Annotated in this window: 54 protein-coding genes, 5 pseudogenes and 1 other annotated feature (2 of these 60 only partly in view); of the genes and pseudogenes, 20 read left to right on the forward strand and 39 right to left on the reverse strand. The window is 34.7% G+C overall.

Going from position 1 to position 57,671, the window contains the following annotated elements; genetic code table 11:
- Window positions 1-2,815 carry the 5' portion of a DUF4020 domain-containing protein gene (locus tag MKX31_RS12620; RefSeq protein ID WP_340980934.1) on the reverse strand. The gene continues 665 nt to the left of window position 1, outside the view, so 2,815 of the gene's 3,480 nt are visible here — the first part of the coding sequence; it begins with the start codon at window positions 2,813-2,815; the stop codon falls past the left edge of the window.
- 180 nt (window positions 2,816-2,995) lie between these two features.
- Here MKX31_RS12620 and MKX31_RS12625 point away from each other — a divergent pair, with 180 nt between their 5' ends.
- Window positions 2,996-3,439: a YndM family protein gene (locus MKX31_RS12625; protein ID WP_098101510.1), complete on the forward strand. Its 444-nt coding sequence runs from the start codon at window positions 2,996-2,998 to the stop codon at window positions 3,437-3,439.
- A gap of 123 nt (window positions 3,440-3,562) precedes the next feature.
- Here MKX31_RS12625 and MKX31_RS12630 read toward each other — a convergent pair whose 3' ends face one another.
- The 3 genes and pseudogenes from MKX31_RS12630 to MKX31_RS12640 all read right to left on the reverse strand — a co-directional run bounded on the left by MKX31_RS12630 (window position 3,563) and on the right by MKX31_RS12640 (window position 4,961).
- Window positions 3,563-4,093, reverse strand: a complete 531-nt coding sequence (locus MKX31_RS12630; RefSeq protein ID WP_064475973.1) for a cysteine hydrolase family protein — start codon at window positions 4,091-4,093, stop codon at window positions 3,563-3,565.
- Between the two features lie 15 nt (window positions 4,094-4,108).
- A pseudogene (locus tag MKX31_RS12635) lies at window positions 4,109-4,642 on the reverse strand (GNAT family N-acetyltransferase); the annotation flags it as partial.
- 13 nt (window positions 4,643-4,655) lie between these two features.
- Window positions 4,656-4,961, reverse strand: coding sequence for a YfzA family protein (locus tag MKX31_RS12640; protein ID WP_098101506.1), 306 nt, complete (start codon window positions 4,959-4,961; stop codon window positions 4,656-4,658).
- Window positions 4,962-5,061: 100 nt separating this feature from the next.
- On the opposite strand from MKX31_RS12640, the gene MKX31_RS12645 reads away from it, so the two are divergent.
- On the forward strand, window positions 5,062-5,586 hold the full coding sequence (locus MKX31_RS12645) for a kinase (RefSeq protein ID WP_064475613.1): 525 nt from the start codon (window positions 5,062-5,064) through the stop codon (window positions 5,584-5,586).
- A 108-nt stretch (window positions 5,587-5,694) separates the two neighbouring features.
- On the opposite strand, the gene entB is transcribed toward MKX31_RS12645, so the two are convergent.
- Together entB and MKX31_RS12655 are read right to left on the reverse strand one after the other, a co-directional pair.
- A complete protein-coding gene (gene entB, locus MKX31_RS12650) occupies window positions 5,695-7,161 on the reverse strand; it encodes a cell wall-binding protein EntB (RefSeq protein ID WP_340980935.1) in 1,467 nt (488 codons plus the stop codon).
- A 200-nt stretch (window positions 7,162-7,361) separates the two neighbouring features.
- The gene (locus MKX31_RS12655) at window positions 7,362-7,853 is read right to left on the reverse strand and encodes a nitroreductase (RefSeq protein WP_340980936.1); all 492 of its coding nucleotides are present in this window, start codon (window positions 7,851-7,853) and stop codon (window positions 7,362-7,364) included.
- A 180-nt stretch (window positions 7,854-8,033) separates the two neighbouring features.
- Between MKX31_RS12655 and MKX31_RS12660 the strand changes: the two genes are divergently transcribed.
- Entirely contained in the window at window positions 8,034-8,519 is a 486-nt protein-coding gene (locus MKX31_RS12660) for a GNAT family N-acetyltransferase (protein WP_340980937.1), read from the forward strand.
- Between the two features lie 280 nt (window positions 8,520-8,799).
- Window positions 8,800-9,084, forward strand: a pseudogene (locus tag MKX31_RS12665) (hypothetical protein); the annotation flags it as partial.
- 8 nt (window positions 9,085-9,092) lie between these two features.
- Here MKX31_RS12665 and MKX31_RS12670 read toward each other — a convergent pair.
- Complete coding sequence (locus tag MKX31_RS12670) at window positions 9,093-10,094, reverse strand: DUF2332 domain-containing protein (protein ID WP_240368884.1); 1,002 nt, start codon at window positions 10,092-10,094, stop codon at window positions 9,093-9,095.
- A 425-nt stretch (window positions 10,095-10,519) separates the two neighbouring features.
- Between MKX31_RS12670 and MKX31_RS12675 the strand changes: the two genes are divergently transcribed.
- On the forward strand, window positions 10,520-12,022 hold the full coding sequence (locus tag MKX31_RS12675; protein WP_340980938.1) for a malate:quinone oxidoreductase: 1,503 nt from the start codon (window positions 10,520-10,522) through the stop codon (window positions 12,020-12,022).
- 46 nt (window positions 12,023-12,068) lie between these two features.
- Here the strand turns inward: MKX31_RS12675 and lsrB are convergent, their stop codons facing one another.
- From lsrB to MKX31_RS12695, 4 genes are read right to left on the reverse strand one after another with little or no spacing between them, the layout of a single operon-like run.
- A complete protein-coding gene (lsrB, locus tag MKX31_RS12680) occupies window positions 12,069-13,112 on the reverse strand; it encodes an autoinducer 2 ABC transporter substrate-binding protein LsrB (protein WP_064475617.1) in 1,044 nt (347 codons plus the stop codon).
- Entirely contained in the window at window positions 13,109-14,098 is a 990-nt protein-coding gene (locus MKX31_RS12685) for an ABC transporter permease (protein WP_064475618.1), read from the reverse strand. Before MKX31_RS12685 ends, lsrB begins: the two co-directional genes overlap by 4 nt.
- Window positions 14,095-15,048 (reverse strand): ABC transporter permease subunit, encoded by a 954-nt coding sequence (locus MKX31_RS12690; protein ID WP_064475619.1) that lies wholly within the window; start codon window positions 15,046-15,048, stop codon window positions 14,095-14,097. The genes MKX31_RS12685 and MKX31_RS12690 overlap by 4 nt, the downstream gene beginning before the upstream one ends.
- Window positions 15,045-16,526 (reverse strand): sugar ABC transporter ATP-binding protein, encoded by a 1,482-nt coding sequence (locus MKX31_RS12695; protein WP_098111880.1) that lies wholly within the window; start codon window positions 16,524-16,526, stop codon window positions 15,045-15,047. Before MKX31_RS12695 ends, MKX31_RS12690 begins: the two co-directional genes overlap by 4 nt.
- Before the next feature lie 197 nt (window positions 16,527-16,723).
- Between MKX31_RS12695 and MKX31_RS12700 the strand changes: the two genes are divergently transcribed.
- From MKX31_RS12700 to lsrF, 4 genes are read left to right on the forward strand one after another with little or no spacing between them, the layout of a single operon-like run.
- Window positions 16,724-17,656, forward strand: coding sequence for a sugar-binding transcriptional regulator (locus MKX31_RS12700; protein WP_340980939.1), 933 nt, complete (start codon window positions 16,724-16,726; stop codon window positions 17,654-17,656).
- Complete coding sequence (gene lsrK, locus MKX31_RS12705) at window positions 17,656-19,218, forward strand: autoinducer-2 kinase (RefSeq protein ID WP_064475622.1); 1,563 nt, start codon at window positions 17,656-17,658, stop codon at window positions 19,216-19,218. Before MKX31_RS12700 ends, lsrK begins: the two co-directional genes overlap by 1 nt.
- 30 nt (window positions 19,219-19,248) lie before the next feature.
- A complete protein-coding gene (locus MKX31_RS12710; RefSeq protein ID WP_064475623.1) occupies window positions 19,249-19,611 on the forward strand; it encodes a cupin domain-containing protein in 363 nt (120 codons plus the stop codon).
- A gap of 6 nt (window positions 19,612-19,617) precedes the next feature.
- On the forward strand, window positions 19,618-20,400 hold the full coding sequence (gene lsrF, locus MKX31_RS12715) for a 3-hydroxy-5-phosphonooxypentane-2,4-dione thiolase (RefSeq protein WP_000219778.1): 783 nt from the start codon (window positions 19,618-19,620) through the stop codon (window positions 20,398-20,400).
- 138 nt (window positions 20,401-20,538) lie between these two features.
- Here the strand turns inward: lsrF and MKX31_RS12720 are convergent, their stop codons facing one another.
- The 7 genes from MKX31_RS12720 to MKX31_RS12750 all read right to left on the reverse strand — a co-directional run bounded on the left by MKX31_RS12720 (window position 20,539) and on the right by MKX31_RS12750 (window position 26,212).
- On the reverse strand, window positions 20,539-21,042 hold the full coding sequence (locus MKX31_RS12720) for a GNAT family N-acetyltransferase (RefSeq protein ID WP_340980940.1): 504 nt from the start codon (window positions 21,040-21,042) through the stop codon (window positions 20,539-20,541).
- A gap of 357 nt (window positions 21,043-21,399) precedes the next feature.
- Complete coding sequence (locus MKX31_RS12725) at window positions 21,400-21,795, reverse strand: VOC family protein (protein WP_340980941.1); 396 nt, start codon at window positions 21,793-21,795, stop codon at window positions 21,400-21,402.
- A gap of 202 nt (window positions 21,796-21,997) precedes the next feature.
- Window positions 21,998-22,702, reverse strand: coding sequence for a nucleotidyltransferase domain-containing protein (locus tag MKX31_RS12730; RefSeq protein ID WP_340980942.1), 705 nt, complete (start codon window positions 22,700-22,702; stop codon window positions 21,998-22,000).
- Window positions 22,703-22,780: 78 nt separating this feature from the next.
- The gene (locus tag MKX31_RS12735; protein WP_340980943.1) at window positions 22,781-23,368 is read right to left on the reverse strand and encodes a hypothetical protein; all 588 of its coding nucleotides are present in this window, start codon (window positions 23,366-23,368) and stop codon (window positions 22,781-22,783) included.
- Window positions 23,369-23,473: 105 nt separating this feature from the next.
- The gene (hmoA, locus tag MKX31_RS12740) at window positions 23,474-23,800 is read right to left on the reverse strand and encodes a heme-degrading monooxygenase HmoA (protein WP_064475628.1); all 327 of its coding nucleotides are present in this window, start codon (window positions 23,798-23,800) and stop codon (window positions 23,474-23,476) included.
- A 96-nt stretch (window positions 23,801-23,896) separates the two neighbouring features.
- Window positions 23,897-25,117: an MFS transporter gene (locus MKX31_RS12745; protein ID WP_098102488.1), complete on the reverse strand. Its 1,221-nt coding sequence runs from the start codon at window positions 25,115-25,117 to the stop codon at window positions 23,897-23,899.
- Between the two features lie 51 nt (window positions 25,118-25,168).
- Window positions 25,169-26,212, reverse strand: coding sequence for an ArsR/SmtB family transcription factor (locus tag MKX31_RS12750; RefSeq protein WP_258126213.1), 1,044 nt, complete (start codon window positions 26,210-26,212; stop codon window positions 25,169-25,171).
- 164 nt (window positions 26,213-26,376) lie between these two features.
- Between MKX31_RS12750 and MKX31_RS12755 the strand changes: the two genes are divergently transcribed.
- The gene (locus MKX31_RS12755) at window positions 26,377-27,570 is read left to right on the forward strand and encodes a NupC/NupG family nucleoside CNT transporter (RefSeq protein ID WP_340980944.1); all 1,194 of its coding nucleotides are present in this window, start codon (window positions 26,377-26,379) and stop codon (window positions 27,568-27,570) included.
- Between the two features lie 49 nt (window positions 27,571-27,619).
- Here MKX31_RS12755 and MKX31_RS12760 read toward each other — a convergent pair whose 3' ends face one another.
- Window positions 27,620-28,867, reverse strand: coding sequence for a glutamate-5-semialdehyde dehydrogenase (locus tag MKX31_RS12760; RefSeq protein ID WP_262767407.1), 1,248 nt, complete (start codon window positions 28,865-28,867; stop codon window positions 27,620-27,622).
- A 31-nt stretch (window positions 28,868-28,898) separates the two neighbouring features.
- Entirely contained in the window at window positions 28,899-30,002 is a 1,104-nt protein-coding gene (gene proB, locus MKX31_RS12765; protein WP_064475633.1) for a glutamate 5-kinase, read from the reverse strand.
- A 144-nt stretch (window positions 30,003-30,146) separates the two neighbouring features.
- Window positions 30,147-30,357 (reverse strand) — a binding site (T-box leader).
- 339 nt (window positions 30,358-30,696) lie between these two features.
- On the opposite strand from proB, the gene proC reads away from it, so the two are divergent.
- A complete protein-coding gene (gene proC, locus MKX31_RS12770; RefSeq protein WP_064475634.1) occupies window positions 30,697-31,515 on the forward strand; it encodes a pyrroline-5-carboxylate reductase in 819 nt (272 codons plus the stop codon).
- A 201-nt stretch (window positions 31,516-31,716) separates the two neighbouring features.
- Here proC and MKX31_RS12775 read toward each other — a convergent pair whose 3' ends face one another.
- From MKX31_RS12775 to MKX31_RS12785, 3 genes and pseudogenes are all read right to left on the reverse strand, one after another.
- Window positions 31,717-33,357 (reverse strand): M20 family metallopeptidase, encoded by a 1,641-nt coding sequence (locus MKX31_RS12775; RefSeq protein WP_340980945.1) that lies wholly within the window; start codon window positions 33,355-33,357, stop codon window positions 31,717-31,719.
- Window positions 33,358-33,433: 76 nt separating this feature from the next.
- The gene (locus tag MKX31_RS12780; protein ID WP_340980946.1) at window positions 33,434-34,183 is read right to left on the reverse strand and encodes an IclR family transcriptional regulator; all 750 of its coding nucleotides are present in this window, start codon (window positions 34,181-34,183) and stop codon (window positions 33,434-33,436) included.
- 301 nt (window positions 34,184-34,484) lie between these two features.
- Window positions 34,485-34,607, reverse strand: a pseudogene (locus MKX31_RS12785) (fatty acid desaturase); the annotation flags it as partial.
- Window positions 34,608-34,609: 2 nt separating this feature from the next.
- On the opposite strand from MKX31_RS12785, the pseudogene MKX31_RS12790 reads away from it, so the two are divergent.
- Together MKX31_RS12790 and MKX31_RS12795 are read left to right on the forward strand one after the other, a co-directional pair.
- Window positions 34,610-35,071 (forward strand): annotated as a pseudogene (locus MKX31_RS12790) (amino acid permease); the annotation flags it as partial.
- Window positions 35,072-35,383: 312 nt separating this feature from the next.
- A pseudogene (locus MKX31_RS12795) lies at window positions 35,384-35,735 on the forward strand (VOC family protein).
- A gap of 454 nt (window positions 35,736-36,189) precedes the next feature.
- On the opposite strand, the gene MKX31_RS12800 reads toward MKX31_RS12795, so the two are convergent.
- The 3 genes from MKX31_RS12800 to MKX31_RS12810 form a co-directional block, all read right to left on the reverse strand.
- Window positions 36,190-37,221 (reverse strand): fatty acid desaturase, encoded by a 1,032-nt coding sequence (locus tag MKX31_RS12800; protein ID WP_064475638.1) that lies wholly within the window; start codon window positions 37,219-37,221, stop codon window positions 36,190-36,192.
- A gap of 374 nt (window positions 37,222-37,595) precedes the next feature.
- Window positions 37,596-39,986 carry an immune inhibitor A domain-containing protein gene (locus tag MKX31_RS12805; protein ID WP_340980947.1) on the reverse strand — a complete coding sequence of 797 codons (2,391 nt, stop codon included), beginning with the start codon at window positions 39,984-39,986 and terminating at the stop codon, window positions 37,596-37,598.
- A 255-nt stretch (window positions 39,987-40,241) separates the two neighbouring features.
- Complete coding sequence (locus MKX31_RS12810; RefSeq protein WP_340980948.1) at window positions 40,242-41,900, reverse strand: alkaline phosphatase; 1,659 nt, start codon at window positions 41,898-41,900, stop codon at window positions 40,242-40,244.
- A 323-nt stretch (window positions 41,901-42,223) separates the two neighbouring features.
- On the opposite strand from MKX31_RS12810, the gene MKX31_RS12815 reads away from it, so the two are divergent.
- Both MKX31_RS12815 and MKX31_RS12820 read left to right on the forward strand, forming a co-directional pair.
- Entirely contained in the window at window positions 42,224-42,706 is a 483-nt protein-coding gene (locus tag MKX31_RS12815) for a DUF2975 domain-containing protein (protein WP_064475641.1), read from the forward strand.
- A 10-nt stretch (window positions 42,707-42,716) separates the two neighbouring features.
- Window positions 42,717-42,932 (forward strand): helix-turn-helix domain-containing protein, encoded by a 216-nt coding sequence (locus tag MKX31_RS12820; protein ID WP_064475642.1) that lies wholly within the window; start codon window positions 42,717-42,719, stop codon window positions 42,930-42,932.
- Window positions 42,933-42,972: 40 nt separating this feature from the next.
- Here MKX31_RS12820 and MKX31_RS12825 read toward each other — a convergent pair whose 3' ends face one another.
- From MKX31_RS12825 to MKX31_RS12865, 9 genes are all read right to left on the reverse strand, one after another.
- Window positions 42,973-43,284 (reverse strand): hypothetical protein, encoded by a 312-nt coding sequence (locus MKX31_RS12825; protein WP_340980949.1) that lies wholly within the window; start codon window positions 43,282-43,284, stop codon window positions 42,973-42,975.
- Between the two features lie 115 nt (window positions 43,285-43,399).
- Window positions 43,400-43,786 carry a DUF3887 domain-containing protein gene (locus MKX31_RS12830; protein ID WP_048547653.1) on the reverse strand — a complete coding sequence of 129 codons (387 nt, stop codon included), beginning with the start codon at window positions 43,784-43,786 and terminating at the stop codon, window positions 43,400-43,402.
- Window positions 43,787-43,788: 2 nt separating this feature from the next.
- Entirely contained in the window at window positions 43,789-44,466 is a 678-nt protein-coding gene (locus MKX31_RS12835; RefSeq protein WP_340980950.1) for a YhfC family glutamic-type intramembrane protease, read from the reverse strand.
- An 89-nt stretch (window positions 44,467-44,555) separates the two neighbouring features.
- Window positions 44,556-45,872 (reverse strand): GHKL domain-containing protein, encoded by a 1,317-nt coding sequence (locus MKX31_RS12840; protein ID WP_340980951.1) that lies wholly within the window; start codon window positions 45,870-45,872, stop codon window positions 44,556-44,558.
- On the reverse strand, window positions 45,872-46,606 hold the full coding sequence (locus MKX31_RS12845; protein ID WP_340980952.1) for a response regulator transcription factor: 735 nt from the start codon (window positions 46,604-46,606) through the stop codon (window positions 45,872-45,874). Before MKX31_RS12845 ends, MKX31_RS12840 begins: the two co-directional genes overlap by 1 nt.
- A 178-nt stretch (window positions 46,607-46,784) precedes the next feature.
- A complete protein-coding gene (locus MKX31_RS12850; RefSeq protein WP_064475646.1) occupies window positions 46,785-47,363 on the reverse strand; it encodes an HAD-IA family hydrolase in 579 nt (192 codons plus the stop codon).
- Between the two features lie 23 nt (window positions 47,364-47,386).
- Complete coding sequence (locus MKX31_RS12855; protein ID WP_064475647.1) at window positions 47,387-47,968, reverse strand: kinase; 582 nt, start codon at window positions 47,966-47,968, stop codon at window positions 47,387-47,389.
- Entirely contained in the window at window positions 47,968-48,510 is a 543-nt protein-coding gene (locus tag MKX31_RS12860) for a GNAT family N-acetyltransferase (protein WP_098111920.1), read from the reverse strand. The genes MKX31_RS12855 and MKX31_RS12860 overlap by 1 nt, the downstream gene beginning before the upstream one ends.
- A 14-nt stretch (window positions 48,511-48,524) precedes the next feature.
- Window positions 48,525-48,908: a VOC family protein gene (locus tag MKX31_RS12865; protein ID WP_001049855.1), complete on the reverse strand. Its 384-nt coding sequence runs from the start codon at window positions 48,906-48,908 to the stop codon at window positions 48,525-48,527.
- A 283-nt stretch (window positions 48,909-49,191) separates the two neighbouring features.
- On the opposite strand from MKX31_RS12865, the gene MKX31_RS12870 reads away from it, so the two are divergent.
- On the forward strand, window positions 49,192-49,440 hold the full coding sequence (locus MKX31_RS12870; protein WP_000433607.1) for a hypothetical protein: 249 nt from the start codon (window positions 49,192-49,194) through the stop codon (window positions 49,438-49,440).
- 324 nt (window positions 49,441-49,764) lie between these two features.
- Here MKX31_RS12870 and MKX31_RS12875 read toward each other — a convergent pair whose 3' ends face one another.
- Both MKX31_RS12875 and MKX31_RS12880 read right to left on the reverse strand, forming a co-directional pair.
- Window positions 49,765-50,301, reverse strand: coding sequence for a DUF2812 domain-containing protein (locus tag MKX31_RS12875; protein WP_000448680.1), 537 nt, complete (start codon window positions 50,299-50,301; stop codon window positions 49,765-49,767).
- Window positions 50,302-50,308: 7 nt separating this feature from the next.
- A complete protein-coding gene (locus MKX31_RS12880) occupies window positions 50,309-50,626 on the reverse strand; it encodes a PadR family transcriptional regulator (protein WP_000991836.1) in 318 nt (105 codons plus the stop codon).
- 203 nt (window positions 50,627-50,829) lie between these two features.
- Here MKX31_RS12880 and MKX31_RS12885 point away from each other — a divergent pair, with 203 nt between their 5' ends.
- Genes MKX31_RS12885 through MKX31_RS12895 form a run of 3 tightly spaced genes read left to right on the forward strand, consistent with a single transcriptional unit; the run spans window position 50,830 to window position 54,003 of the window.
- Complete coding sequence (locus MKX31_RS12885) at window positions 50,830-51,759, forward strand: AAA family ATPase (protein WP_340980953.1); 930 nt, start codon at window positions 50,830-50,832, stop codon at window positions 51,757-51,759.
- Window positions 51,756-52,919, forward strand: a complete 1,164-nt coding sequence (locus MKX31_RS12890; protein ID WP_340980954.1) for a DUF58 domain-containing protein — start codon at window positions 51,756-51,758, stop codon at window positions 52,917-52,919. The genes MKX31_RS12885 and MKX31_RS12890 overlap by 4 nt, the downstream gene beginning before the upstream one ends.
- On the forward strand, window positions 52,894-54,003 hold the full coding sequence (locus MKX31_RS12895) for a DUF4018 domain-containing protein (RefSeq protein WP_064475651.1): 1,110 nt from the start codon (window positions 52,894-52,896) through the stop codon (window positions 54,001-54,003). Before MKX31_RS12890 ends, MKX31_RS12895 begins: the two co-directional genes overlap by 26 nt.
- A 57-nt stretch (window positions 54,004-54,060) precedes the next feature.
- Here the strand turns inward: MKX31_RS12895 and MKX31_RS12900 are convergent, their stop codons facing one another.
- Window positions 54,061-55,518: an MFS transporter gene (locus MKX31_RS12900; protein WP_064475652.1), complete on the reverse strand. Its 1,458-nt coding sequence runs from the start codon at window positions 55,516-55,518 to the stop codon at window positions 54,061-54,063.
- Window positions 55,519-55,819: 301 nt separating this feature from the next.
- Window positions 55,820-57,034, reverse strand: a complete 1,215-nt coding sequence (locus MKX31_RS12905) for an aspartate aminotransferase family protein (protein WP_064475653.1) — start codon at window positions 57,032-57,034, stop codon at window positions 55,820-55,822.
- Between the two features lie 271 nt (window positions 57,035-57,305).
- Here MKX31_RS12905 and MKX31_RS12910 point away from each other — a divergent pair, with 271 nt between their 5' ends.
- Window positions 57,306-57,671: the 5' end (the start) of a catalase gene (locus tag MKX31_RS12910; RefSeq protein ID WP_064475654.1), read on the forward strand. 1,014 nt of this gene lie beyond the right edge of the window; 366 of the gene's 1,380 nt are visible here — the first part of the coding sequence; the start codon lies at window positions 57,306-57,308; the stop codon falls past the right edge of the window.

Here is a 57,671-nt window from a genome sequence, read left to right on the forward strand (position 1 = left end):
ATAAAGGTAAATTGATTTGCGTGTAACATAAGCCTGCCCATGCATATTTCGTAATCTCATTTTCTTTCTTTAAATCTAAGCACGGTAACAAATATTTTCGGCACCATTGCTTCTCAATATGATAAAGAAATGTAATATCTGCTACTAAACGAGCTAACATAAAATTTGTCCGTTCTTTACTAACTCTTACTTGTTCTTCAAATAAAAATAAATATTCATATACATTACGATCGTATAAATGATCATATGATAACAATTTTAATAATACAGCTGTCATTTTCCCAACAGGATGCTGGATGGATTCATTGTAAAAGTCTTGTTTTCCAAGCTTAAAATCTGTATCACTTTTCATTACTTGAGGGAATACCGAAAAAGCAAAACGTTTCACACTGCGTATACTAGTTTCCTCTAACTCTTCTAATCGATTACTAATTTCATATAGAAAGCTACTAATTAACCAATGAAAAGCAGTATTTCTAACAAATTTCTGTAATAGCGGAATTACTTTTTGGATTTGTTCATTTGTCAATCCTCGGTTATTTCGCCACTCTCTAATACAAACAAACCATACTTCATTACTTATTTCGTGCATACCAACTAATTGATAGGCAAATGAAATACTCCATTCTGTATTCAACTTACATGCTTTCGATAACATCTCTAAAAAATGGCGTTGTTCAAAAACACCATCTTGAGAAAATTGACGAACTTGCTTCATAATTTCATCGTCTTTCAACTGCAATAATCCATCAGCAGTTACATTACAAGTAATACTTTGATCTACCGTCTCTTTCTTTTGTACACTATATCGATCAGAATGAAAGTGAGGATGTTTTTGCTGCATTAACTCATAACCTTTTGCTGTAGATGGACTATTCGAATCACAAGTGAATAATAAATCTAAAACTAAACAAGCATCAAATGCTCTCTCCTCTGCAAGGTCCTTCAATACAATTTGAATAACCTCTTCCTTTGTTTTTTCTAAAGAGAGTGCGAAATAATTTTTTATAAGTTGAAAAACTTCGTGTTTATACGTGACATCTAAAAGAAGTCCTTCCTGTAACAACCATTTCATTTTGGCATCGGCACTAACGAATATATTTTTATTCATCGCATCAATTGCAATTCGGTTCTGAAGCATGCTGTTTGCTTCTATCATTTCTGTAATATAATAATTTGCTTTTTTTTCATTATTTTCACACAAATAGGCTAAACACTCTTTTACAATTTGAATTAAAAATGCAAGATCATTTTGCTGAAACTCTTTTTCAACATTTTCCTTATCCTTTTTTTTCAGTGCCGTTTGTCGTAGTGATAACATTCGCATCTTCTCTATTCCCATCGTCATAATTGGTACGGCGTAATAGGAAATATGAGGTTTCATCTTCTCATTCCAAATTTGCTCCACATAAGAAAATGTAGACACTGGTAAACGACTCGATTCCTCAAGTTCTATTGATTCTTGTGTATCATTTCCCCATTTTCTCTCCCGCTTTAACTTAAGCTTTCCATCCAAAATAAACGTTAGTAATAATAAAGCAATCTCTTTATGCTCAGGAAAAGAACATTTTTGGAGTAAGTAAGAAATTTTTTCAATTGATTTACTATCTTTTTCAGCTGTTTCTAGTAAAAGAAGTGTCCATCTTGCAAACAACAACGGGTCCATTTTAATTTTCGTTTCGTTTAAGTAGCTACAAATTGTTCTCCATAATAACGGAGATAGTTTAGAATGATTTTTAAAAATTAATTGAAATAATTCTTTTTGATGACTAAAAAGAAATTGTTCCACCAACCATTCTGCAAGTAATTCATCTACCTCATTATCGTTTGATGTAACTAAAAATAAATTTTGTAATTTCCCTTCTGCTTCAAGCCATTCCACCCATTCATAATCATGAGTAAATTCAACAAAGTAGCGGACTGTTTCAATTTTTTTTATGGATTGTTTTATGTATGATAATTGTTCCTGCTCTACTGACGGTGGAACTGTTACTATGTCACGAATCCGCATTCGTTTTGTAATATAATTATCTCCCATTAATTCCGCCCATCGCTTCACTGCTTTAACAAGAGATTGATGATTATTACCTTTATTCGGGTATACAATCGGCCGTATTCCTAAGTGCTCCCAATGGTACGTATTTTCCCCTTGCGCAACAAATGCATAACGCCTTGTACTTGGTGGTAAACCAGTTGCTAAATATTTCATTACTGGATCATTATGGCTATATCCAACGAATAAAACGGTATAATTCGAGAATAAATCAACTAAAAATCTTCTTGCCCATCCTTCCGTCAAGTAAGCCCTTCCAAAATCACCATCTGTTAATATTAATGCTTCTTTCTCTTGTTCTATATTGCCATGTATGTAGGCGAGTCCTTTAAACGCTCTACCTGTAGGTAACGCAGGTGCGTAATATACGTTTAATTCTCTATTCATTTCTTTCATCGCAGTTGTAAAATGCCGATCAAAATTTGTCGTTACAATGCGGACTTCCGTATCTAAAGGAAACAATCTCGGAATCGCATAATGAAGAGGATTCGGCTTTGATTTTTCAATATGAACTAAATCTCTTGCAACTTGATGTATATCTTTTGTTTTCGCAATTTTACCAAGATAATAATCATGAGGTTCTGTTATTTCACGCGTTTCTACATATAACGTTTTCGCAATCTCATCAACTAGATCATCAAAATTCGGTAAGTTTGATTTCCCTTTCATAGAAACTCCCGCTCCAACAAATAGTACTAACTTTCCTTGTTCAAGATGATCAATTAACTCCTCTGGAATTTCTACTTCTGAAGTAATCCACATCATGGATTCCCCCTTACCTAAAAATGTCATATACTCTCATTTTACTATAACATTTTTTCTTTGTTTTTTTAATATTTAGACAAAAATCGAACATGAAAAAGTTTTATGTAAATATATTTGTTACAATGTATGAACTCCTAAATTTATTGTAAAACTATGTATAAATCGGAGGTGTAAATATTGAATGGTTTTACTGTAGTTCTTATTAAGTTTATATCGTGCATTATCGCATTTAGTATCGGACTCGCTTTATTTTTCCCTGCAACGTTCGTCCAAATTATTTCATTTAGTCTCTTTGTTACAATCGTATCCTATATGTTCGTCGATAAAATCATATTAAACCGAATAGGCAATACCGGTGCCATTATGTCGGATTTCTTACTAACGTATTTAAGCGTATGGATTTTCGGTAATATTTTATTAGACAATTACATGCAAATTGCATGGGGTAGTTTCCTTTCCGCTACTGTCTTTACATTATCTGAAGTAATCGTTCATCGCTTTTCTAACTCACACACAAGGCACCAAAATGATAACATTCATATTAATCGCCGCTTTGCATATGGTACGGAATTTGCTGAAGAGCAGAATATATTGGATAAAGATAAGAATAAGAAGAAATGACATTTTGATGCAGGAGCGCCCTTTTTAATTATGTGGTGCTCCTTTTTTATGTATTCATTATGGTACGTGAAATTATAAGAACGATGTTTTCAAGATATCGTTCTTATAATAAAAAACTGCCTCTTATTTAGAGGCAGTCACTTTCAAATCTTTTAACGCAACAACATTAGCAAACGCTCCAAACACTACATTATGATGCTTTACAATGTCTTCCGCACGTAACACGTCTGTATGAAACGTACTATGTGCATCACTCACTAACGTTACTTTATACCCTTCACTAAACGCTCTTCGCGTTGTCGTATCCACACAGTACTCTGTTTGCATTCCTGAAATAATAACGTGTTCAATGCCTTTTTCTTGTAATACTTCATTTAAGTTCGTCTTATAGAATGAATCTGGCGTCGTCTTTTCAATGATACTGTCCCCTTCTTGCGGGGCAATTACCTCATGCACTTTCCAACCAGCTGTACCTTTTTCTAACGGATGATCTTTTGGCCCGTTATGCTGTACAAAAATAACTGGAATATCATTTGAACGACATTCCCCAATAAGCTCTTGCAATATTTCTAAAAACTTTTCCCCATTATGTACTGGCATTCCTGCTGTATACATACCTGCTTGCACATCAATTACTATTAAAGCTTTTTTCATTTCGCGCAGCTCCCTTTGTTTGTATTCTATCATCCAACAATCTTCTAATTTCCCCTCATGCAGCTCATGTTCCTTTAATATCTTCACTTTTTTAAAGCCGCATTTTTCATAACATTTTATCGCACGTCCATTATTTACTTTCGGATCCATCGCGATTGCTTCTGCTCCCGTGTTCTCCATAATATAAGTAATTGCTGCCTGAACGAGTTTCGTTCCAATTCCTTTTCCCCAATAATTCGGTTCTCCGATAAATTGATCCATTCCCCATACATTTTGTGATTCTTCATAGCCATATAATGTTTTCCACTCAGAATCAACTGGATACATTTGAATATAACCGATTGGCATATCATCAAACTCTATTAAGCATCTTTTTTCATGACTATTTGGATTATGTATAAAATGATCCAGTACCATTTCTACAGATTGCGGATTATCTCGCCCTTCGTAATACTGTAGAACTTTTGGGTCTGTTAACCATTTTGAAATGATTGGTGCATCCTCTTCTATTACGTATCTAATCGATATATTATCTTTTTGAAATAGCATATAGTACCTCTTTTTAATTATTTATATTTTTTCTTTTTTTAAAATCTTTCATTGCACCTATTAGTACGTATGGTAACAATGTAATCATAAAAAGAGCAGTAAACAAATTAAAATGAGGGATTTCATATGGAGTGAACCATTCCGTAAAAAATTTGGAATGTAAAATTCTACTTAAAAATTCCCCACTTGGTTTAAAATTTGGTGCCCATCCAGTAACCTCACAAATAATAAACAACAATTGAACAATAATAAATGCCCCTAGATAGCGAAACCATGTCCGTTTCAAAATCGGCTGCGCCTTATTTAATTTATGTTCCATCTAGCTCCCACCTTTTTACTTCCATCCTATTAATTATACACTTTTCACGGTTTATTTGTTAAAATTTTCTATATAATCATTCGTGCTGGGGGAATACATTATGTCTAATCCTATCCTTAAATCAACATTAATCATTCTTAGAGGAAACTCCGCAAGTGGTAAAACAACAATCGCAAAGCAACTACAAGAACATTTCGGAAAAGGTACACTTTTCGTATCACAAGATGTTGTACGTAGAGATATGCTTAGGGTACATGATACGATGGGTAATTTATCACATGATTTACTATTTGAAATTACAAAATACGGAAAAGGAAAATGTGAATTTGTTATTTTAGAAGGCATTTTAAACAGTCGTAGATACGGTGAAATGTTGAAAGAATTAATACATTTTTTTGAAGGAAACGTCTATACATATTACTTTGATTTATCGTTAAAAGAAACGATTCGACGACATACTACAAGGGACAAACGGCATGAATTTGGTGAGGATTCCCTACAAAAATGGTATAATCCGCACGATACAATTGAAGTTACTAGAGAAACTATTTTTACAGATAACTTCACGCAAAAAGATATATTTGATGCAATTCTTACTGATGTTGCAATCAAAAAACAAGACTAACATAATCTGTTAGTCTTATTTTCTTTATGCACTTTGTATTTTACTTTCACAAAAATAAAAGCCAGTCTCAATAAAGAGAACTGACTTCTATCTAGATAACTATATCGATTAAAGAATTTTAACTTTAACAGTTTGTCTTCCCCAATTCATAGCTTTACTTTTTGAACCCATTAAAACATCAATACGATTTCCTTTAATAGCACTTCCAGTATCACCAGCAATTGCTTCGCCATAACCTTCTACCCATACTTTAGATCCTAATGGGATTACTTTCGGATCTACTGCGATAATTCTCATATTCGGATTAGCCGTTAAATCATGCCCCATCGCAGTTAAAACGCGTCCACCATATGTACCATTTTCACTTGGATCCGCAGTATATGCAGTCGCTACTACCGTTAATTCACGCTTAGCAGCCTGCGTGTTATTTTTAGACTCTTCTCTTGCTTTCGCTTCTTCCTTAGCCTTGGCTATTTCTCTTGCTTTTGCCTCTTCCTTAGCCCTTGCTATCTCTTGGGCTTTTGCTTCTTCCTTAGCCTTCGCTATTTCTTGGGCTTTCTCTTCTTCTTTAGCCTTCGCTATTTCTTGGGCTTTCTCTTCTTCTTTAGCCTTCGCTATTTCTTGGGCTTTCTCTTCTTCCTTAGCCTTCGCTATTTCTTGGGCTTTCTCTTCTTCCTTAGCCTTCGCTATTTCTTGGGCTTTCTCTTCTTCCTTAGCCTTCGCTATTTCTTGGGCTTTCTCTTCTTCCTTAGCCTTCGCTATTTCTTGGGCTTTCTCTTCTTCCTTAGCCTTCGCTATTTCTTGGGCTTTCTCTTCTTCTTTAGGCTTTACTACTTCTTGTACTTTCACTTCTTCTTTAGGCTTTACTACTTCTTGTACTTTCGCTTCTTCCTTAGGCTTTACTACTTCTTGTACTTTTACTTCTTCCTTAGGCTTTACTACTTCTTGTATTTTCGCTTCTTCCTTAGGCTTTACTACTTCTTGTACTTTCACTTCTTCCTTAGGCTTTACTACTTCTTGTACTTTCACTTCTTCCTTAGGCTTTACTATCTTTTGTGTTTTAACTTCTTCTTTAGCTTTAACCGTTTTTTGTACTTTCGCTACTTTCTTCGTTTTCTCTTCAGCTTTTTTTTCAACTGGGGCTGTACTTGATAGGAAAGAAACATTTGCATAGGCTGTTTTTCCTTTATACTCAAATTGCAGCCATCCGTCTTTTACTTGATGCGTTGATTCAATAACATCATCTTTTTTCAGTCTGCCAAGAATTTCTGATTCTGTATTCGCATCAGAACGAACATTTAACAAATTCGCTGTTACATGATACACATCTTTTGTAAACTCCGAACTAACAAACACTTCTTTACCGTTTAAATCAATTTTGGACCATCCATCTTCGGTATTTATTACTTTTAACTCTTGTCCCTCCTTTACTTTTTCGACAACTTTTGATTCCGTAGTCGGTTTTTCACGTACATTGAGTACATCTGCTGTTACGATCGTTTCTGCGATAGCAGTTGTGGTAAAAGCCCCCAATCCAAAAACAGTTGCTGTTGCTGCGCCAATTACTTTTTTCATATTAGCCTCCATTACGTTTTTTGTATTCTATGAAAAATTTCCATAAAATCAGGAAATTTCACAGTGTATCAAAACATTTGCAATAGTATATTATTACCGCTTAATATACTGTTTTTAAAACTTCCTACTTCAATATTATCAAATTCTCAATTCTAATTCTATACATTATCAATCTCCTCATCTTTTATAAACTTTTCATACTAAATAGTTGTCGCAATTCCCGCCAAAAATAAACTTACAATTGCTAATAATTTTGTTCCGACTATAGCCCCTCTTAAATGAAACTTATAATCTTTATAACCCTTCATCCCTTCTGTACTAGGAATAACAACAAATCTCGGGGTAATCCAGCAAAAGATTAGCCAATCAATTATAAACAAATCTACTAAATTGAAAATCATTAAAATACCAAAAGTATGTAAATAGGCATCAACATATAATAATTTTTCATGTTTATGTAGTATATATGTAGAAACGACAGGCGTACCGAAAAGAATAGCATTATATGCAATATTAAAGTAGATTGTTTGCTTCTTTTCATAAATCGATTTTGGAAAAACTACCTTTTGAATATCTTTCGGATATTCAGTTAAAGAAAGACGGGGATTATAATATAAAGATCCTAAAATCATTACGGATAGTACAATAGACATAATGACACCAACGTACATCATTTGCTCAAATGGATTCATATGCTTCATTCACCCTTTTCTGCATTCACTCCATAGTGCACGCACTTAATTACACATTGTATGTACGTTACTAACCAAAAATTAATAATTACCTTTAATAATCTTTTATAATTGAAATTATGATTTACGTATCATTAAACTTTTCTGAAGAACATTAAAAATTAGTTTGGAGGAGTTATTATGAAGAAACTATATTTTAATAAATTTGAACCAACAGATTTCAATTTATATTTCCAGCTCGTTTCAAATGAAGAAGTAATGGCGCAAATTACCGAACGCGCTATTCCGTTAGATGAAGCAAAAAATGACTTTACAAAGCTGTTAAAGTGCAATGAAAACCATCAACTATTCGGCTCTTATAAAGTATATGATTCTATTACAAATGAATATATTGGTCTTGGACATGTTACGGTAAACGAGGATAATGTTAAAGAAGCTGAAATTGGATATATGATTTTGCCAGAGCACTGGGGAAAAAGATATGGTAGTCCAATCGCAAAAGAATTAATGCATAATGCGGAACAGACAGATGTAATCGTTCTAAAAGCAATTATCGATCCAAATAACATCCCCTCTCGAAAAATTTTACTAAATGTCGGTTTTACATCTGAGAAAGTTTGTGAGATTGATGGATTGCCTGGGGAGATTTTTAGTACATATATTTAACAAAATAAGAAATGCTACTCTTAAACTAAAAGTAGCATCTCTTTACATATTACGTCCTATTCAATCATCGAAAGTAAAACTTTCTCAAGCTCTTTTTTAGAGAACATACTACCATTTATACAGCCATTCTCTTAATTGTACTTCATCCAAAATTACATTCTCCTCTCATAACCTTTCACACTATATTCGCCCGTTTTCTGCAAAAAGTTCATTTTACATAAAAATTTATTTATTACAATAAGAATATAATATATATTAAAAAAAGAGGTGAATTTCAAAAATGAATAAAGAGGATAAATGTCACGCTGAAAAAGCGTTAAAAAATCTCTTCATCGGATCACAAGTTGATGGATTACAATTTGGAATTTCTCCAGGCGCTATAAAGATTCATTTCACAAACTTTCACGACCCTGTTGAGTATGACGGACAATTATATATTAATATCGAATCAAAATGGTGTTTATTTAATAAACCTCAAAAAAGATACCCATTAAATGAAGATGAATTTGAGGATTATTCTGAGGAAGAAGAATATAAGAGAATATTTGAGATAAGAAGACAAAAAAAATCACTTTAACAAAACGTTTCTTTCCCAAGCTTCCAACTAAACCATCTCCCATGCCCTTCTGTTTCCCCAACCGTTTCACGATATTCGTTACCGTTAATATAATAATCAATATGAAGGTCACGATCCCACATGTTGTTATAAAGGTGGAATACATCACGTTTTGCGCCGATTTCTTGCACTTGTTTTTCTAATTTATGTTTTACTTGTTCAGGTATTTGATTTGCGACGTGTGTATGGAAAATACAGATTACAGCATCATCACTTATTTGTTCAATAATAGATGGCAATAGCTCCACACCGTCTCCTTCTATCAATTGGACAGATTCATTTTTCACTAAAGATGCTGCTTGGTCAAACATTTCAAGTCTTTCTTTATGTTCTGGCCAAATGAGTGCACGTAGCCATAAATAATCTTCATCACTATGTAAATCATTTACATGTAAGTCTAGTCCGATTCTTTCAACGACAGTTGGACTGTCTTTTAGAAAATGAGGCGCATTTTCCCCTCTTATTTCAGAAGTTACATGTACATTTGAATTTATATTTCCGTATGTTTCATCTGTTCCGTACGAATAGCTATATTGGTCCCAGAACAGTTGTAATCCAGAACTTGTCCCAATTTCAATTAACGCTAATGGCTTTTTCACTTTATTAAATATGTAACAGAAACTTGGGTATAAGTACGCACATCGCCTTACTTCATTCGTTTGAACAAGTTTTGTTTGTAACAAAGTAATGATTTCTTCTCGGTACGTTTTACAGAAATCTTTAAAATGATCAAAAGCTTGATCTAAATCCGTATTAGCATTTTCAACTAAGCTACTATAATACGTTTTTACATGATGTTCTTTCCCTGTTAGTAATAAATAATGTACGGCTCCTAATAGTAAGTTTGGGACTGGTTGACCTGCTTGAGCATAGGAAGATAGTGTTAGTACTTCCTCATCTTCAGCAATTTTTATTGATAAGTATTCATATAAGTCACTTGACCCTTTACATTCCTTTATTGAAAAATTTCAAAATAAGTTTGCGATTTGTTCTTGTGTACGCATTGGTATCACTCCTTTTTATTTCACAGAATAATCATACTATTATTAGGGGATAAAATTCCATAATAAGGTATCCTTTCTACCCATTATACGATACGTAAGCTTTTTCGAGATAATTTCGAACTGTGATTTTTTTCTATTTATCACCTTAAAAGAGCTTGTTAAATAAGATTTTTGGCGAATAAAACGTTAAATAGTTTAAAATTATCAGATAACACTAGATATTTTAGTCTATTAATTATTATAATAGAGTATGAGATGGTTATATAATTGAGACAAAAAAGGTATACACCTAGGTGGGGCCTAGGCGGTGTTTTCAATTTACGGCTTAGATAAAAAAACACCTACTCTTTTTTGCCAATATAGGGGATGGAGAGATTATCATGAGCAACATGCAGCAAAAAACAGACGTTATCTTAATTGGTGCAGGAATTATGAGTGCAACGTTAGGCTCATTACTAAAAGAATTAGCACCTGAATGGAAAATTAAAGTTTTTGAAAAACTCGCAAGTGCCGGGGAAGAAAGCTCTAATGAATGGAATAATGCAGGTACAGGGCATTCTGCGCTATGCGAACTGAACTATACTTCCGAAAAATCTGACGGATCTATAGATATTAGTAAGGCTGTAAAAGTGAATGAGCAATTCCAGCTTTCAAGACAATTTTGGGCATATCTTGTAAAAAGCAAATTAATTCGTAATCCACAAGATTTTATTATGCCTCTACCTCATATGAGTTTAGTACAAGGCGAAAAAAATGTTGAGTTTCTAAAAAACCGTTTTGAAGCGCTTTCAAAAAATCCACTGTTTCAAGGAATGGAATTTTCCGATGCTCCTGAAACATTAAAAAAATGGCTTCCACTCATTATGGAAGGACGTACACCTAACGAACCAATGGCTGCAACGAAGATTGACTCTGGAACAGACGTTAACTTCGGTGCATTAACTCGTATGTTGTTTGATTACTTACAAACGAAAAATGTCGAGCTAAACTACAAACATAGTGTCGAAAATATTAAACGTACGAAGAATGGTTTGTGGGAAGTGAAAGTACACGATATGAATAGTGGTAAAATTGAGCATCATACTGCAAAATTCGTCTTTATCGGCGGCGGTGGTGGTAGTCTACCTCTACTTCAAAAGACTGGCATTCCTGAATCAAAACATATCGGTGGATTCCCAGTAAGCGGACTATTTATGGTATGTAAAAACCAAAAAGTTGTAGAGCAACATCATGCAAAAGTATACGGTAAAGCTAAGGTTGGCGCTCCGCCAATGTCTGTTCCTCACCTTGATACGAGATATATAGACAATAAAAAAGCTTTACTATTTGGACCGTTCGCAGGGTTCTCTCCTAAGTTCTTAAAAACTGGCTCAAACCTTGACTTAATTGGCTCTGTAAAACCAAATAACGTCTTAACGATGTTAGCAGCTGGTGTAAAAGAAATGGGACTAACAAAATACTTAATTCAGCAAGTTATGTTATCGCACGAAAAACGTATGGAAGAATTACGCGAATTCATTCCGAACGCGAAAAGTGATGACTGGGATATTGTAGTTGCTGGGCAACGTGTGCAAGTAATTAAAGACACTGATGCTGGCGGTAAAGGCACACTTCAATTCGGTACAGAAGTTGTAAGTGCAGCTGACGGTTCAATCGCTGCATTACTAGGCGCTTCACCAGGTGCTTCTACTGCTGTTCACGTCATGCTTGAAGTATTAGAAAAATGTTTCCCAAGTCGTATGGTAGAATGGGAAGGAAAAATAAAAGAAATGATCCCTTCTTACGGCATTTCACTAACTGAAAATCCAAGATTGTTCCAAGACCTTCACACTTCTACTGGTCGTACGCTTGGATTAAATGAAAAAGAAACGGTTCATAATTAAAGAAGAAATTAAAAAACGTCCGATATATTCGGACGTTTTTTTGTTACTAAAAATTATATTTATCAATATTCTCTTTCGTAAATACAACTCGTTCTGGCAATACAATAATTCCATTTCCTTCTGCTTCATAATCATAACCTTGGATGGAATTTGGCTCTACTTTCACTGTTCCGATTCCTTTTACTTCAAAGCTATCCCCTACTTTTAACTTCTTCCCTTTTACAACGATTTCATTTGCAACATACGTAGCGAGTGCGCCTTGCTGTTTTACATCCCATAATCCAAATTGTTGTACCGTTCCTCGTTTTACGTAATCACGCATAACGTTTGGTGTAGAGAAGCCAGTTACGGCTACTTTTTTATCCATTTTTAAGTTTTCAGCTGCTTGTGCCATTGCCGGAAGTGCTGTTGCATCTGGGCAAATAACCGCATTAATATCAGGATACGTTTTTAATATGTTTTCCCCTACTGATAAAGATTTTTGCGCATTATTTTCACCGTACTGCGTCGTTACAATTTCCCAGTTTGGATATTTCTTTTTAATAATTTCTTTCGCTTTCGTTACCCATTGGTTTTGATCCGTTACAGTCGGGCTAGAATAAAAGAATGCTACTTTTCCTTTATCACCAATTTGTTTGGAAGTCATTTCAATTAATAAATTAGCAAGTTGGTCTGGTGTACCTTGGCTTATATAAAATGAACGGTCTTTCGGATTCACATCTGAGTCCCATGTTAACACCGTCATCCCTTTTTCCTTAGCACGTTGCAGTGATTGTGATAGTCCATCTACTGAAGTAGAAGAGACCATAAGTGCATCATAGTTTTGGTTAATAAAATTGTTTATATATTTCACTTGGCCTGATACGCTTGCTTCAGACGGCCCATCATATTTCACTTGTACGCCTAGCTTATCTCCCATCTCTTTTGCTCCTTCACCGCCCGATGTAAAGAAGCCAACTCCAGTTAGTTTCGGAATGAATGCAAATTTCACATCATCTGCTTTTTTCTTATCTGCCGTTTGGCTAGAACAAGCTATTAAACCGATTAAACAAATGCATACAATGAATACAATCCCTAGTTTTCTCTTCATGACATTTCCCCCTTATGCAAGTTCTTTCTTTTCCACGGTGTGAATTGATGTAATTTGAAATGTCTCATAATTACTGAAAGAATAAGAATAATACCAATTACTACGTTGGATTGTTCATTTGTTAAACCCGTCATTTGCAAGCCATACTGCATTACCCCTATAAAAATACTCGCCAGTACGGTACCGATAATGCTTCCTTTTCCCCCTGTAATAAGTGTCCCGCCTAATAAGACTGCTGTAATAATTGGTAAAATCGTTTCACTCCCCATATCTGCACGTGCGGAACCGAAATATGCAGTTAAGAAGGTGCCACCTAATCCACCTCCTAATCCGGAAAGTATGTAAGCGATGATAACTACTTTTTTCGTTTTGATCCCGGTGTATTTTGCTGCGTTTTCGTTCGCTCCTGTTAATTTTACGTGGCGCCCATATACAGTTCGGTGAAATAATAAAGTACATAAAACTGTTAATACGATTAGTATCCATAATAAATTCGGTATCCCTATAAAACTACCATTTGCCAGTTGTACAAATGCTTCAGGTATACCACTTATCCCTTCATATCCTGAAGTACCTGCCCCTCCTGAAATAACGAGTGCAATTCCGCCGTATAAAAACATCGTTCCGAGTGTAACGACAAGTGGCTCTACATCTGTCCTTTTTATAATAATTCCGTTTAAAGCTCCTGCTAAGCAACTAATTATTAGGGCTATTATGACAGCAAACAAAATAGGTATTCCGTTCATCCAAAGCACACCGATCAAGATTGAAGTAAGCCCCATTATTGAGCCAACCGATACGTCAATTCCTCCTGTTACAATAACGAAAGTCATTGGTATCGCCGCGATTGCTATAAATAGGAAATCATTTGTACTAAAAAGGAGATTACTAATATTTAAGAAATCACTACTTACAAAACTAAAGAGAATGAATTCTATAAGAAGTAATACAATTAGAACACCTTCCCATCTGTATAAATACTTCATAGATTCATCCTCCTTTCTGCCTTCCACTTTTTCATAACACTATCTAATATGACGATTAGTAATAATAAAAAACCTGAAATAGCATTATTCCAAAATGCTGGTATTTTTAAAAAGACGAGTGAACTACTTATCACCTCTAAAAATAAAGCTCCTAATGCAGCTCCAACTATAGAACCCGTTCCTCCTTTTAAATGAATTCCTCCAAGTACCGCAGCTGCGATAACCTGTAATTCTATCCCTGTTCCTGTTTGATTTGGAACGAACCCGATATTCATAACAAATATACAACCAGCGAGTGCAGCGCTTATACCCGATATAATAAACGCATATATCTTTACTTTATTAACAGGTATACCAATGAGTCTCGCGCCATCTTCATTATCACCTACCGCATAAAAGTATCTTCCGAATGGCACTTTCCTTAAAAAAAAGTATAGTAGTAGTAAAATAATAAGAACAACCCATACAATTATCGGCAAACCAAGTATGACGATAGATGACAGTTGCTTAAAATCGTTTGGTATATCTTCAATCCACTTTCCGCCTGTGAAAATTAACATCGCACCTCTAATGACCCCTAACATACCTAATGTCATGATAATAGCTGGTACCCGAAACTTTGCAACGCCAATCCCGTTTGCGAACCCGATAATAGCTCCAAGTAAAATAGCAGCTGTAATAGACAAGAATGCATTATATCCATCCGATAACAACATCCCGCAAACCGCTGCGCTTAATCCCATAATTGAACCAACTGATACGTCTATATTTTTCGTAAATAAGACGAACGATTGGCCAATTGCTAGCACGACTAAAATAACGCTTGATTTCATCATTAAAGATAACGAGTTAAGCTGAACGAAACTTGGATTTATCATTCCGACAATGGCAATGTAAATTAGTAATAACAGTATGATAGAGGTTTCGTGCATTTTATACATACGTTTCATTCCGTTACACCTCCATATGCTAGACGTGTAACTTCTTCTACATTTATTTGTTCTTTCTCCAGATGAGAAACAAATTGTCCATTTCGCATTACATATACACGGTTTACTAATTGAACAATTTCTTCAATATCTGAAGAGATTAATAATATTGCGAGTCCTTCCCTTTTCATTTTTTCTATCGTTTCATATACTTCAAGCCTTGCTTTCGCATCAATTCCGCGAGTCGGTTCATCAAGAATAATAATTTTCGGATTACACGCAAGATATTTTGCAAGCACGACTTTTTGCTGATTACCTCCTGATAAAGATGCTAGTACTTCATCCATACTTCGTGCAACAATTCGAAACTGTTCTATATACGACTTCACTAAAGCGCTTTCTTTTTCTTGGTTAATGAAAAAACGACTATTTTGATGTAAACTTGCTGCAGTCATATTTTCTTTAACCGATGCAATTGAAAAAATACCATTTCTTGCTCTATCCTCTGGCACATAAACTAGTCCTTCGCTTAGTCTTTTATGCAAAGAGTATGAATCAATTGATTTTCCTTCTAATAAAATAGAACCTGATTTTATAGATTTCAATCCAAAAATCGCTTCTGCTAATTCAGTTCTACCTGATCCAACAATGCCAGCAATACCTACAATCTCACCAGTATGTACAGTGAATGAAATGTTTTCGAATGCATGACTCGTTACATCAGTTACTTCTAATATTTTTTTCGTTTCTTTTGACTTTCGCACTATTTCTCTTTTCTCTTCTTGTTTATACCCTTTTGGCAATAATCCCTCCATCAACATGTCATATGTATAGTCACATACATCCCCTTGGCTTACAATCATTCCATCTCGTAATATCGCCACTTTATTAGCAATTTCAAAGATTTCTGGAAAGCGATGCGTAATATATATCATCCCAATTCCTTTTTCTTGCAAACTTTTCATCAGCACAAAAAGATTCTTCATTTCGTGAGTTGTTAATGTCGATGTTGGCTCATCTAAAATCAGAATCTCGGCTTCTCTTATTAATCCCCTAACGATTTCTACTAATTGTTGCTGCGCAACGGATAGTGATCCCCCTAGTTCTTTAAGATCAATCCCCCATCCTAAACTGTTAATCAATTGCTTGATTTTTACTTTTAATTCCTTTTTCTTTCCTTTTAGTCCGATACATATATTTTCTTCAATGGTCATATGCGGGAAAATGAGCGGTTCTTGTGGTATTAAATACATACTATTTCGGTGTGCTTCTGATGGATTTGAAAACTGTTTCCTCATTCCTTTTACATACATTTCTCCACTATCATACGAATATAAACCCGTTAATATTTTCATTAATGTTGATTTTCCAGCACCATTTCCCCCAACTAAAGCGTATATATCTCCACACTCTACTTGTAAATTCACTTCTTTTAGTACAAGTTGATTTGAAAACGACTTACTCATTTTTTTTACTTGTAATAAGGGCACTTTCTCCACATGATGTCACCTGCCTTTATGCAGAACATTTTTTGAGAAAATGATTATTTGTTCTACTTGTTTTGTAGCATTGTATATTCCTTTTTTCATATCTAGAACACTTTTTTCACCAGACTATTCATCGTTTCAACTGGAATAAACAAAATATACGGCACATATGTTTAAGCAGTGGTCAATTGTTGAAAGGGATGAAGAGTATGACACAGCTGAACTTTGAAGAGAATTTATTAACGAAAGTAGCTTGGTACTATTATAAAGATCAATTAACACAACAGGAGATCGCTTCACTTCTTCATATTTCAAGAAATAAAGTCGTCCGGTTATTAGATAAGGCGCGCAGTGAAGGTATCGTTACATTTCACGTAAAAGGGACTGGTTTTCACTGTTTAAGTATTGAACGTGACTTAATGAAAAAATTCCATTTAAAAGATGCTTTCATTATCCCTACTCCAATAGACAATTATCACGCTTCTCTCGGAAATGCTGCTGCACAGTATTTAGAAAATCAGCTCCAACAAGGCGATTTACTCGGCATTGGATGGGGTGAAACAATTAGCAAAATGCTAGAAAACATTCATTTTGAAACTTCCATTAATCTTTCAATCGTAACGCTAACAGGCGGAGTAAATCACTATCTCCCGAGAAAACAAAACTATTTACACTACATGCAAGGCGATCTTCATATTATCCCTACACCGTTTCTAGCATCTACAACCGAAATGGCACAAAGTATTCTATCAGAACCGAGTGTCAAAGATATGCTTCATGTCGCTTCACTTGCTCATACAGCTATTGTTGGTATTGGAGGATTATCTCAAGACGCTACGATTGTAAAAGAAGAAAAATTAACGCTACGTGAAATGACATATATTCGTAGCCAACACGGCGCTGGTGATATTTTAGGACAGTTTTATAATACGAATGGTGATTTATTACATCTTCCGCATCACAACCGCCTAATTGGTACGCCACTCTCTATCCTTCGCAAAATGAAGCATGTCGTTGGTGTTGCTGGTGGTACAGAAAAAATAGACGCCATTTACGGAGCTTTAAAGGGGAGATTTATTCATACATTAATTACCGATGAGGAAACTGCCCTCTCCTTATTACGAAAGGATGGTGAGTGTTAATGTCTCATTTATTAGCTTTCGATGCTGGTACAGGAAGCATTCGAGCTGTTCTTTTTGATTTACTAGGTAATCAAATTGCGGTCAGTCAAAAAGAATGGGTTCATAAAACGGATCCTCGTTATCCAGGCTCTATGAATTTTGATGTAAAAGAAAACTGGCACCTTGTACAACAATGTACGAAAGAAGTTTTACAAAGAAGTAATGTCTCTCCCTCTTCTATTCAAGCTATTAGCGCTACTAGTATGCGAGAAGGTTTTGTTTTATATGATAAAGGTGGGCAAGAAATATGGGCTTGTGCAAATGTTGATGGGCGCGCATCTGCTGAAGTTAGTGAACTAAAAGAAATTCGGTCACATCTGGAAGAAGATTTATATACAAGATCTGGGCAAACTTTTTCATTAGGTGCTTTACCTCGCCTACTTTGGATTAAAAAACATGAACCAGACGTCTATAGCAATATTCATTCTTTTACGATGTTAAACGATTGGATTTTATATAAATTAAGCGGCGTACTGCAAATCGACCCCTCAAACGGTTGTACGTCCGGTATTTTTAACTTACAAAATAGAGTGTGGGATAACGATGTCGCTAAAGAATGCGGTCTAGCTTTACCATTTTCACCAACAGTAAATGAAGCTGGTACAGTAATTGGCACCGTCACAAAAGAGTGTGCAGCATTAACTGGATTACGTGAAGGAATTCCTGTCGTCGCCGGGGGCGGAGATGCACAAATGGCATCACTTGGAACAGGAGTCGTGAAACCTTATCAAACGTTAGTATGCGGAGGCAGTTTTTGGCAGCAAGAAGTGAATGTTACAGAACCAATAACGGATCCATATGCTGCGATTCGGGTAAATTGTCACGTCGCACCTAACCTATGGCAATATGAAACGATTGCCTTTTTCCCAGGCCTTGTTATGCGATGGTTTCGAGACGCTTTTTGCCAAGAGGAAAAGAAACTTGCTGACAAACTTGGTGTAGATGCTTATGAATTATTAGAAGAACAAGCGAAAGACGTACCTGTCGGTTCACATGGCATTATCCCTACTTTTTCAAACGTTATGAACTATATTTCTTGGCGTCATGCCGCACCTTCTTTTTTAAATTTAAGTTTAGACGCTGACAAATGCGGCAAAAAAGAACTGTTCCGTGCTATTGAGGAAAATGCTGCCTTCGTTACACTTGGTAACTTAAAATTAATAGAAAATCTCACAGGGACATTCCCTTCTGAAGTCGTGTTTGCTGGCGGTGCCGCTAAAGGAAAACTATGGCCACAAATTCTATCAGACGTACTCGGTATCCCAGTAAAAGTACCAGTTGTAAAAGAAGCAGCTGCTTTAGGAACTGCGATTGCTGCCGGAGTTGGTGCTGGCATATATTCATCTATGGCAGAAACTGCCGAACAGTTTGTACAGTGGGAGCACACATTCGAACCAATTACTGAAAATCACGAACTATATAAAGAGTTCTATGAAACATGGAAAACTGTATATGACAGTCAGCTTGCTTTAGCTGATATAGGGCTCACCTCACATATGTGGATTGCGCCTGGTGCACTGTAACAGATTACATTACATAAAGGAGTGAAATGTATGTTAAAAGTGAATGAAAATGATTTCTCCTATCGCTTCGGTGATAACGGGCCGAAATATTTAATACAAGGTCCGAATATTGATCTTGGCCTTGTTGTCATTCAGCCTGGGCAGGAGTTTCAAAATCACTTTCATACGACGTGCGAGGAAGTCTTTTATGCATTAGAAGGTGAAATTGATTTCTATGTGAATAACGAAAGAGTTCCGATTAAACAAGGCGATGTATTGCAAGTTCGTCCTCATGAATCTCACTATCTTATTAACCATTCTGATAAACCTTTTAAAGCAGTTTTTATAAAGTCACCACATTTACCAAATAAAGATACGGTACAAACGGAAAATCCAACATTAACGAAGGAGTGATTTCAAATGACTTGGGGATTTAAAAATCGATTAAACACAATCTTACCTGATGGCAGAGCGGTTATGTTAGCGATAGATCACGGCTACTTTTTAGGACCAATTCACGGCCTAGAACAACCGCTGGAAACGGTTAAAAACTTACTTCCTTATACAGATTCCCTCTTTTTGACGCGTGGTGTACTTAGCTCTTGTATTCCTGAAAACTGTAGCACACCGATGGTTATGCGTGTTTCAGGTGGAGCTACTGTCGTCGGTAAAGATTTAGCGAATGAAACAATTGTTACACCTGTAAAAGAAGCAGTAAAACAAAATGCAATTGGCGTCGGCGTTTCAGTTTTCGTCGGATCCGACTATGAAACACAAACAGTTTCAAATCTCGCAAATGTAGTTTCAGAAGCTCACGATTACGGTCTGCCAGTACTCGGCATTACCGCTGTTGCAAAAGAACTACAAAAACGTGAAGCTCGCTTTCTAGCACTTGCTTCCCGCGTATGCGTTGAAATGGGAGCTGACATTATTAAAACGTATTACTGCGAAGGATTCGAAAAAATTACAAGCACTTGCCCTGCCCCAGTCGTCATCGCTGGCGGACCAAAATTAGACTCAATTGAAGACGCATTAAACATTACGTACAATGCACTGCAAGAAGGTGCAATCGGAGTAGACATGGGCCGAAATATTTGGCAATCTGAACATCCTGCTGCGATGATTCAAGCAATTCATGGTATCGTGAAGAATGGATTGAATGTGAAAGAGGCACTCCAATTATACGAAGATGTAAAAAATTAAAATAAACGACAGACTATTACACTTAAATATATACAAAATCAATACTTACTATAAGAAAAAGCCTCTATGTTAGATTACTAAGTAACCTAACATAGAGGCTTTCTTTTACATTTTTTTGTTCCTGATTTGGTCAGATTTCTACAAATCGCGTACGTTCCAAACAATCTCACCGCGCTCCCCCCACGTACTGTGATGCCGATGAAACCCTATCTTTTCTAATACCCGGAAAGACGCCGTATTCCAAGCGCCTACAGTTGACCAAAGTCTTTGGCGCCCCGTAGTAATCGCAGCCTCTAGCACTGCTGATGCTGCCTCTGTCGCATAACCATTACGATGAGCACTTTGGAACAATTCGTATGCAATTTCCGGCTCTTCAAGCGTGGAACGACCGATGATTAAGCCACAGTATCCGATAAAATCCCCTTCTTCTCGCCTACGTATAGTAAGAAGAGAAATACCATTTTCAGTTGCTTTCTTGCGCATTTCAATAAGGGCGCTACGAACAGATTCAACAGTTGGCATATCCACACCACGTTCACCAATTAATTTTCTAAGCCAGACTGCATCGGATTCCTCCCACATATTCAGATCGAGTCGTTCTGTTTTCAGCTGGAACGCCATATCTTTAAAAACAGCTGTCATAGCCGTAACCTCCTATTCATATCACTGCACTACTTATAATAGTTTCGTACTTTACCATATGGAAAACCTGCTTCATTCTCTAAATTTTCTTGCATCAGCATACAAAATTGTTATTTTATACATAAGCAATTCCGCTGCTAAATAGACCTTGTAATGAAACTTCATTTTAAGTCTACAATATTTGATTTATGAATGATTTTAGATTTACACTTAATATTTACATTTAAAAATGTATCGTCATTTCGCTGACTAAAATCCGTTTATTTTTACTTTTATGTCCCTTAAAATAATCAAGCCCCTTTCCAAACTGGATAAGGGGCTTGATTGACATCTTCAAACAATTACTCTTGTTAATCGCTATTGAACTTTCTTACCGTCTTTATAGTCAAGGCAGGACACTTCAATTAACAATCCATTAAACATTGAAAAATAAAAACCATAACTACTACCTCTCATAGAATACGGTGCCTTTTCTATTTCAATGCCTCCAGCTACTAATCGATTATATGCTTGATCAACTTCACTTGAAGTATCGACTAAAAAACCAATATGAAAAGCTTCGGGATACATCACTTCCTTATTCCCCTTAAATGCTTTTGGATCGCTTAACACAAGTATAAATCCACTCCCATCACTCATTACTACTAGCGCCTTTCCCTTTTGCTCTAAAAATTGAAAATCAAAAAATGTTTCAAAGAAATGTCTCGCTTCTAATAAATCATCAGCACATAGATTCAAGTGATTCAACTTCATTCGCTCATCTCCTTTTAAGCAGAGGGTATATAGACTCATTTTCATAACATTTAAATATGTAAGGAAAGATATTCAAGCGTTCCGTCTAAGACTATGCTTTATAGTCTAATACTTTTTTCTATAGTCTAGAACGTTTTTTAAGACTGCAATTCCATAAACCGTTCGACGTGAAATACTATTTTACCTATATAAAATAGCCACATTATTTATTTTTCAAATTGTGTAAAACCCAATCAATCAAGAAAATTGCTGAAGAGATACGCTCTGTCGTATCCCCTAAAAATAATTTATGAAGTAATGTCTCCAATTGAATTGGTTTATTAGGCAACACTTGAATATACCTTAAAACAGATCCCGCTGGCGGTGTAGGTTTGTTATTAATAGCCCATATCCCTTCTAACAATGTCCAAGTTGACGTATGAACAATGTATGAAGCTTTTAACTCATCATGTGCTTTCATAGCAGACTGAATTTTAATGAGCGAACTACGCAACCAATGAGAAATACCTTTCACTTTGTCACTAGAAACACGATAGTTTTCAAATTCATATGCAGCTATTTCCTTTAACTTTTTCAACTCATTGCTTCTATCAAACAAAATTTCCCCTTCTAAAGATGTGTATAGTTCCATCGGGTTGTTTTTTAAGTTTACTAGTATTTGATTAACATCTGCATACTTATATTCAACTAAAATACCTTCTCTCGTTTCAGAATGAAATTTTTTCTTTTGTCCTTCTTCTAAAAGAATATAGAAATCTAAATCCGAATCAGGATATGCATCGCCTCTTGCGACAGATCCGATAAGCATACATCCAGTTACCTTATCTATTGATAAGATTTCAGCTACTATTGTTTGCACTAATTTTTTATGTTGTTCATGTTTAATAGATGTTTGTGTTTCTAACATTTGTAACCTCCAAACATATTATTATGGAGTTATTCCTCCCCTAAATATATTGTACTTTTCTTATAATCTCCTACATACTTATTCAACGATTGTCAGTTCATATACAATTGCGTCTTCACTACTTTTTGTTTGATCTTGAATCGTAACAATATCTCTAGCTTTTATTTTCGAAGCATTCACTACTTTTACCATCTCTGGCGGAACATATCCTCCATTGTTCTCTTTATTTAGTGGTAACCACTTTACTGATTTATCAGTCGCTTCTAAAATTTTATATTTAATTGTACCATCATATTTTATTTCACCAACAAGATCTTTTACTAATGTTGGTGTATATTTACCCTCTTCTTTTTTCAAAGAGATATGATCACCTATATCTAGGATACCGTTTCTTTTAGGCGCCTTCCATTTTGTTGGGTTTAAATCATTTAAACTTACTTTCACACTATCTTCTTTATTTGAACTATCATCTTTTAGAAATATTTCATTATAATTCTTATCAAGAATAATATACTCCTTCTGCTCTACTATTTTTGCACTGCTTTCACGTTTTTCTTCCTCATTCTTAGATACTTCTTCTTTCACATCATTATTACTACACGCTGATAATAACGTTGTCGCTAAAGCTGTCATTAGTAACATATTCTTCACTTCATTTACCTCCATTTATAACGAAACAATAAATCATATATCACATCCATATTTTACTATACATCAAAAAAAGAGGATATTTGTTTATTACTAAACAAATATCCTCTACTTTTATATATATTACGACTGTTGATAAGCCGCTTTCGATGATTTTACATAATAAACTGCGTGATCAACGTTAATGATATGATCTGGTTTTGGTTTGCCACGGCTCGCTCTATGTCCTGCTAAATGTTCTTCACTTGTTTCCCAGTTTTTCCATGCTTCTTCAGATTCCCAGCGAATCATAACGACAACTTCTTCATCGCCGCGTCTTACTTTTTTCACAAGAACACTTAAGTCGATGAACCCTTGAAATTTTTCAATAATACCTTCTCCAGTGAAACGTTCTACAACTATATTTGATGTACCTTCTTTTACTGTAAATGTTTTCGTTTCAATAAACATATAATCCACTCCCTCTTCTTATTACGAATACTAGTATTCTTCTATTATAGTTGATTATGATAATTATTTTCAATTAAAAAGTTTTAATTGTTTGAATTAAGCTGTTTTCTCTTCAACAGCTTCATCTAAAAATTTGAAATAAGGAAGGAATAATCCTATTAAAGAAGTAACACATATAATCGCACCGATAATAAAGTATAGTGCTCTTATTCCCCACATTTCACTTAATATGCCTCCTAATAACACACCTAATGGCATAGAAGATCGTATGAAAAATAAACGCACTGAAAATATTTGTCCTATCATATTGTTTGGTACTGTTTGTTGGCAAATTGTTGTGTTATGAACATTGAAAAATGAAATACAAATACCTGCAACTACTTCAATGAACACCGCAATTACTATACTATGATTGAACCCTAGAGAAATGTATGTAAGTCCTCCTATAAACAATCCACCAAGCATAAGTATACGCCGGCTTTTACACGTTACTTTTCCGACTAGTATAGATCCAACTACATAGCCAAACGGGAAACCAGCCATAAAATAACCAAACTCCGCATATCCCGCTGACAGCTCATCTTTTATATAAGGAAGATTTGTAACCAACGTTACCCCAACCCCAAATTGCACGAAAGTAAGAAAAATACCTAGCCAAACGATAACTGGTTTTGTGAAAAAATATGTAAAACCGTGCAGAAACTGTTCTAACCACGTTTTCCGAATGGGTTGTGTTGTTCTCCTCTCTTTTATATTAAGTAATAATGCACCACTAACAAATAGACAAATACATACGCAAGATAATGTAAGTTCTGTTCCAATCAAATGAATGATTACTCCGCCTAATACCGGCCCAAGAAACATCATCAGACGAGCCATTCCATCAATAGACGCATTTGCGTCTTGAAGCTGTTCTTTACATACAATGCTCGATGTAATTGCTTGACTTGCAGGTGTATACAGCGGCGTAATAAGTCCAATTATTATTTGGACGGCATATACGTGCCAAACTTCTATACTACTAGTAAGTAACATGACTAACGGCAGTAAGAAGATCGAAGCTCGCACCCATTGCGAAAATATCATAATCCACTTCCGGCTCCATTTATCAATAAATGGGCCACTTATTAGTTGTAGTATGAGTGACGGGATAAAGTATAGTAACCACATACTACTTAATGCTGTTTTTGACCCTGTTAATTCATAAACAAGAATCGAATTACATAACGTTCCGAAAGCCCCGCCTAACTCTGAAATTGCACTGCCAATCCACATATAAAAGAACGAACGGTTTTTCAATACATTTTTCAATTTCATACACCAACTTTTCTACTAGATTCCTCCCTCTATGTGCATTCTAGTTGCATATTATCTATTTAAAAACGCGTCTAATTCTTTCGCTAACGACTGTACTGCTTTCTTTCTCAATACATATTTCCCCTCATGTATATCAACTAACTTCGCTGCACGTAACAATTTCAAATGGTGATGTACAGTCGATTTACCGAGTTGCAGTCTTTCTGTAATTTCCTGCAATGTTCGTTCTTTTTCAAACAACATTTTTACAATGCGTAATCTCGCCTCATCTCCAAGAACTTTATGCTTTTGAACTAAAAAATAATTCGGTTCATATAGATCTTCAGGATGGATGCTTTCGTTTGCGACTGGGTAATGAAATACTTTCGTATCTTCAATATCCGCCTCAATATTCCACGGTCTGTACGTCATTTGCGGGATAAGAAGTACATTATGAACACTTGGTTCTGGCATATAGTTCACACCGCCAGTCGCCCACTCGACAAACTCTTCTGATTTCATCTTTTTATTCATTTCATTTTTCGCTTCATAATCTCGTTTTAATATAGATAGTATTTGCTCTTCCTCTTTCTGAATAACACTCTCATACCAACCTGTCATAACAGCGATTAAATGAGATTTCAGCACTTGTACATGAACATCACATATAAAACGAATATACGTAGAGAAAAACGGATGATCTTGTGTCAGTTCCTCTAGTTCATGTATTGCAGTTACGTCCCCACTTGCTGCTAAATGTCTTTGCCCTTCATACTTCTCACCTAAAAACGGTAAACATATATACTTCAAATCTACTTCTGAAAGCAAATCGATTTTAGCATGAAACTGTGATAAGTCCTGAAACTCTCCCTTATACAACAACTGAAGCAACGCTTTCCACGTATTATGTTCTTCTACAAACTGTAAGTGCTCTCTCATTTCTTCTGTTAATGATTCCTTAATTTCTTCCCATTCATTTTGACTCTTTTCAAGAGTATCGATTAACCTTTTATGAGTAATTGCCGCAATGCCAAGCCCGCATTCGAAAAGTATCGAATATTTTACTTGAACGTTATAAGTTTCCCTCTTTCTACTCGTTATGTGATAGACCTCCATTTTTATCCCCTCCTTGTTTGCTATATATCAAATTCTACTTTTATCGAATTTCACCTTCTATATTTTTAGAATTAACAAAATTTAAGTTAAAATACATTTATTCTAAATTAAGAAGAATAGGAGCTTTTTTATATACAAATAATAACTTTCAAGGAGTTGTTGACATGCATTTCATATTGAATATGTTAGGGATTTTCATTGTAATCTTATTCGTTTTCCTCTGTTCGCCTAATAAAAAACAAATAAAATGGAGACCAATCGTTATTCTAATCATATTGGAGCTCTTTATTACGTGGTTTATGTTAGGCACGAAGCTCGGCAGTATTATCATTAATAAAATCGCGTCATTTTTCAGTTGGCTACTAGCATGCGCGAATGAAGGTATTCGGTTTGCCTTTCCTTCAGCTATGGAAAATCAAACCGTTGATTTCTTCTTTAGTGCATTACTTCCTATCATTTTTGTTATCACGTTCTTTGATATTCTTTCGTACTTCGGAATCTTAACTTGGATTATTGATAAAGTAGGTGCAATTATTTCAAAGATTTCTCGTTTACCAAAGTTAGAAAGCTTCTTTTCGATTCAAATGATGTTTTTAGGAAACACTGAAGCACTTGCGGTTGTTCGTGATCAATTATCCGTTTTAAAAGAAAATCGTTTATTAACTTTTGGAATTATGAGTATGAGTAGCGTTAGCGGATCCATTCTTGGCGCTTATTTATCAATGGTTCCGGCAACATATATTTTCAGCGCAATCCCTTTAAACTGTATTAACGCATTAATTTTAGCCAATGTATTAAATCCTGTGGAAGTTTCAAAAGAAGAAGATGTCGTATATACACCTGCAAAAGATGAAAAAAAGGATTTCTTTTCTACTATTTCAAACAGTATGTTAGTTGGAATGAATATGGTTATCGTTATTTTAGCTATGGTAATTGGTTATGTAGCATTAACTGCATGTTTAAATGGGATTTTGGGCTTTTTTGTAACAGGTTTAACAATTGAAAAAATCTTCTCCATTATCTTTAGTCCTTTTGCTTTTTTACTCGGTTTATCTGGCAAGGATGCTATGTATGTAGCTGAATTAATGGGGATCAAAATAACGACGAATGAATTTGTTGCAATGATGGATTTAAAATCGAACCTAAAGTCGTTACAGCCACATACGATTGCGGTTGCAACTACATTTCTAGCTTCTTTTGCTAACTTTAGTACAGTAGGTATGATCTACGGAACTTACAATTCATTATTTGGCGGAGAAAAATCATCCATAATCGGTAAAAATGTTTGGAAGCTTCTTGTTAGCGGGATGGCAGTTTCCTTATTAAGCGCTATGCTCGTTGGGCTTTTTGTATGGTAAATAATCTTTAAAATAAAAGACACCCAAGCTAATTGAGTGTCTTTTATTTTTATTTTCGAATCTGACCATTTCCACGAATCACATATTTTGTAGAAGTTAATGCAGGAAGTCCCATTGGTCCCCTTACATGTAGCTTTTGTGTACTTATACCAATCTCTGCTCCAAATCCGAATTCAGATCCATCAGTAAAACGAGTGGATGCATTATGATACAGTGCCGCCGCATCAACAGATGTGAAGAACTTATTGACGTTTTCCTCGTCCTCTGTAATAATCGCTTCGGAATGCATAGATCCATACGTATTTATGTGATGAATCGCTTCTTCTATAGAAGAAACTACTTTCACTGCCAGCGTGAGTGATAAAAATTCTGTACCCCAGTCTTCTTCTGAAGCAAGTACAGTTGAAGAATCAATTGCCAGTGCATTCTGATCTCCACGTAACTCCACGCCTTTTTCCTTCAAAGATGAAAACAACTCGCTACCAAATTGCTGCGCCCACTTCTCATGAAGTACAATCGTTTCAATGGCATTACATACAGATGGACGCTGCGTTTTTGCATTTATAATAATATCAATTGCCATTTGTTTATCCGCTGTTTCATCAATCAAAATATGACAATTTCCTGCACCCGTTTCAAGTACTGGAACAGATGCTTCTCTCACTACCGTATCAATTAATTGTTTGCCGCCTCTTGGAATAAGAACGTCTAGGTAATCATTCATTGTAAACAACTGCTTTGCGCTATCCCGCGTTGTATCTTCTATAAGTTGTACACTTTCTGGAGGCAAACTTGTTTGTTTGAGCGCTCGGTGAATAACGGCAACGATGGCTTTGTTAGAATTGATAGCAGAAGAACTACCACGTAATATAACTGCGTTTCCTGTTTTTAAACAAATTGTAGCAGCATCTACCGTTACATTTGGCCTTGCCTCGTAAATCATCCCAACAACACCAAGTGGTACACGCATCTCCTGAATAGATAATCCATTTGGTCGCTCCCATTTACTTACACATTCTCCAACAGGATCACGTAATTCAATTAACTGCTTAATTCCCTCTGCCATATCAATAATACGCTGCTCATTCAGCATAAGACGATCAAGGAGAGAATCGGAAAATCCTTTCGCCTTACCTTCTTCAATATCCCGTTTGTTTTCCTCTAAAATATAAGCTGTTTCTACTATTAACTGATCCGCAATAGCAGCAAGTGCTTCATTTTTTTGACTTGTAGATTTTAGTACAAGTTCTCTAGCAATTTCTTTCGCTTTTTTTCCCTTTTCCAACACTTCATTCATCTTTTTTTCCCCCTTTTTAACATCACTATTCTTAAAGTGAAACCCAATAATCTCTATGAATGACTTCATAATTATGCCTATCGCCTCTTGCTTGAATATCTTGGCTTTGCATACCTTTTACATCTCTTAGTTCCTCAGCACTATATGTGCATTGCCCTTTTCCGATGACGCGCCCTTGTTGCGTCATTACTTCTACGACATCGCCAACTTTGAAAAATCCTGACACATTCGTAACGCCAGCAGGAAGAAGACTCTTACCATGTTGAATGATAGCAGTAGCTGCTCCGGCGTCTATTTCAATTTGTCCGCTAACAAGTGAATGCAAGGCGATCCATTGCTTGTTCATCTTCATTTCTTTTTGAGGAGCATTACCGATATACGTTCCATCACCTTTTCCCTTCAAAACATCTACAAATTTCTCTTGTCCACGTCCAGTTCCGATAAATACACTTACGCCGAGAGAAAGTGCTGTCTTCGCAGCATCAATTTTTGATTTCATACCGCCAGTCCCAAGTTTTGAACCAGCATCTCCTGCAAGAGAAGCGATTTCTTCCGTAACTTCAGGAAGGAAATAATATTTTTTCGCATCCTCATTTTTCTGAGGATTTTTGTCATATAGACCGTTCACATCCGTAAAAATCATAAGCGAATCCGCCGAAACAAGTCCGCTAACTAAAGCTGACAGCATATCATTATCACCGAACGTTAGCTCTTCTAAAGAGATGGAATCATTTTCATTTATGATTGGAAGAGCGGAACGGTTTAGTAACTCTCCTAAAGTAGCGTAAGCATTACTATATTGTTCTTTTCTAGAAAAATCACTTCTCGTCAGCAATAATTGCGCAGTAACGATACCATATTTACGAAATTCCTCCGTGTACGCCTGCATTAACAAACTTTGTCCGACAGCTGCAGCAGCCTGTTTTCCTTTAATTGTCACAGGTCTGCTAGGATATCCTAGAGCCGAAAAACCTGCAGCGACAGCCCCAGATGTAATTAACAAAACTTCATGCCCTTCATCTTTCAATCGAGCCAATGCGGCAACGTGATCTGAAAGTTGTTCTTTAGAAATGCCTCCGTGACTATCTGCCAAGGAACTACTCCCAATCTTTACAACAATTCGTTGTTTTTTCACTTTTTTATCCCCCAAGTCTAAAATCAAAGTTTTTTATAAATTACACTTCTATTTATACAGCTTGCAGCGATTCTATTCTTTTCAATGCTGCGCCTAGCCTATTTAAGAGCAAAATAAAAATGACCGCTTCGCCCTTAATAAAATAAAAAGGACGAAACGGTCATTGTTCCGCGGTACCACCTTAATTGATATACATAGATATCCACTTGGCGCCTATAACGCAGGCGAACGCCTAAACTTTCATTTAAGACTCAGGGATAGGTTCGATATATTCTATACGAGGAATCTTTCAGCCGGTGAATTCCACTCTCTTTCGCAAGAAGACATATGTACTATTTCCCTTCAACGATTTTCGGTTTAATTTTTTATATTATGCGATATAGTTTGATTTGGTGTCAAGAAGTATTTTTAAAAATAAATAGAGCGGCAAGTTACTTGCATGAAATTATTGATCTACTGAATGAAAATATAAATCGATATAAGTTTAACTCATATTCATAAACATAATACCTTAAATTATAGTGTATATATTTACAGAATGTCGAATATAATTGTTTTTTATCTTTTAGTGTTGCAAAAAGGAATATATTCTCTTAGAATGTTTCTTTATATTGCATGGAGATGTCATTGTTATTTTAAGATAACAATTTCAAAAGAATATAATTTATTATAAAAGGAGCAAGATTGAGTTATTATGGATAAACAAATTGGATTCATCGGTTGCGGAAATATGGGAATGGCTATGATTGGTGGGATGCTAAACAAAAAGATAGTGTCTGCAAATAATATTATTTGTTCGGATTTAAACAATACGAATTTAAAAAATGCTAGTGAAAAATATGGGCTAACTACAACTACTGACAACAATGAAGTAGCTAAAAATGCTGATATTTTAATTTTATCAATTAAACCAGACCTATACGCATCAATCATTAACGAAATAAAAGAAGTAATCAAAAATGATGTTATCGTCGTAACGATCGCTGCCGGGAAAAACATTAAAAGTACTGAAGAAGCTTTTGCTAAAAAATTAAAGGTTGTAAGAGTAATGCCTAACACCCCTGCTCTTGTTGGAGAAGGTATGTCTGCGCTATGCCCTAATGAAGTGGTGACAGAAAAAGATTTAGAAGATGTGCTAAACATTTTCAATAGCTTTGGTCAAACAGAGATCGTAAGCGAAAAATTAATGGACGTTGTAACATCTGTAAGTGGTTCGTCGCCAGCATACGTATATATGATTATAGAGGCGATGGCAGATGCTGCTGTACTAGATGGTATGCCTAGAAATCAAGCATATAAATTCGCAGCTCAAGCTGTATTGGGCTCTGCAAAAATGGTACTAGAAACAGGCATACATCCAGGTGAATTGAAAGATATGGTGTGTTCTCCTGGCGGAACAACGATAGAAGCTGTAGCAACATTAGAGGAAAAAGGATTACGAACTGCAATTATTTCAGCAATGCAGCGCTGTACACAAAAGTCTGTTGAACTATCTGGTCAAACGAAAAAGTAAAACGATAAAAGAGATTACGTTAGCTATAAATTCACATGAGTTCAACTAGAAAATAGTGGATTACATACTCTCCGGTTTTCACTAAATAATAAATGGACAAACTCATAGATGCTTGAGTTTGTCCGTTCTTTTGATTATACTACAATAATTTTATTTATATCTTCTTTTGAAATTTTAGTTTTACCCCTTCCTTATTCCCTACTATGATTGTGTAATTTTATTAGAAACTAATAATTTTTCAATGCATTTCGGTAACATATCTAATAGCGTTTCAAATGCGTAATTTACATCTAAACGTTCTGTCCATTGATGTGCATCTTTTCCTACCGGTCCCATATTTAATACTGGAACGTCAAACTCTTCCAATTCCTGAAGCGGAATCGAGTAACCTTTATCCCATAATGGCATATTGTCTACAAGTGAACTCATTGAATCTAGTGGATTCTGTAAGCCCACATAGCTCAAATCTGAAATTCCTCCAAAATAGTTTTGGTTTTTAAATGTAATGTTATGATTGTAGTGAGCATACTTTTCCATTTCTGCAACTACTTCTTTAATTAACAAGTTGTTGCGTGAACTTACAGCTGGATAATATGGCGGAGCAAAGAAAAGTACAATCATCGGAGCCTTTTCTTTACATAAAATAGCTAGTTTATCTACTAAATCAATTGTTACCGCACGATCATCTTGATCTTCTCTATTTTTTATTATACTAGATTGAATATCATCTATTTTCTCTTGCCCATGTTGTTCAATTGCATAAGCGATAAGCTCTTCATACGTTAAAACATTTACTTTCATATTAGGCGGTATAAACGGATTATATTTAGAAAAACGATATGCTTGCTTTTCATATGATTCTTCTATTTTCTCTGCTACTTTCGTTACTTTTTGACGTAACAATGTAACGACATCTGTCATCGTTTTTTCTAGTAAAAACAAATTGAACAATGTGACGGCACGATGCGGAATTTGTACAGAATAATCCTCCTTTAAGTCCCGTTGAAGTAAGTTAGTTGGCGGAGGACTCGCTTCTCCTTCTACAACATCACAAAGGTCCGTATTCAATTCTAATTCAGCCGTTAATAAAGCAGCCATATAACTCCCATTTAAACCTGCAAATGGTTCACCTACATGAGTTTCTTTGCCATAGCAAAGAAATCCAGGTAACACTTTACCAATAGAACCAGTATAAATATACTTATTTCGGTCACCAGGATGTCGTGAAAACATAGGCTCTGAATTTAATACCGTTTTATAATCTAAATCGTGTTCTCTTGCTAACTCTAATAATCTTGGAACAGCAGCCCTCATCCCCACCGAGTTCACTTCTTCATCTGGAACAGCTAATAAAAGAACATTTCCGTCAAATCTTCCTACACAAGCTTGCTCAATCATTGCCATTTGTAATGCGAGGCCGCATTTCATGTCCATTGTTCCTCTACCAAATAGCCAATCCCCTTGTTCTATATCTTCACGTACTTGATCTGGTAGTTCATCTTTATGAGAATAAAACATAGACGTTAACTTTTTAGGATTGAATGCATTTTCTTTCCACACTCCGTAATCTTGTACATCTACAACATCAAAGTGACTAACTAGAATTACTGTATTTTTCGTACTATCGCTTTTCTTTACTAGGGCTGTAACAAAAAATCGTCCGTCCCCCGTCGGATTTTTTTGCAAATGATGTGGGTTTTCTTTGAAGTACTGTAAATCAGATAATTGCTCCACAACAAAGTCTGGCAATATCACTTCGGCTTCTGTACCTGTAATACTAGGAATTTCAACAAGACTGCTTAATAATTGAATCAATTGTTCTTTTGATTGCCACTTTGACATGTAACCCCCTCCTATTTTTCCGCATTATGAAAATGAATTCCAGTATATGAATAAAAAATGACGACAGTTATCAAAATTATAGTTCTGATGTACTGCCGATTTTTATTGATATTTCATGAGCTGCTTGTTTTACCTTACTAATAAGAAAAGATAGTCGATCATCATTTATGCGATGACTAATTAACCCAACACTTAATGCTCCTACTACTTTATGATTAAATCCGATAATAGGTGCAGCTACTGAAGCTGTCCCTTCTGTTTTTTCACCATAACTTACCGCATATCCTTCAGTTTTTATTTGCTTTATTTGATCTAAAAGAATGTGCTTTTGTTCTGGTAATGAAGAAAGTAAATGTTCTACAATATGTGCCATTTCATTCGTTTTCATATTGGCAAGCATCGTTTTATTTGCGGCACCAATTGAAAGTGGAATTTGTTCCCCTAAGTTATCAATAACTCGAATTTTTAAAGGGCTATCCATTCTTTCAATGATAATAGAATGTGTGCCATTTGGAATGTTCAAATAAACACTTTCTTCCACTTCAGAGGCTAACCGCTTCATCACTTCTCTTGCAACCGATCTGTAGTCTACCTTCTCCAGTTGACGTAATCCTATTTCCATCCACATTGGCCCAATTTTGTACTGTTTCGTTTCTGAAATTTGCGTAACTAACCCATGCTCGATTAAAGAGTTAAGTAATCTATGTACTGTACTAACGGGGAGATGTGTTCTGTCCGCAATATCAGAAATAGCCCAATACTCTTTTTCATTTGTAGAATTTAACAACTTTATAATACTTATCGCTCTATCAATGGACTGTACCATAACTCACCTCAACTTGACTTGTAATATATTAGTACGCTCAATTACCTATCAATTTAACAAAAATTTAAAATGAAATCAATCTGTTTATTCAATTTTCTAAAAATAAAAATATACTAACGACAATAATTTGAAAGCTTAATCAAAAAAATATTGACTTTTCTTTTTTAATTACCTGAAAATTAAACTATGGCTGTGATTAAACTCCAATTAGGATTTGAACTCCCCTCATAAAAACTATTATTTAAATAAAAACTCTCCTTAAATAAAAAGAATTAAGGAGAGTCTTTTATAAACGATAAAATTATAGTTCAGATTTCACCCGAACAGAAACATTATTTTTAATTATATTTTTGACTTCTTTAAAGCTAACAAAATTGTTACTTTTCTCATCCCAAAGACGGAAGCGAAGTGAACGTAAGCTTGTAAAATGAAGTGGCTCCTGCCTTTCTAAAGAAATTCTCATCACGAGGAATCCCTTTAAACGCTTTAATTATGACGATCGCTATTTCTGCTTTTTCTCTTTTGACGAGCGTTGTGGCTGCCGAAATAGTTTACTTATGGTTAATTTCCATTTCTGGCGTCATAACTATAATTGTTTGGATGTCAATTTGTGTTTCTCAATTCTTTTTCCGTAAACATTATTTAGCCGAAGGTGGAAAATTACAAGACTTAAAATTCAAAACTCCACTTTATCCTCTCGTACCAATTCTTGGATTTGGATTGTATGGCATTATATTAATCAGTCTTATCTTTATCCCTGAACAACGACTTGGAATCTATTGCACTGTACCATTTATCATCTTTTGCTACACCTACTATCACTTTAAAGTTAAGAAAAGAATTCCTGCTAATACTCATAGTGAAACTAAAATTAGTGAGACTATGTAATACTATACTTATATATAAAAGACCGCACATGGCTTTCAATTCATATGCGGTCTTTTATCTTTTATCATTTTCACTTTTTCTTTCGTTCCTTCATTTCCCTTTACTTTTGGAAGACAAGTCAGTATTTCTATACTCTTTTTCTTTGATTTCAAGTTATGCGAAGAATGATGTCTGTATCATTTCAACAGTCCATACTACTAGCAATTTTGATTTCTTACTGTTTATAAGTTAATAATTTTCCTTACTATCACTGATTTGATATATTGAATATATAAAGCCAAAAAATTCAAAAATAGTCAGGGGTTATCTACGATGATAAAAGGTTTCGGGGGAATATTTTGGAGAACTAAAAATATTGATGTTATAAAAAAATGGTACAGCGAAGTGTTGAAAATTGAAATAGACAATTGGAATGGGACTGTGATTAAACCGCAATTAGGAAATGAAACTATTCTTTCTTTCTTTCTTTACCGAAGATGATAATTATTTTCCAACAGAACAGCAAGTGATGTTAAATTTCCAAGTACATAATATGAATGAGACTATTCAGCATCTTGAACATATTGGCGTACCGCTTGAAAAGAAAGAAGAAATTAGTGAATTCGGAAAGTTTATTTGGATTAAAGATCCTGAAGGTCGTCTAATTGAGCTTTGGGAGAAATAATAGCTTTTAATCTTTTACTATTAAATTAACAGCTACTTTAATTCCAGGTAGTAAATAAAAGCTTCTTATCTTTGTGAATTCTTATGTTTCAGATTCTATCCCATGCTCATCAAACTAAGGACATTTACAAAAAAGCTATTCTTACAAAAGAATAGCTTTTTGCCTTTTTTTCAAATATTATTCTATAAGTATTTTCTACTATCCCCCTTTGCTATTAATTATCGGCGGATGTATGAACAGTCATAATAATATAAAATAATTCATAACTCCCCAAATTGTTAACATAATATATTTACGGTTACCTTATATTTTTGCCTAAGTACGAGCATTTCCTAACCCTCTTCGATTACATTTTAAATTATTTAAGTTTTCTTCTTATCAGACATCTTTTATTTAAACAAAAACTCCCCTTAAATCGAAAATGATTAAGGAGAGTTTTTTATATACGATGAAATTATAGTTCAGATTTCACTCGAACAGAAACATTGTTTTTAATTATTTTTTTGAATTCTTTAAAGGTAACAAAATTGTTACTTTTCTCATCCCAAAGACGAAAACGAAGTGATCGTAAGCTTGTAGCAAGTGTAATCGTTGGTACATTTTTTAACGGAAGCGTATTATTGTGTGCCTCTTCTAGTTTATAGTTAGGTACTCTTGGACTTAAATGGTGAACATGATGGAATCCAATATTACCAGTTAGAAATTGCAAGATTTTTGGAAGTTTATAAAATGAACTTCCTTCCACTGCCGCTTTCACATATTCCCAATCTTTATCCTCTTCAAAATAAGAATCCTCGAATGTGTGCTGTACGTAAAACAGCCAAATTCCTACTGAACCTGCTATTAAGAATATAGTGCCATGCACTAACAGAAACGATTGCCACCCAATTGCCCAGCAAAGTATAGCTATTAAAGCAACGATTATAATATTCGTCAAATAAGTATTCATACGTTCTTTCTGTCTAGCACCTTTTCGGTTAAATCTATTTTTAAGTAAGAAAACATAAATCGGACCTAATCCAAACATAACGAATGGATTGCGATATAAGCGATATGCTAAACGAAGTCTAAATGGCGCAGCTAAATATTCATCCACTGTAAGCGTCCAAATATCTCCTGTACCTCTCTTATCCAAATTACCACTTGTAGCGTGATGAATAGAATGCTCATGCCCCCATTGATCAAACGGGAATAAAGTTAACACACCCATACATGTCCCTACTATTCTATTCGCACGACGACTTTTAAAGAATGAATAATGGGTACAATCATGAAAAATAATGAAAATCCGTGTCATAAAACCGGCGGCTAACAGAGATGGAACTAACGATAACCAATAAGAAACGGACAAACTTTTATAAGCAAGGTACCATAAAATAATGAATGGCACGATTGTGTTAATAAGTTGCCACACACTTTTTTTAATCGTTGATTTTTCATAAGGAGCAACTTGTTTTTTTAAATTTTTAGTATTTTCTAATGTCATTGGTCTAATTCCTTTCCTTTATGTTGCTAATTCACATTATAGCATACTATTAGTATCAGGTGTTAAAAGTAGCTGTAATAAATATTATATAATATAAAAATCTCTTTTTTCTTACTCATTACTTACAAATTACTTACGGTCAAAAAAGCTTATATAATCGGACTGATGGAGCATTTCAATTATAAAAGAAACATCTATTTTTTCCAATAAATATATAAAAAAGCAGAGGACTTTTTCACTTCTGCACATCTTTTCATTTTTTTAAATGGTAATTTTTTCGATTTGTATTTATGTAACAGTTTTTTCTCACAAGAAGAAAAGAGCTGCCATAAGTCAGGTTTCACCGACTTATGGCAGCTCCTTTTCATTTTATTTTAGCGATGGATCCAAACTGCACCTGCAGACTTGTCTTCAGCTTGACCTACTACTTCAAACTTCAATCCAAGCTTCGGCAACTTACGCCCGGCATCTGGAATAACACTGTTGATGTATTGCTTAGAATCATCAAATTTTGCAACGCCTGGCAATCCTTTATAATCAAAGATACCGCGGGTTGGCGAATTTACTTTCCATGCTGGCGTTTGATCAAATGAGAATGCCGCATCGGCAATTTGATAACGCGTACTGCTCTTCACAGTTGGTTGTCCATTTAATGTTCCTACGATTGCCTCTGGATGAGAATCAACTACCCCAAGGAATCCTTCGCCTGGATGAACGCCTACCCAGTTATCTGTAAAGCTTTGATCCGCATACCATACAACCATTCCTGTATTAAATACTGGACCACGTGCATGTTGTAGCGCCGTGTCAGACCCAGCGTAATTTCGCCACTCGATATAGTAGTTATGTTTTTTCTGTTCAAATCCGTTAGACACAGTAAATCCTTTTAGCGTCATTGCTGGCTGGCCTTCTGCGTCATCAGAGAAAACAACTTTTCCATCTACAGTTAATGCTGCATTGTCTAACGCAAATCCTTTATAAGCTACTGCAATATCTGTTACATACTCAAATTGCAGTTTTACTTTCTTCCCTTTAAATTGGCTTAAATCATATGATTTATCAACCCACTTACCATCTGTTGTATCTACGCCGCCTTTTACATCTTTTTCGCCCATTCTATCAATACGTGTCTTCGTTCCATCTTCTGCAATCGCATTTACGTCAAGGAAATCATACTTCGCTTCCAATTCATAAAATGCCTTATAATCAAACTTAGCATCCGTTGCAGTCGTTAAGTCAAATACTGGTGTCTCTAGTGTTGTATGAATGTCATTTCCTTTTGTGCTGTAATAAAACTTCTTACCAAATGCTGATTCGATGTTTTTTATATCTTTGTCTGGCAAGTTAACACGAACGATTCCTGGTCGTTTTGATTTTGTAACACTTTGATCTAAAAATGTTGCAGTACCGATTCCTGTGCGCAGTTTATCATAATCTACCTCAACGATATTCGCCCAGTTACCCTTCATATTCTTTTGGAAAAACTCTTTATTTTGTGGCGAGAAACTTGTTGGCTCTGTTCCCGCAATTTTTCCAGCCCAGCTACCGCCGCTCATAAGGGACCATGATTCAACAGGTTCACCTTGCCCTGAATACTTTGTATCATATTCATCTGGTAAGCCTAAATCATGACCATACTCATGTGCAAACACACCAACTGCTCCGTCTTCAGGCTCGATTGTATAATCATATGCCGCCATCTTTCCGCCCCAATTTGAAACAGAAGATTTCGTACCATCTATCGCATATGGTTTTGATCCTAGTTTTGAACGATGAGACCAAATCGCATCATCTTTCAATTTACCACCGCCAGCTTCTTGACCTACGCCCGCATGTACAACCATTAGGTGGTCAATAATTCCATCTGGCTCGTTTTTATTTCCATCACCATCTTGATCGTATTGATCAAATTGATCATAATCAGCTAAATTAATGCCTTTTGCTACAGCTGCTTTTAATGCTTCTTTCACAAAATCGCGTGGCCCTAAAGGACCTTTATTATCATGACCAGTTCCCGCATCCGCACCATAATCTGAAGCTTTTCCTGGAACAGTAAGCCATTCGGTTACAGTGCCATCAACTGTGTAGCTTCCGCCAGATTGCTCCTCATAATATTGTTTAAAAGTGTTAATCTTCGATCCATCAAATAACGTAAATTGCTCATCACCAAATAACATTTTTTGATAATGTTCACGATTAAAGTCCTTAGAATACATGTAACCCGGTTCTTGATCAATATTATTATGCTTAAAATCGCTAAATTCTACGAGTAAAACAAGCACTTTATCTTTTCGAACAGCTCCATTGTACTCTTCTTGCTTCGCTGGTGTAGTAGGTACTTTTCCATTTAGTTTTCTAGAATTCAAACCTGCATCTTGTCCAGCCACTGGTCCTACTTCAGGTTGCTGCGCCTGTTCATTTTCCTTCATTTTTGTATCTTTTACTTTTTTCATAAAATCAGAAGCTTCTTGCGTAAGACTATCTCCTGTCAAGATTTCTTTCCCAGGGTTTTCCCCTTTCTTTTTCTCAACATAATTCTCGACAGCCTTTGATGTCTCAGCTTGTGATGCAGATTGATCAATTACTCCTCGTTGTTTCAGCGCTTCTGCCAAACGCTCTTCAGGTATTAAATGCTCATCAATTGGTAGAGATGGTGGCGTATCAGCATACGCTGCATAACTTCCAAAAGCAAAACTACTACTTAGTACTGCTGCTGTTGCTAAAACTGATAATGGTTTTAACTTCTTATTCTTATTCTTTTTCAATGCATTTCCTCCCCAGTGTCTGCGAATTATCGTTTTTTTTGCCGATAGCAACATAATATTCGTTATAATACGAATATTCAATCTTTTTAGAAGACTAAAATGTTGAGAAATATTTTTGGAGGGTGAAAAACATACAATAGGTATATTTACAGGAAGTCTACTCTAGAAGTTATGATTCTCTTTCCTCTTTTTTTCGAGTAAAATCTCATTAAAAAAAAGCCAATTCCTAAGTACTAGCTAAGGAATTGGCTTTTTTTAATGAGAATATTTTATGAATAAATGGATTGCTTCTTCTGGTATATAGAACTTGCCATTGCTTTCTACAATGACACTACTTAATTCATATTCTTTATTCTTAATACGAATTATATTTTTATTTACAAAGAATTGAGCTTTTACATTATTACGTTTTACTATGAGCACCGGGTTTTCTGCATCAGTATTATCTATTGTTACTGTTGCACCTTTTCGTTTAAAGGCAAATTCACTCTCTACAAATAATTTGTTTGTTACTTCTTCTAAGTTAAAGTCCATTGCTTTCGCCATCGTCTTCGCAACGTCTGTGTTTTGAATCAAACCGTATGGCTTTTGAGGACCGTAAGAATATAAAAACACATCCTCACCTGTATGCCCTCCTGTTGTGAAGCCAATGTTCGCACGATTGGCTAATAATGTAGTAAGTATTGGACCCATATCCGATTTCTTTTTTGCTGCTTTTACTCTTTCTTTTTCATCATAAGTTAAATCGTCCAAACCGTATAATTTAGCTACATCTTCTACATTTGATAAATCAGATTTTAGTTTATTTGTAGCACCTTCAAGTGTCATTTTCGACTTTTTTAATGGACCAATGTATGCAGAGACTGGCGTAATATTATAGCCTTTTGTCGTATTCGCATTCCCAATAGAAATACCGCTGTTACCATGATCAGTTACAGCTATTAACATCGTATTACCGTCTTTTTTTGCAAATTCCAATGCTTCTGCAACTGCGTTATCAAATGCTAATACATCACTAATCATCCCTATTGGATCGTTCACATGAGCTGCCCAGTCTGGCTTACTTCCCTCTACAAATAAAAAGAAACCATCTTTTTCTTTTGATAGTGTTTGAATTGCTTTTTCCGTCATTTGAGAAAGTGTTGGTTGCTCCGGATTTGTTGCTTCACGATCCATATCAAACGCAAGAGCATTATGTGAGAAAGAGCCCCAAATTTTCTTAGATTTAGAGTTCAATAATGCATCTTTCGTTTCAACAAAGTCGTATCCTTTGTCTTGAATCACCTTTACTAAATCTTCACCATCTTTTCTTTTTATAGGTAGCAGTGCCTCTTTTCCCCCACCTAATACGACATCTATATTTTGATACACTTGCTGCTCCGCAATTACGTCAAAACGCTTACGGTTAATATGGTGAGCAGAAAATCCAGCGGGAGTAGCATGCTGAATTTCAGCTGTAGCAACTATTCCAGTTGCGCGACCAGTGCGTTTAGCACCTTCTAGAACATTGGCAACTGGACGTAACTTGTCCTCTTCTTTTATTGATTTTAAGCCAGGTGAACTTACAATAGAAGGTAATATACCTACATATCCTGAATTCGATTTATTCCCCGTCGCTAAAGCTGTAGCTGCTGGGGCTGAGTCTGTTATAGCCGATTCCGCCGAATAGGTACGAACTCCTCCTGTTACCATTTCATCTAATGCAAGTGGTTTCCCTTTATACAAGCGAGCTAATGTCGTTGCTGAAGAACTCGTTCCGTCCATAACCATTATGATTACATTTTTCGGTTGCCGTTCTACTTGTTTCACCTTAGCTTCCACCGTATGATAATTCATCATGCTTTTCGTACATAACATACTTAGTGTGGTTCCTACTAACAGTAACCTCTTCATCAATAAACCCAAATTCACCATTGTTGTTCCTCCGTATGTTTCACATTCATTTATATACAAAAAGATTTCCACAACCTATATATGTTTTATTAGTCCCCAATTTTCATGAAGCTAACAATCATTACCTTCACTTTCTTTTATTAGTAAAGCAACGAACGGTACATATCATAGCTTTTTATGTTCAAATAACTAGAGACCACACCTTTTTTATAAAAACGTCTTATCATTCTCTTCACTAAAATTTGTTTCTCAATAAAAATCCGATTGAAATAAATAATAATTTATTGTTAAACGATAAAATTTATGTTAAATTAAAATGATAATTTAAAAATGAGGTGCTTTATATGAAACAAGGATCAACACTCTTTTTAAAGACAGCAATTATCCTTATCGGTATTCCTGTTTTTGCTTTGTGTATATTTTTAATTCCTAATATCGGGAATTATGCAGCGGAATTGTACCCGGATATTGCATATATAAAATATCTTATTTTAATTAATCTATATGCAACGGTGATACCTTTTTATTTTGCTCTATATCAAGCCTTTAAACTTGTAAGCTACATTGACAAAGGTAACGCCTTCTCGAAATTATCTGTTAGAGCTTTAAAGAAGATTAAACAATGCGCTGTTACAATTAGTGTATTATATGTAATAGGTATGCCACTCTTCTATCTCATAGCGGAGAAAGATGACGCACCAGGTATTATTATAATAGGCATGCTCCTAATCTTTGCTTCAATGGTAATCGCAGTCTTTGCTGCCGTTCTCCAAAGACTTTTAAAAGATGCGATAGATATAAAATCAGAAAATGATTTAACGGTCTGAGGTGAATAACATGGCAATAATAATTAATGTTGATGTAATGTTAGCGAAACGAAAAATGAGTGTAACTGAACTTTCGGAGAAGGTTGGAATTACAATGGCTAACCTTTCTATATTAAAAAATGGAAAAGCAAAAGCAATTAGAATTACAACTTTAGATGCTATTTGTAAAGCGTTAGAATGCCAACCAGGGGATATTTTAGAATATCAACCAGAAGAAAGTGAATAAAAAGAGTCCTTCTCGTATGAAGGACTCTTTTTATTCGGTATTATGGCGCAAAACTAACTCGACCAGTCAAAACTAAAATAATCGCGATAATCCAAAATATAAAGAAGGATAAGGACAGTATTAATGAAAGAATAGCAATTCCCTTCTTCTCTGTTTTTTTCGTCATCGTAATGACAGAAAGTATGATACCTGCAACAGTGAGGGCAACTGTAATATAATCTCCCACTATATTACCTGCATTCGCTATCCTTGTCGGAGTTACAAAAACGAGCAGAAAACATAAAATACCGATGAGTAAAGATATATAGCTTATTATGCTGTACTTCTTTTTAGGAACTATTTCAGTTTTCATACTAACCCACCCCTTCTCTATAGCTATGTGTTTATATTAGCATGAATAACCATAATTTGGTTAAAACAAAAAAACAGATAAAGTGGACACAACCACCTTATCTGCCATTACATTTCTACCTAATTACTAACCCAGCTATTTCTTCTTTATCGTTATAAGTTACGATAAAGGTACGTTGTTCTTTACTATACTTTGCTACAAGAATAACAGTATATAAACCATCTTTTTCTTCAATCGATTTTTTCTCAATTTTTTCGAATGTACCAGCTTTTTCAATTATAGGAGTAAGTTCTTTCATTTGCTCTTCTGATAAAGCTGATTTCATTTTACTATCAAATTTTTCATGTACTTCTTTATACTTTGCTTCATTTAATAATGATACAATTTCTTCCGCCTTCGGAATAAAGTTTTTTGATGTACTTTGATCTACTTTATTACCGGTACATGCTGCAAGTGCGAACGCCGCGATAGCACTTATAATAATAAGTAACATTCTTCTCATTTTCATACACCCTTTCTTTTTAAAATAAAACTATAGCTAAAAACGACTAAAGTACAAATTGCTATTGAAACTTCTGACATAATGATCCCGTTTTTCCCTGGTACATATAGCGATATAATGCCAGCTAATGCATTTGCGGTCCCATGGATGAGAATTGCATATACAACATAACGGAATTTCTTTTGGACGACAGCTTGTAATACAATGAAGGAAAGTCCAATATGCAATATCATCGCGAAGATGCGCTCAATACCGCCGAAATAGTAACTGTCACCATTTTGAATGACTGTTTGTGACAATAATAGAGATATTACCGGGATACCAACTATCAACACTGCCTCAATACCACCATGCCCTGCTCCAAATAAAAAACCAGACTGCCAATCTCGTTGCTTCATAAAATAACGCATTGCAATAAAACGAGCTATCTCTTCAAAAATTCCAGCTGATAAACTAAGCAAAATTACAAATAATACAGGCTGCATTACTGAAAATATTTGAAAATCTGTGCTAGTTCCATTTACATAATTCAGTATTGGTATGCGGATCAATATTTGTGATACAACAAAAGCCAATACACCTAACATATAAGGAATATAGCGTTTCTTCCAAACAGCATATAATAGTGCTACAAGCGGTAAACCAAAACTAATCATTGTTGTAAAAATAAGACCATTCATCTCGCTTCACCTCTTACTTGAAGTGTATAAAAATAAGTGAAGGAAGTATGTAGTTATTTCCTATTCGGTTTCATTTTCATCATAGATGGTCATTTCATCTCTTTTAGTATGAATGTTTGCGTGAAATAAGGACTTACATAAGTTGTTTCTAACGTCGCGTTATTTGTTTTATTTATAATCCGTTTTAACGAGAATAGCCCGTATCCTCGAGCTCCTTCTTTACTTGAATGGTTTTTCTCATAAATTTTTTGCAAATTAATCGCTTCACTCTTTGAACTATTACGCACGATAAAATATTGTCGTGAATCCATTTCAAAAAATGCGATTTGCAAAATCTTTTCCTCACTATGTACTGCTTCTTCAATTGCATTGTCTACTAAAACTGAAATGATGCGAATAAATGAAATGATCGTCATTGAAACACTTTCAATGTTCTCTGGTATATCGAGCAGTACTTTTATTTGTTGTTGCTGGGCAGTGCCAACTTTCGCCCTTAATACACTTCTCACTTCAGGAATATGTATACGAGATAATTTCGCAATATCAAGTTCATGATCATTTATTGTTTTTAACGTAGGAGCTACAACGTCATAATACACTTGCTCAATTTCTTTCACATTTTTTGTACGTATTCCCTCTTCTAACGATAGTAATACATTCATATAATCATGACGGAAACTAGCAAGCTCATCATGCATATCCTCTAATTTCTCCACATAATCTAATAACTCTTTATCTAAACGTTTTTCATGCTCTTCTCGTAACTTTTCTTTCGATAAGTGTGAGCTTATTAGTACAATGATTAGTAATAATAAAAATACAATAATAGCTGAAATATAACTTACTTCACTGTATTGTTGATTTAATTGTGCTAAAAACGCAGTAGAAGGCTGAGTTAAAATTAGTTCAATAATAAATCCGGCAATTAATAATATATAAGTTACATAGTATAGCGGACTACCTACTATATATTGAGCAATGTTTTGGATTCTTTTACGAGCTACTAAAATACCGATAAAAGTAAGTGTCGATACGATAAGATGAATAACGCTACCTGTCCATAAATATAAATTAAAAGCTGTTAACATAAAGATTTTCATTCCTAAATCAAGTAGCAACATTTTCACTAACGTAATAATTACCATACTCACTAGTGCAAAATATACATTATGCTTAAATTTCAATTCATTTTGCATTAATCCTAAACTTATTAAAAACAACACAATCGTACTATTCAATTCTGGATATCTCGTTACTGTTACGACAATAGCCAGTAAAATAATGAATACTGCACTTAAAGCTATTAACATTCTAACTGACAATCTATTGTACCGGATTAATTGAATGTATAAAAACGTATGGCTTATACTAGTAAGCAGTATTGCAAATATATCATAAATATACATTACATCTCACCCTTTAACATGTTACGTACTTTACTCACTAAACGACGTGATACTGGAATACGTTTCCCGCTTTTTAAAACTATCATTTTTTGCTTCGCATCATAAGAAGACATTTGCTTCGTATTTACGATATATGATTGATGACAACGAAATAAACGTTCATCTATTATTTCAATCTCCTTTAAAGTTCCGTAAAAATAAACGATCCGATTTAACGTCACTAATGCTAAACGGTGTGGTTCATCGGTCATAACATATTCAACTACAAGGAACGGAACTCGCACAGTCGCATTACTATTTTCAACGATAAAGTCATCGGACGGAATAATTCGCTTATTACGCGCTTCATACTGTAGTAAACATTGTTCAAAAACGTTACGCCTCTCCTCGTATGGCAACCCTTTATCAATAAATGTTAAAGCTGATACCATATATTGATATGAAATAGGTGCAAATTCAGAATGCGTCGTTACAAACACAATAATTCCTTGCGTATCATACTTTCGTATCTCTTGTGCCACTTGTAACCCTTTACGCTCTTCTCTTTTTATCTCTATATCTAAAAAATAGATTGGGATATACTTCGCCTTAGGAATGTTCGTAATAATGTTTTCACTTTTACTAGTTACCTCTATAAAATCAAAAGGCAACATATACTCCTCACAAATCTCTTCAACTAGCCGCTTCATTTGCTGTGCTTGTATGACATCATCTTCTAAAATGAAAATACTCATGTGATCACTCGCTTTATTGAAATCTTTTCATCTATAGATTTATCTATAACTATATAATTCAAATCGTTATACCAATCTCCTCCTAATTACTAGAAAGTATTAATTTTCTATAGTTTTTATAAAGCATAGAAAATAACCTCTACTTTCAAGCAAAAAGTAAAGGTTTTATTTGAATTATTTATAAAATAACCTCTCTATCAATCACTACGTTAAAAAATTCCGAGTAATGCGATAAAGAATAATTCGCTACATCACAGTTCCCTTGAAACATACATGTTGAAATACCTAATTCTTTTGCAGGTAATAAATCTAATTCTCTATCACCAATAGCTAAATCAATATTGTGCTTTTTATGCAAATGATCATAAGATAAAGCGTTCGGTTTTCGGGGGAAACCATCGTCAATTGTAACCATGTCTACGAAGTATTTGTTCCAGCCGTAATGATTTAATATAGATAATACCCCCGCTCTATCTTTATGAGTCATAATGACATTTTTATCGGCAAACTTTAATACCTCTTCCACTTTTTCAAATGGTTTTATATCTTCTATCATAATACGACTCTCTAATACATCAATTTCATTTAATTGTTTTTTAGATATTTTATAATAATCAATTACGTGAGAAAATGAAACCTTTAACTTTGTATAGATTTCCTCTTCACTTATTTCCTTCCCTAAAACTTGAGAAAGAATTTTTGTATAAACTGGATACGTATCAAATAACGTCCCATCAAAATCCCATAAAATATTCATTCTGTTCTCCTTCTATTTTCCAATCATTGTATGACTAAATCCGCCCGATCCTTCGGCAATTCCGTTTCTAAGTAAAAACCCTCTGCTTTCCAATACCTATTCTCAAACTTTGAAAGATTCTTCTGCGTTTCCGGACTCTCCCGAAGAAAACGTGTCTCTCTTGGACAATCTAAATACACCATATAATGAAAGAAATCTCTCCACTCTTTTCGCTGTAGAAAAACACCTTCAATTACAATTACACCTACTATGGGTATCTGTACTTTTTTCATCTCACTTGAATCTGTCTCATTATTATAGAACGGTAATTTCAGTTTTGTTTCATTTTGTAACTTCTGAAAAAACTTCTGCCGAAGCGACTCAATATCCCATTGCAAATAATAATACTCATACCATTCTTCATAGCCAGTATGATATCGTTTATTACGCTCTACTATATGATCATCAATATGAAAAATATGAAACGGGATGCTTTCTTGTTTCATATTTTCCTTTAAGTTTGTTACAAATGTTGTCTTTCCCGATCGACTTAAACCATCTATACCTAAAATGAATCTATTTTCTTTATGCTTCTTCATAATATTTATAAGCTCGTTTGTATTCATTACTTCTTCCACTCTTCTTTTAATAACGAGTATAAAATTGTATCATGAGCAACTCCATTTTGAATCATATGTTTTCGAAGTAATCCTTCTTCTTGAAACCATGCTTTACTTAATAATTTTTGAGAAGCTTTATTTTCTACATATACAACAGCTGCAATTCTTATAAGTTGTAACGTTTCAAACCCGTAACCTAAAATCGCCTGTAACGCTTCCGTTGCATACCCTTGTCCCCAATATGTATCGTCTAATTCATAACCAATTTCAGCTCGCTTATGATGCTTGTTTATTAAATGAAATCCGCACGTTCCGATTAATTGGCCCGTACCCTTCTTCTCAATTCCCCAGCGAAATACTGTTCCCTCTTCATAACGATTTTTAAACGTTTGAATAGTCGTTTTTGCTTGCTCAATATTTTCGAAAGAATCCATCCCGAAATAACGTATAACAGATTCTTTTGAAAAATAACGGAACATAGTTTCTGCATCGAGTAGTGTAAGTTCTCTTAATTGTAAACGTTCTGTTTCTAGTTTCGGAAACCCCATCTCTTTTTCTCCTTCTATTCTAATGAACTGCAAATTTCAATATAATTCCCATCTGGATCGGCAATGTATGCAATTGTTTGTCCCCACGGTTTCACAATTGGTTCAACTAAGATCTTAATTCCTTGCTCTCTAAATTGTTCGATTGTTTCTTGTACATGATCAACAACGAATCCCAATTCAAAATGAGAAGATTGTAACTCGCCTTCTGTAAGTGGTAGTCCTGTTAATTCTTTCACATCTTGCCTCGTGTTCATCGCTAAAATTGTAGAACCAGTATTAAACTCAATATATGTACCATGCTCTGCTTTTATAGGTAACTGTAAAATATCTTTATAAAATCTTAAACATTCTTCAAACTTTTCTACATATAAAATGATGTACTTCATTTTTAAATTCATTTTACATCCTCCTTTATATCCATCCCTAAAATTTCGACAAATGTCTCATAAAAACCTTGTTCCTTATAGCAACGAGCACAAAAAAATGAGGCCGATTTCTCGGCCCCCCAGCTTATTGGCATAAAACAGGAGATTTGGTTTGGACATAACCAGTTCGTACTTTTATTATATTTTATTTTTTCTGAATTTTGAATACTTTAAATACCCATTTATATTGAGAAAGTTTTTTTGCTTGCATAAAATTAATGAGTTTAAGAAATGCTACAAATGGAGGTGTATACATATGGAACCAATGCTATGTCCAAGCTGTAAAACGAACCGTACTCGCTTTAATATTCTTGAGCAACAAGTAAAACCAGTCAAGTTAAATCCACAAACTGGTCAAGTAGAAGAGGAATACACAAATGAAAATATGAATGCTTTTCATATGGCTTATCAAGGACCAACATACAGAGTCCAATGCGCTGTATGCGGACTCGTTGAAAATCCAGAACAATTTATTAAACCTGCTCAAAATCAGTCTTTTTCTTAAACATTTTTATTACCCCCTACCAATTTTCTGTAGGGGGTTTTTCGATTTAATATGTTAATCAAAAAATGTTTTTCTTCCTTATTATAAGTTACACCCCACACCTCTTTAGTCATCTTTTATTTTTTTGATCTTCGATATGAATCATTTTTTCTTCATTTATTATTTTTGGGTTATTTGTGGTTCTTCGTAACTGTTAATTCTGTGCCTTTATATAGATTTTTATTATATAAAAAAGAGTGAACAAAAATACAATTATATAGAAACAAAAGAAGTTAATCCCGGTATTTCCCTACAACATCAACTTCTTTTTAACTCTACTTTTTATTATAATATTTCACTTTTTAATTTCTTAATTTTCCAAGTGAGTCTTATAAAGAAGTATATCCACATACAACCTGTAAGACCCGTCATAGCTTTCGCCCACATTGGCACTCTTGATTCCATCGGGCTTATAAATAGATTGTACATTGATGGTAATATAGCTGCTAACATAATAACAAAGAATACTAATAACTCATTTAGTTTTTGTATCCTCGTCTCCTTTTCTGAGTAAATATCAGGCAATTCATTTACTTCTTCTACTTCTTTACAAAAATAATTCCATCTTGTGAAACTTGTTACACGTTCCCAACCTGACATTTCATATATTTCAAAATACTCTTGTTGTTGTTCTTTCGAATCTCTATAAACTAATCTAAAATCAGCTTTGTATATTACATCTTTTGGCTCAGTTTTCTTAAACGTATACATTAAATTATATTTTTGTAATGCCCAACCTTGCTGATGCATCTTTCGTAAAAAAGCTTCTTCTTTTTCTAAATTCCATGCCGTAAAAAACTTAAATACCCTTTTAGTCTCCATCTTCCATTCACTCCCCTAAAATACTATTCCCATTCCTTACAGATCTCTGCAACCTGTTATACTCTAGCTCTAATACTTCTTTACCAAGTAGCGTTAACTCATAGCACTTCTTTCTATCTGTAGAGGCCACTTCAACTATTAACTTCTCTTTTAGTAACTTTGTCGTATTCCCATATAAAGTACCTGGACCGAGCTTTACTTCTCCATTTGTCATCTCTTCTACCATTTGCATAATTCCGTAACCATGCATTGGTTTCACTAGTGATAACAATATGTAATATGTCGCCTCTGTTAACGGAATATATTTTTTCGCTTTCGCATTCATTATAACCACCTCCGATACATCGTTACCTGATATATCGACTAACGATACATCGTATATCGATATTATATAATCATATTCCAAAATATGCAAGGTAATTTAATAACTTAATATCTATTTCTTTAAATTAAAAAATCATATCAATTTTCTGAATAATTTGTTAAAATATAGAAATATCCGCTTATATTTTGAAAGGAATGATACATATGATAAATAAATTGAAAGAAAACATAGGATCCGTTTTTGTCGGTAAAGAAAATGTTATTGATCTATTACTCGTTTCATTGCTTGCTGATGGACATGTACTGCTTGAGGATGTGCCTGGTACGGGGAAAACGTTACTTGCGAAAACACTTTCTAAAAGTATAGGTGGTAATTTTTCTCGCGTCCAATTTACACCGGATGTACTTCCGAGTGATGTAACAGGTATTGAATATTTCAATCCGAAAACGAGCGAATTCGAGTTAAGACTTGGACCAGTCATGACCAACATTTTGCTTGCGGATGAAATTAATCGCGCTATGCCTAGAACACAGTCTAGTTTATTAGAATCGATGGAAGAACGACAAGTAACGCTTGAAAAGCAATCTACTCCTCTTCCGAAACCGTTCTTTGTTATTGCAACGCAAAATCCAATTGAATCACAAGGAACGTTCCCTCTACCAGATGCACAGCTTGATCGTTTTTTAATGACGATTTCAATTGGTTATTCGTCTCCAGAGGATGAACTACAAATGATGCGACGTTTTCGTAGCGATGTACCACTAGAAAGTATCACATCTGTTATTTCTTTAGATGATATTTTAGAAGCACAGAAACGAGTAAAAGAAATTTTCGTATCAGAACCGTTAGAACATTACATTATTAAACTTGCTCACGCTACAAGAAATCATGATTACATCGCCAATGGTGTAAGCCCGCGTGCCACATTAGCTTTAGTACGCGCAGTTCAAGCACTAGCCTTTTTACGCGACAGAGAATATTGCACGCCTGAAGATATACAATTTTTAGTTCCTTCTGTTTGGAATCACCGTATCGTCTTATCAATGGAAGGTGCATTACGTACGACAAAAAATGAAATTATGCAAAGGATTTTAAAAGAAGTTGACGTACCGGTGGAGATTGAACAAACATGAATGGACAGCGTGTTGTAACTGTACCTTTATTTTTCCAACTTCATATTATTCAACTAACTGTCCCAGGCGCTATACTATTTACATTTTTTATGCCACAACGAATCATTATGTTTCTCTTTTTCTTCTATTATTTATTTGCGATTTTCATTTATAAATATGTCGCTTACATAGAGAAAACATTTGAAGTCGTAAATGGGAAACAAACTACTCGGCTTTTTCCTAATGAATCTGGGCAGTTTTTTATTCATTTAAAAAATGGAGCAAATATACCACTCGTTAACGGTGTTTGTTATTTTCATTTAAATCCGTCACTACTACCACAAAATGAGCAAGGAATTGAACAAATATCAAAAACACTATTCTCTTTCCCGTTTTCACAACCTGCTCATTCGGCGCAAAAGTGGGATTTAACATTAACTGCAACGAAACGTGGTGTGTTTCAAATTGAACAGTTCGAATGTGTCTTGAAAGATCCTTTTCATCTTTTAACTGTGCATTTGCCCATTTTTGATAAATTAAGGACTGAAATTATTGTGTACCCTTCTCCTAAAGAAGTAGCAGGCCTACAAGAACTACAGCAACTTTTAAACGGATCTTATCGAACGAATTTTTCTTTTTACAATGATGAAACATCTATTATTGGAGTTAAACGATATGAACGTGAGTCTTTCCGTTCTATTCATTGGAAAGCATCTGCTAAAATGCAATCATTACAGGCGAAGCAATATGAGCCTGTAAAAAATTATAGTTGGACGATTTGTCTTTCATTAGCTGCTGATCGCGGATTTGGTTGGAAAGATAATATAGAAGACCTTATTTCATTTGCAACATACATTTGTCAATACGCAACGAAGCATCAAATACCGTTTGAACTATTTATTAGTGTATTAGTTGAAGGTGGACCTCTGCACTTACCATTAAACGAAGGGCAAACCCATTACGGGATATCTTTAGAGGAATTAGCGCGTATTTCAGATGATAGTACGTTACTTCCGAAACAAGGATTTCTTCATTATGTAACGAGAAAAAGAGAACGATCGTCTACAATGATATACATTGGTTTACAGAGAAATGAACTCCCTCTTCTCTCTCAGCCTACGTTTCTCATTAATAACGAAGGGATGGTGGAAAAGCTTGAAAACTTGGCTTTATCACATTAATGACTTTATTCTGCTGCTCCTCCTTTCGTTATTAACGGAAAGAGATGAACTCATCGGTATTGCTATATTTTTAGCAACAGGCTATATGGGAGTATTTCTTATCCATAAACTAATGAAGAAAAAAACAACAGGTTTTGTCATACTGTTAATTACTCAAATAATCGGTTGTTCTCTCTTTCTCTCTTTCTCTCTATTTGGCACAATAATGTTACCACTTTTCTTCTTTATCGTATATGTAGTCGGACCAGGATATCCAGTTCAAAAATCATTAAGCGGTATTGTTTGGTTTGGTGTTTCAGCTATATTTTATGCGCCCTTTCCACCTTTGTGGAAACTGTTACTGTTAGTCTTACACATAATGATTACATTTTGGTTAACTGGGGCTAATCGTAATCAGCAGTTATTACGTTTCGCTTCTCTTATTACGATTGGAATAATTAGTGCTTTCCTCATTCCTATTTTCCCATACATTCGGCTTCTTTTTTCTTATGCCGTACAAGTAGTTGCTTTAGGATTTGGATACGCCATTAATCCGTTATTTTCGGCAGCTGAATCAAAAGAAACTGACGATTTTTGGTCGAATAAAGGGAATTTAAAGGATCCTCAAATTAAGGATGACTTTGGACAGCGTTCTTTTGATCCAACTCTCATAAATAGCATTACAATAATAGTATGTACAACCATTGCTATTTACGTCGTTTGGAAAATAATAAAAAAACGAAAATATTTAAGTTTGCCAAATATGCCTGCCTTCGAATCTACTATCATCACTGACAAAGAAGGAATGAGTTTAAAACAATTTAAACGAAACAAACCACCACATAACGAAATTCGAAAAGAAATTTTTAAGCTGGAGAGTAAATTAACTCCTCCTTTAAATAGAAAACGAGGAGAAACTGTTGAAGCATGGTTAGAAAGAATAAATAGTGAAGAAGATGTAAATATTGAGAGTCATATTATTGTAAATGCTTATAATACAGTACGTTATTCAAATAGTGAGGATATGATGCTACTTCAGGAATTTAAGGAAGAGATTCATAAACTTTACTTGTATCAGAAGAGTTTGAAGAAAAGGAAGAAATAACATAACAAAAAAGACTCCTATTTTCATAGGAGTCTTTTTATACTTCTACATTACTTTTTAAATTGAAGCGTTTTTCCCTGCTTCAATTTCTAACGACTCTTCATGCCACCAAAGTGTTTCTTCAGGGTCTTCTTTAGCGATTAGATGTGCTTCCTTTTTCGTTTCAACTGTAGGATATGAACCTTTAAGTGCACGTCCTGAAGTTGTAACGAATAATACACTAAATACGACTAATCCAATAATACTTACACCTGCTAAATAAAATGCCGGTGCAAGCGGGTTACCGGTTGCATGAACTAAGTATGAACATACGAGCGGTGTTGTTCCACCGAATATCGATACAGAAATATTAAATGAGATCGAAAGTGCTCGATAACGTACATCGGTGAAAAAGAGTGATGGTAATAATGAAGGTAGCGTTCCTTCATATACACTTAGGAAGAATCCTAAAATGAAAATACCTGCAAATATAGCTGCAATATGTCCATTACCTATTAGTAAAAATGCTGGAATTGCAAATACTGCTAAACCAAGTAAACCAATTTGCACGACACGTTTATTACCAATTTTATCACTTAATTTACCGAAATAAAGTGCCAGTGGAATCATAAGTGCCATCGTAATAGAAATAATTAATAAGCCAGTTGTTTCTTTGACTTTAAGTACTTGAGTTAGATAAGAAGGAATATACGAAAGAATCATATAATTTGTAATGTTAAAGAAGGCGACAATAACTGTGCTTAATAAGAAGTCTTTTTTGTGATATTTTAATATATCCATAAACGAAAATTGTTCGTTGTCTTCAGATTCCTCTTGTGCTTTTTCCATCTCTTCAAAGATGGGAGATTCATCTAAATGACGGCGTAAATATAAACCGACCAAACCAATTGGTGCAGCTATTAAGAAAGGAATACGCCAGCCCCAGCTGAGCATTTGTTCATCTGTTAACAATAACGTCAAAATGGTAACAATTACCGATGCAGCAATGTAACCTGAGAGTGTGCCAATTTCAAGACCACTACCGAGTATACCACGCTTTTTATCTGGAGAAGATTCTGCGATATAAACCATTGCTCCTGAATATTCGCCGCCTGTAGAGAAGCCTTGAATCATTCGGGCAACTAAAAGTAGTATTGGTGCCCATACACCAATTTGTTCATAGGTTGGTAGTAATGCGATGAATAATGTAGAAAGTGCCATTAAAATAATAGTAGTACTTAACACGATTTTTCGGCCGTACTTATCTCCTATTCTACCAAAGAATACACCTCCGATTGGTCGAACGAGAAAGGCTGCTGCAAATGTACCGAATGTAAGTACAAGTTGCAATCCACTATTATCAACACCTGAGAAGAATAATTGACTTAAAATAACCGCTAAATACGCGTATAATCCGAAGTCAAACCACTCCATTGCATTCCCTATACCAGTAGCAATTACTGCTTTCCTGGCTTGTTTAGAGTTGACAATATTAACGTCTTGAGGTTCAAAATTTAAATCATTATTTTGTTGCATATAATAAAACAGCTCCTTGTTTAATTTAACTTCTTTAAGCACACCTTCTCTTATTGAATAAATTAATTCGAAGCACTTAAGGAAAATTAATGTCTCCTTATCTGTTATTATTGTTTCACATAATTAATTATTTGTCCAATGAGATGCTCTTTAAGTTAAGTAATTTTAGTATTATAAAAAGCTGAAGAAGGCGCTATATGAGTACCTTTTTCAGCTTTTTATTTTTTTACGTAAATTTATTTTTTTACCACTATTTTCTTCCTATTTGCATTAAAAATAAGGTGATTTTTCATTAAAGTTTTTAAACACTTGTAGCTGCTAAACTATGCATACAAGAGATAAACTCATTAACAAATGTATCGATTTCTTCTTTTGTAATTATATATGGCGGAAGTAAACGGATGATGTTCCCTTGTGTAACGTCAACTAACATCCCTTTCTCCATTAGCTTTACCTGTAATTTCTTCACATTTTCATTCGTATCATTCAAACTAATTCCAAACATCATACCAGCATGACGTACTTCACCAATATAATAAGAATTTTCTTTCTGAATTTCTTGCAATTTATCATTTAGATAGTGTGACATTTCATACGCTTCTTGCATTAAACCATCGTCAATCAATGTATTTAAAACCGTTAATCCTAAAGCCGTTCCCATTGAAGAATGAGCAAACGTTGTGCCGTGATCTCCTGGTGCAAATACATCACATAACTTTTCACCTACAATAATTCCGCCAAGCGGTATCCCGCCTCCTGCCCCCTTACCAATTTGAATAATATCCGGAGTAATATTGAAATTTTGATAAGCGAATAGTTTACCAGTTCTCCCCATACCACTTTGAACTTCATCAACGATAAGAATGACATTATATTTATCACATAAGTTTTGAACACCATGTAAATATTCACTTGATAAAGGGTATATCCCCCCGCTTCCTAATACAGGCTCTAGCATAATCGCAATTGGATTTTCTTTAACGATTGTTTCTTCTAATTGCTCTATATTCTCACGCTCTACTTCATATGCTGGTATAGATGTTTTAGGGAAATTTTGATATACACTTTCTTGTCTCGTAAAATGAAGTGCTCCTAACGTACGTCCGTGGAAACTATTTTTCAACACTACGATTCCTTCACGTTCTACACCCGTATTAGCTCTATATTTATCAATTAATTTCAACGTCGTTTCTGTCGCTTCCGTACCAGAGTTTGTAAAAAAGACTTTTCCATTTTTTAAAGAGCAATCTACTAATTTCTTTGCATACTCAATCGCAACTGGGTTTAAAAAATGAAATGGAAGATGCAATGATTTTGTAACTTGTTCCATTGTCGTTTGCACAATTTTCGGGTGATTATATCCTAATACGTTCACTCCGACACCAGAAAATAAGTCTACATACTCTTTACCATCCACATCATAAAGCTTGCACCCTTCTCCTCTTTCTATCGCAACCTTCGTACGACAGTATGTAGGCATCATATATTCTTTATCTAATTGAAACCAATCCGACATTTTAAATTCCTCCTAGTTATTTTCCTTGTTTATTTATGTTCATTCTCTATAAATTCATGTATAAATTCATTTTTAAGATTAATATTTTAATAGTAATTTTCTTCCCGATATTCATTTTTCCATAATTTCTTCTATTTCAACAGGTCCACTACATGTGCATTTTTTTCATCTAGCGGTCTGTTACCATTTTGGACTTTGCGTGTCATACATAATCAAGGCTATGAAATCATATTTAGTAACAATGGACAAAAAAGATTTGGAGGCTATATCGATGGATGAAAACTATGATAAACAGGGGCAATCTATACTAGGGAAAGGCTTTAATGAAAATGGAGAACGTAATGAACAAGCTACACTTCACTCACAAACAGTTGGTTCACGTGGACCAGTTCTAGAGCAAGATAGTGTACTTCACGAGACGTTACAAGAATTTATTCACGAAAAAATTTTAGAAAGACCTGTTCATGTAAAAGGATTTGGTGCGTTCGGTTATTTTCAAACAATCTATCCAATGTCTGAACATACAAAGTTAAGTTTTCTACAACATTCTAATGAGAAAGTTCCTGTTATGGTTCGATTTTCATTAGCTGTTAGTACGAAAGGAACACCTGACACTTCTAGAAATGTGCGCGGTTTT

This window comes from Bacillus sp. FSL M8-0063 (genome assembly GCF_038005545.1).
Taxonomy (GTDB): domain Bacteria; phylum Bacillota; class Bacilli; order Bacillales; family Bacillaceae_G; genus Bacillus_A; species Bacillus_A wiedmannii.

What these genes read in the sequence shown, in the direction of transcription:
- MKX31_RS12890 (WP_340980954.1), top strand. Translation starts at nt 51,756, where the DNA reads ATGAATGGACAGCGTGTTGTAACTGTACCTTTATTTTTCCAACTTCAT.
- MKX31_RS12840 (WP_340980951.1), bottom strand. Translation starts at nt 45,872, where the DNA reads ATGTATATTTATGATATATTTGCAATACTGCTTACTAGTATAAGCCAT.
- MKX31_RS12720 (WP_340980940.1), bottom strand. Translation starts at nt 21,042, where the DNA reads ATGACAGCTGTTTTTAAAGATATGGCGTTCCAGCTGAAAACAGAACGA.
- MKX31_RS12630 (WP_064475973.1), bottom strand. Translation starts at nt 4,093, where the DNA reads ATGAAAAAAGCTTTAATAGTAATTGATGTGCAAGCAGGTATGTATACA.
- MKX31_RS12755 (WP_340980944.1), top strand. Translation starts at nt 26,377, where the DNA reads ATGCATTTCATATTGAATATGTTAGGGATTTTCATTGTAATCTTATTC.
- MKX31_RS12730 (WP_340980942.1), bottom strand. Translation starts at nt 22,702, where the DNA reads ATGTTAGAAACACAAACATCTATTAAACATGAACAACATAAAAAATTA.
- MKX31_RS12735 (WP_340980943.1), bottom strand. Translation starts at nt 23,368, where the DNA reads ATGGAGGTAAATGAAGTGAAGAATATGTTACTAATGACAGCTTTAGCG.
- MKX31_RS12825 (WP_340980949.1), bottom strand. Translation starts at nt 43,284, where the DNA reads ATGAAAACTGAAATAGTTCCTAAAAAGAAGTACAGCATAATAAGCTAT.
- MKX31_RS12835 (WP_340980950.1), bottom strand. Translation starts at nt 44,466, where the DNA reads ATGAATGGTCTTATTTTTACAACAATGATTAGTTTTGGTTTACCGCTT.
- MKX31_RS12760 (WP_262767407.1), bottom strand. Translation starts at nt 28,867, where the DNA reads ATGAATGAAGTGTTGGAAAAGGGAAAAAAAGCGAAAGAAATTGCTAGA.
- MKX31_RS12685 (WP_064475618.1), bottom strand. Translation starts at nt 14,098, where the DNA reads ATGAAGTATTTATACAGATGGGAAGGTGTTCTAATTGTATTACTTCTT.
- MKX31_RS12885 (WP_340980953.1), top strand. Translation starts at nt 50,830, where the DNA reads ATGATAAATAAATTGAAAGAAAACATAGGATCCGTTTTTGTCGGTAAA.
- MKX31_RS12900 (WP_064475652.1), bottom strand. Translation starts at nt 55,518, where the DNA reads ATGCAACAAAATAATGATTTAAATTTTGAACCTCAAGACGTTAATATT.
- MKX31_RS12750 (WP_258126213.1), bottom strand. Translation starts at nt 26,212, where the DNA reads ATGGAGGTCTATCACATAACGAGTAGAAAGAGGGAAACTTATAACGTT.
- MKX31_RS12710 (WP_064475623.1), top strand. Translation starts at nt 19,249, where the DNA reads ATGTTAAAAGTGAATGAAAATGATTTCTCCTATCGCTTCGGTGATAAC.
- MKX31_RS12780 (WP_340980946.1), bottom strand. Translation starts at nt 34,183, where the DNA reads ATGGTACAGTCCATTGATAGAGCGATAAGTATTATAAAGTTGTTAAAT.
- MKX31_RS12860 (WP_098111920.1), bottom strand. Translation starts at nt 48,510, where the DNA reads ATGGGGTTTCCGAAACTAGAAACAGAACGTTTACAATTAAGAGAACTT.
- MKX31_RS12830 (WP_048547653.1), bottom strand. Translation starts at nt 43,786, where the DNA reads ATGAGAAGAATGTTACTTATTATTATAAGTGCTATCGCGGCGTTCGCA.
- MKX31_RS12865 (WP_001049855.1), bottom strand. Translation starts at nt 48,908, where the DNA reads ATGAATTTAAAAATGAAGTACATCATTTTATATGTAGAAAAGTTTGAA.
- MKX31_RS12870 (WP_000433607.1), top strand. Translation starts at nt 49,192, where the DNA reads ATGGAACCAATGCTATGTCCAAGCTGTAAAACGAACCGTACTCGCTTT.
- MKX31_RS12905 (WP_064475653.1), bottom strand. Translation starts at nt 57,034, where the DNA reads ATGTCGGATTGGTTTCAATTAGATAAAGAATATATGATGCCTACATAC.
- MKX31_RS12880 (WP_000991836.1), bottom strand. Translation starts at nt 50,626, where the DNA reads ATGAATGCGAAAGCGAAAAAATATATTCCGTTAACAGAGGCGACATAT.
- MKX31_RS12690 (WP_064475619.1), bottom strand. Translation starts at nt 15,048, where the DNA reads ATGAAACGTATGTATAAAATGCACGAAACCTCTATCATACTGTTATTA.
- lsrK (WP_064475622.1), top strand. Translation starts at nt 17,656, where the DNA reads ATGTCTCATTTATTAGCTTTCGATGCTGGTACAGGAAGCATTCGAGCT.
- proC (WP_064475634.1), top strand. Translation starts at nt 30,697, where the DNA reads ATGGATAAACAAATTGGATTCATCGGTTGCGGAAATATGGGAATGGCT.
- MKX31_RS12875 (WP_000448680.1), bottom strand. Translation starts at nt 50,301, where the DNA reads ATGGAGACTAAAAGGGTATTTAAGTTTTTTACGGCATGGAATTTAGAA.
- MKX31_RS12820 (WP_064475642.1), top strand. Translation starts at nt 42,717, where the DNA reads ATGGCAATAATAATTAATGTTGATGTAATGTTAGCGAAACGAAAAATG.
- hmoA (WP_064475628.1), bottom strand. Translation starts at nt 23,800, where the DNA reads ATGTTTATTGAAACGAAAACATTTACAGTAAAAGAAGGTACATCAAAT.
- lsrF (WP_000219778.1), top strand. Translation starts at nt 19,618, where the DNA reads ATGACTTGGGGATTTAAAAATCGATTAAACACAATCTTACCTGATGGC.
- MKX31_RS12815 (WP_064475641.1), top strand. Translation starts at nt 42,224, where the DNA reads ATGAAACAAGGATCAACACTCTTTTTAAAGACAGCAATTATCCTTATC.
- MKX31_RS12775 (WP_340980945.1), bottom strand. Translation starts at nt 33,357, where the DNA reads ATGTCAAAGTGGCAATCAAAAGAACAATTGATTCAATTATTAAGCAGT.
- MKX31_RS12845 (WP_340980952.1), bottom strand. Translation starts at nt 46,606, where the DNA reads ATGAGTATTTTCATTTTAGAAGATGATGTCATACAAGCACAGCAAATG.
- MKX31_RS12700 (WP_340980939.1), top strand. Translation starts at nt 16,724, where the DNA reads ATGACACAGCTGAACTTTGAAGAGAATTTATTAACGAAAGTAGCTTGG.
- MKX31_RS12655 (WP_340980936.1), bottom strand. Translation starts at nt 7,853, where the DNA reads ATGAATCCATTTGAGCAAATGATGTACGTTGGTGTCATTATGTCTATT.
- MKX31_RS12675 (WP_340980938.1), top strand. Translation starts at nt 10,520, where the DNA reads ATGAGCAACATGCAGCAAAAAACAGACGTTATCTTAATTGGTGCAGGA.
- MKX31_RS12745 (WP_098102488.1), bottom strand. Translation starts at nt 25,117, where the DNA reads ATGAAATTGAAAAATGTATTGAAAAACCGTTCGTTCTTTTATATGTGG.
- MKX31_RS12855 (WP_064475647.1), bottom strand. Translation starts at nt 47,968, where the DNA reads ATGAATACAAACGAGCTTATAAATATTATGAAGAAGCATAAAGAAAAT.
- entB (WP_340980935.1), bottom strand. Translation starts at nt 7,161, where the DNA reads ATGAAAAAAGTAATTGGCGCAGCAACAGCAACTGTTTTTGGATTGGGG.
- MKX31_RS12810 (WP_340980948.1), bottom strand. Translation starts at nt 41,900, where the DNA reads ATGGTGAATTTGGGTTTATTGATGAAGAGGTTACTGTTAGTAGGAACC.
- MKX31_RS12800 (WP_064475638.1), bottom strand. Translation starts at nt 37,221, where the DNA reads ATGACATTAGAAAATACTAAAAATTTAAAAAAACAAGTTGCTCCTTAT.
- MKX31_RS12660 (WP_340980937.1), top strand. Translation starts at nt 8,034, where the DNA reads ATGAAGAAACTATATTTTAATAAATTTGAACCAACAGATTTCAATTTA.
- lsrB (WP_064475617.1), bottom strand. Translation starts at nt 13,112, where the DNA reads ATGAAGAGAAAACTAGGGATTGTATTCATTGTATGCATTTGTTTAATC.
- MKX31_RS12640 (WP_098101506.1), bottom strand. Translation starts at nt 4,961, where the DNA reads ATGGAACATAAATTAAATAAGGCGCAGCCGATTTTGAAACGGACATGG.
- MKX31_RS12645 (WP_064475613.1), top strand. Translation starts at nt 5,062, where the DNA reads ATGTCTAATCCTATCCTTAAATCAACATTAATCATTCTTAGAGGAAAC.
- MKX31_RS12850 (WP_064475646.1), bottom strand. Translation starts at nt 47,363, where the DNA reads ATGAATATTTTATGGGATTTTGATGGGACGTTATTTGATACGTATCCA.
- MKX31_RS12725 (WP_340980941.1), bottom strand. Translation starts at nt 21,795, where the DNA reads ATGAAGTTGAATCACTTGAATCTATGTGCTGATGATTTATTAGAAGCG.